Source organism: Clavibacter californiensis (assembly GCF_021952865.1).
Classification (GTDB): domain Bacteria; phylum Actinomycetota; class Actinomycetes; order Actinomycetales; family Microbacteriaceae; genus Clavibacter; species Clavibacter californiensis.
Map to the genome: position 1 here is coordinate 3,047,134 of NZ_CP040792.1, position 55,667 is coordinate 3,102,800.

The 55,667-nt window shown below is 72.3% G+C and carries 55 protein-coding genes and 2 tRNA genes (2 of these 57 only partly in view); 26 read left to right on the forward strand and 31 right to left on the reverse strand.

What is annotated here, in order from left to right; translation table 11 throughout:
• Nucleotides 1-260, forward strand: partial view of an AfsR/SARP family transcriptional regulator gene (locus FGD68_RS14605; RefSeq protein ID WP_104235107.1) — the 3' end only. It extends 505 nt beyond the left edge of the window; the window shows 260 of its 765 coding nt (coding positions 506-765); the start codon falls outside the window, past its left edge; its stop codon occupies nt 258-260.
• A 39-nt stretch (nt 261-299) separates the two neighbouring features.
• Here FGD68_RS14605 and FGD68_RS14610 read toward each other — a convergent pair whose 3' ends face one another.
• The 4 genes from FGD68_RS14610 to FGD68_RS14625 form a co-directional block, all read right to left on the reverse strand.
• Entirely contained in the window at nt 300-2,372 is a 2,073-nt protein-coding gene (locus FGD68_RS14610) for a prolyl oligopeptidase family serine peptidase (protein WP_119373086.1), read from the reverse strand.
• Between the two features lie 33 nt (nt 2,373-2,405).
• Entirely contained in the window at nt 2,406-2,903 is a 498-nt protein-coding gene (locus tag FGD68_RS14615) for an HNH endonuclease (RefSeq protein ID WP_104235109.1), read from the reverse strand.
• Between the two features lie 359 nt (nt 2,904-3,262).
• Complete coding sequence (locus FGD68_RS15570; RefSeq protein WP_315850995.1) at nt 3,263-4,105, reverse strand: C40 family peptidase; 843 nt, start codon at nt 4,103-4,105, stop codon at nt 3,263-3,265.
• 405 nt (nt 4,106-4,510) lie between these two features.
• Complete coding sequence (locus FGD68_RS14625) at nt 4,511-5,209, reverse strand: metal-dependent transcriptional regulator (RefSeq protein ID WP_104235111.1); 699 nt, start codon at nt 5,207-5,209, stop codon at nt 4,511-4,513.
• 110 nt (nt 5,210-5,319) lie between these two features.
• Here FGD68_RS14625 and serC point away from each other — a divergent pair, with 110 nt between their 5' ends.
• The gene (serC, locus tag FGD68_RS14630; RefSeq protein ID WP_119373085.1) at nt 5,320-6,438 is read left to right on the forward strand and encodes a phosphoserine transaminase; all 1,119 of its coding nucleotides are present in this window, start codon (nt 5,320-5,322) and stop codon (nt 6,436-6,438) included.
• Between the two features lie 72 nt (nt 6,439-6,510).
• On the opposite strand, the gene FGD68_RS14635 is transcribed toward serC, so the two are convergent.
• Both FGD68_RS14635 and FGD68_RS14640 read right to left on the reverse strand, forming a co-directional pair.
• Nucleotides 6,511-7,218 (reverse strand): DUF3027 domain-containing protein, encoded by a 708-nt coding sequence (locus tag FGD68_RS14635; RefSeq protein ID WP_237609611.1) that lies wholly within the window; start codon nt 7,216-7,218, stop codon nt 6,511-6,513.
• On the reverse strand, nt 7,211-7,594 hold the full coding sequence (locus FGD68_RS14640) for a cold-shock protein (RefSeq protein WP_079534890.1): 384 nt from the start codon (nt 7,592-7,594) through the stop codon (nt 7,211-7,213). Before FGD68_RS14640 ends, FGD68_RS14635 begins: the two co-directional genes overlap by 8 nt.
• Before the next feature lie 170 nt (nt 7,595-7,764).
• Between FGD68_RS14640 and FGD68_RS14645 the strand changes: the two genes are divergently transcribed.
• The 6 genes from FGD68_RS14645 (at nt 7,765) to FGD68_RS14670 (ending at nt 14,578) form a co-directional block, all read left to right on the forward strand.
• Entirely contained in the window at nt 7,765-8,034 is a 270-nt protein-coding gene (locus FGD68_RS14645) for a hypothetical protein (protein WP_104235114.1), read from the forward strand.
• A 10-nt stretch (nt 8,035-8,044) separates the two neighbouring features.
• Nucleotides 8,045-9,931 carry a helicase-associated domain-containing protein gene (locus FGD68_RS14650; RefSeq protein ID WP_237609612.1) on the forward strand — a complete coding sequence of 629 codons (1,887 nt, stop codon included), beginning with the start codon at nt 8,045-8,047 and terminating at the stop codon, nt 9,929-9,931.
• A 20-nt stretch (nt 9,932-9,951) separates the two neighbouring features.
• Complete coding sequence (locus tag FGD68_RS14655; RefSeq protein WP_119372296.1) at nt 9,952-11,592, forward strand: DNA repair helicase XPB; 1,641 nt, start codon at nt 9,952-9,954, stop codon at nt 11,590-11,592.
• Nucleotides 11,593-11,670: 78 nt separating this feature from the next.
• On the forward strand, nt 11,671-12,363 hold the full coding sequence (locus tag FGD68_RS14660; RefSeq protein WP_012039163.1) for a response regulator transcription factor: 693 nt from the start codon (nt 11,671-11,673) through the stop codon (nt 12,361-12,363).
• A gap of 120 nt (nt 12,364-12,483) precedes the next feature.
• Entirely contained in the window at nt 12,484-14,241 is a 1,758-nt protein-coding gene (locus tag FGD68_RS14665) for a sensor histidine kinase (RefSeq protein WP_119372295.1), read from the forward strand.
• 46 nt (nt 14,242-14,287) lie between these two features.
• Entirely contained in the window at nt 14,288-14,578 is a 291-nt protein-coding gene (locus FGD68_RS14670) for a WXG100 family type VII secretion target (RefSeq protein WP_015491075.1), read from the forward strand.
• Nucleotides 14,579-14,709: 131 nt separating this feature from the next.
• On the opposite strand, the gene groL is transcribed toward FGD68_RS14670, so the two are convergent.
• From groL to FGD68_RS14690, 4 genes are all read right to left on the reverse strand, one after another.
• Nucleotides 14,710-16,329, reverse strand: coding sequence for a chaperonin GroEL (gene groL, locus FGD68_RS14675; protein WP_012039166.1), 1,620 nt, complete (start codon nt 16,327-16,329; stop codon nt 14,710-14,712).
• A gap of 189 nt (nt 16,330-16,518) precedes the next feature.
• Nucleotides 16,519-16,737 carry a cold-shock protein gene (locus FGD68_RS14680; RefSeq protein ID WP_012039167.1) on the reverse strand — a complete coding sequence of 73 codons (219 nt, stop codon included), beginning with the start codon at nt 16,735-16,737 and terminating at the stop codon, nt 16,519-16,521.
• A gap of 220 nt (nt 16,738-16,957) precedes the next feature.
• Nucleotides 16,958-17,530: a LytR C-terminal domain-containing protein gene (locus FGD68_RS14685; protein ID WP_119372294.1), complete on the reverse strand. Its 573-nt coding sequence runs from the start codon at nt 17,528-17,530 to the stop codon at nt 16,958-16,960.
• A 33-nt stretch (nt 17,531-17,563) separates the two neighbouring features.
• Entirely contained in the window at nt 17,564-17,893 is a 330-nt protein-coding gene (locus FGD68_RS14690) for a DUF3263 domain-containing protein (RefSeq protein WP_104235119.1), read from the reverse strand.
• A gap of 236 nt (nt 17,894-18,129) precedes the next feature.
• Between FGD68_RS14690 and msrB the strand changes: the two genes are divergently transcribed.
• Together msrB and FGD68_RS14700 are read left to right on the forward strand one after the other, a co-directional pair.
• On the forward strand, nt 18,130-18,531 hold the full coding sequence (gene msrB, locus FGD68_RS14695) for a peptide-methionine (R)-S-oxide reductase MsrB (protein ID WP_012039170.1): 402 nt from the start codon (nt 18,130-18,132) through the stop codon (nt 18,529-18,531).
• A 5-nt stretch (nt 18,532-18,536) separates the two neighbouring features.
• The gene (locus FGD68_RS14700) at nt 18,537-19,139 is read left to right on the forward strand and encodes a nitroreductase family protein (protein ID WP_119372297.1); all 603 of its coding nucleotides are present in this window, start codon (nt 18,537-18,539) and stop codon (nt 19,137-19,139) included.
• Nucleotides 19,140-19,154: 15 nt separating this feature from the next.
• Here the strand turns inward: FGD68_RS14700 and FGD68_RS14705 are convergent.
• Both FGD68_RS14705 and FGD68_RS14710 read right to left on the reverse strand, forming a co-directional pair.
• Nucleotides 19,155-19,227 (reverse strand) — tRNA-Thr (locus FGD68_RS14705).
• A gap of 41 nt (nt 19,228-19,268) precedes the next feature.
• Nucleotides 19,269-20,186, reverse strand: a complete 918-nt coding sequence (locus FGD68_RS14710) for a DsbA family protein (protein WP_104235120.1) — start codon at nt 20,184-20,186, stop codon at nt 19,269-19,271.
• A 314-nt stretch (nt 20,187-20,500) separates the two neighbouring features.
• On the opposite strand from FGD68_RS14710, the gene FGD68_RS14715 reads away from it, so the two are divergent.
• The gene (locus tag FGD68_RS14715) at nt 20,501-21,601 is read left to right on the forward strand and encodes an ABC transporter ATP-binding protein (protein ID WP_104235121.1); all 1,101 of its coding nucleotides are present in this window, start codon (nt 20,501-20,503) and stop codon (nt 21,599-21,601) included.
• A 101-nt stretch (nt 21,602-21,702) separates the two neighbouring features.
• Nucleotides 21,703-23,007, forward strand: a complete 1,305-nt coding sequence (locus FGD68_RS14720) for a DUF4032 domain-containing protein (RefSeq protein ID WP_104235122.1) — start codon at nt 21,703-21,705, stop codon at nt 23,005-23,007.
• A 71-nt stretch (nt 23,008-23,078) separates the two neighbouring features.
• Here FGD68_RS14720 and rlmB read toward each other — a convergent pair whose 3' ends face one another.
• From rlmB to FGD68_RS14740, 4 genes are all read right to left on the reverse strand, one after another.
• Nucleotides 23,079-24,149: a 23S rRNA (guanosine(2251)-2'-O)-methyltransferase RlmB gene (gene rlmB, locus FGD68_RS14725; RefSeq protein WP_104235123.1), complete on the reverse strand. Its 1,071-nt coding sequence runs from the start codon at nt 24,147-24,149 to the stop codon at nt 23,079-23,081.
• Nucleotides 24,139-25,593 (reverse strand): cysteine--tRNA ligase, encoded by a 1,455-nt coding sequence (gene cysS, locus FGD68_RS14730; protein ID WP_119372293.1) that lies wholly within the window; start codon nt 25,591-25,593, stop codon nt 24,139-24,141. The genes rlmB and cysS overlap by 11 nt, the downstream gene beginning before the upstream one ends.
• 83 nt (nt 25,594-25,676) lie before the next feature.
• Entirely contained in the window at nt 25,677-26,909 is a 1,233-nt protein-coding gene (gene ispD / locus FGD68_RS14735; RefSeq protein WP_119372292.1) for a 2-C-methyl-D-erythritol 4-phosphate cytidylyltransferase, read from the reverse strand.
• Nucleotides 26,910-26,951: 42 nt separating this feature from the next.
• On the reverse strand, nt 26,952-27,434 hold the full coding sequence (locus FGD68_RS14740; RefSeq protein ID WP_043586044.1) for a CarD family transcriptional regulator: 483 nt from the start codon (nt 27,432-27,434) through the stop codon (nt 26,952-26,954).
• A gap of 163 nt (nt 27,435-27,597) precedes the next feature.
• On the opposite strand from FGD68_RS14740, the gene FGD68_RS14745 reads away from it, so the two are divergent.
• A complete protein-coding gene (locus FGD68_RS14745; protein ID WP_104235126.1) occupies nt 27,598-28,164 on the forward strand; it encodes a hypothetical protein in 567 nt (188 codons plus the stop codon).
• Between the two features lie 85 nt (nt 28,165-28,249).
• Here FGD68_RS14745 and FGD68_RS14750 read toward each other — a convergent pair whose 3' ends face one another.
• Both FGD68_RS14750 and FGD68_RS14755 read right to left on the reverse strand, forming a co-directional pair.
• A complete protein-coding gene (locus FGD68_RS14750; protein WP_104235127.1) occupies nt 28,250-28,930 on the reverse strand; it encodes a response regulator transcription factor in 681 nt (226 codons plus the stop codon).
• Entirely contained in the window at nt 28,927-30,090 is a 1,164-nt protein-coding gene (locus FGD68_RS14755; protein WP_104235128.1) for a sensor histidine kinase, read from the reverse strand. The genes FGD68_RS14750 and FGD68_RS14755 overlap by 4 nt, the downstream gene beginning before the upstream one ends.
• 204 nt (nt 30,091-30,294) lie before the next feature.
• Between FGD68_RS14755 and phoU the strand changes: the two genes are divergently transcribed.
• Nucleotides 30,295-30,948, forward strand: coding sequence for a phosphate signaling complex protein PhoU (phoU, locus tag FGD68_RS14760; RefSeq protein ID WP_104235129.1), 654 nt, complete (start codon nt 30,295-30,297; stop codon nt 30,946-30,948).
• Nucleotides 30,949-31,049: 101 nt separating this feature from the next.
• Here the strand turns inward: phoU and FGD68_RS14765 are convergent, their stop codons facing one another.
• Complete coding sequence (locus FGD68_RS14765) at nt 31,050-31,805, reverse strand: phosphoglyceromutase (RefSeq protein WP_104235130.1); 756 nt, start codon at nt 31,803-31,805, stop codon at nt 31,050-31,052.
• A gap of 35 nt (nt 31,806-31,840) precedes the next feature.
• Between FGD68_RS14765 and FGD68_RS14770 the strand changes: the two genes are divergently transcribed.
• Nucleotides 31,841-32,659, forward strand: a complete 819-nt coding sequence (locus FGD68_RS14770; protein ID WP_237609613.1) for a class I SAM-dependent methyltransferase — start codon at nt 31,841-31,843, stop codon at nt 32,657-32,659.
• A 25-nt stretch (nt 32,660-32,684) separates the two neighbouring features.
• Here the strand turns inward: FGD68_RS14770 and FGD68_RS14775 are convergent, their stop codons facing one another.
• The 5 genes from FGD68_RS14775 to FGD68_RS14795 form a co-directional block, all read right to left on the reverse strand.
• Entirely contained in the window at nt 32,685-34,094 is a 1,410-nt protein-coding gene (locus tag FGD68_RS14775) for a hypothetical protein (protein ID WP_237609614.1), read from the reverse strand.
• Nucleotides 34,095-34,316: 222 nt separating this feature from the next.
• Complete coding sequence (locus FGD68_RS14780) at nt 34,317-35,438, reverse strand: FUSC family protein (protein WP_237609615.1); 1,122 nt, start codon at nt 35,436-35,438, stop codon at nt 34,317-34,319.
• Complete coding sequence (ygfZ, locus tag FGD68_RS14785) at nt 35,422-36,576, reverse strand: CAF17-like 4Fe-4S cluster assembly/insertion protein YgfZ (RefSeq protein WP_237609616.1); 1,155 nt, start codon at nt 36,574-36,576, stop codon at nt 35,422-35,424. The genes FGD68_RS14780 and ygfZ overlap by 17 nt, the downstream gene beginning before the upstream one ends.
• On the reverse strand, nt 36,566-37,165 hold the full coding sequence (locus FGD68_RS14790) for an FABP family protein (RefSeq protein ID WP_079534913.1): 600 nt from the start codon (nt 37,163-37,165) through the stop codon (nt 36,566-36,568). Before FGD68_RS14790 ends, ygfZ begins: the two co-directional genes overlap by 11 nt.
• A gap of 171 nt (nt 37,166-37,336) precedes the next feature.
• A complete protein-coding gene (locus FGD68_RS14795; protein WP_119373687.1) occupies nt 37,337-37,603 on the reverse strand; it encodes a hypothetical protein in 267 nt (88 codons plus the stop codon).
• 53 nt (nt 37,604-37,656) lie between these two features.
• On the opposite strand from FGD68_RS14795, the gene FGD68_RS14800 reads away from it, so the two are divergent.
• The 8 genes from FGD68_RS14800 (at nt 37,657) to pstB (ending at nt 46,823) form a co-directional block, all read left to right on the forward strand.
• Nucleotides 37,657-38,349, forward strand: coding sequence for a response regulator transcription factor (locus FGD68_RS14800; protein WP_012299972.1), 693 nt, complete (start codon nt 37,657-37,659; stop codon nt 38,347-38,349).
• Nucleotides 38,318-39,232, forward strand: coding sequence for a mycothiol synthase (mshD, locus tag FGD68_RS14805; RefSeq protein WP_237609617.1), 915 nt, complete (start codon nt 38,318-38,320; stop codon nt 39,230-39,232). Before FGD68_RS14800 ends, mshD begins: the two co-directional genes overlap by 32 nt.
• 93 nt (nt 39,233-39,325) lie before the next feature.
• Nucleotides 39,326-41,509, forward strand: a complete 2,184-nt coding sequence (locus FGD68_RS14810) for an RNA degradosome polyphosphate kinase (RefSeq protein ID WP_104235137.1) — start codon at nt 39,326-39,328, stop codon at nt 41,507-41,509.
• Nucleotides 41,510-41,541: 32 nt separating this feature from the next.
• Entirely contained in the window at nt 41,542-42,492 is a 951-nt protein-coding gene (locus FGD68_RS14815; RefSeq protein WP_119372588.1) for an NUDIX hydrolase, read from the forward strand.
• A gap of 192 nt (nt 42,493-42,684) precedes the next feature.
• Complete coding sequence (locus FGD68_RS14820; RefSeq protein ID WP_104235139.1) at nt 42,685-43,782, forward strand: phosphate ABC transporter substrate-binding protein PstS; 1,098 nt, start codon at nt 42,685-42,687, stop codon at nt 43,780-43,782.
• Nucleotides 43,783-43,889: 107 nt separating this feature from the next.
• Complete coding sequence (gene pstC / locus FGD68_RS14825; RefSeq protein ID WP_182480889.1) at nt 43,890-44,900, forward strand: phosphate ABC transporter permease subunit PstC; 1,011 nt, start codon at nt 43,890-43,892, stop codon at nt 44,898-44,900.
• The gene (pstA, locus tag FGD68_RS14830; RefSeq protein ID WP_104235140.1) at nt 44,900-46,000 is read left to right on the forward strand and encodes a phosphate ABC transporter permease PstA; all 1,101 of its coding nucleotides are present in this window, start codon (nt 44,900-44,902) and stop codon (nt 45,998-46,000) included. Before pstC ends, pstA begins: the two co-directional genes overlap by 1 nt.
• Nucleotides 46,001-46,043: 43 nt before the next feature.
• Nucleotides 46,044-46,823 carry a phosphate ABC transporter ATP-binding protein PstB gene (pstB, locus tag FGD68_RS14835; protein WP_119372587.1) on the forward strand — a complete coding sequence of 260 codons (780 nt, stop codon included), beginning with the start codon at nt 46,044-46,046 and terminating at the stop codon, nt 46,821-46,823.
• 82 nt (nt 46,824-46,905) lie between these two features.
• Here the strand turns inward: pstB and FGD68_RS14840 are convergent, their stop codons facing one another.
• The 3 genes from FGD68_RS14840 to FGD68_RS14850 all read right to left on the reverse strand — a co-directional run bounded on the left by FGD68_RS14840 (nt 46,906) and on the right by FGD68_RS14850 (nt 49,557).
• The gene (locus tag FGD68_RS14840; RefSeq protein ID WP_119372586.1) at nt 46,906-47,769 is read right to left on the reverse strand and encodes an anti-sigma factor; all 864 of its coding nucleotides are present in this window, start codon (nt 47,767-47,769) and stop codon (nt 46,906-46,908) included.
• Entirely contained in the window at nt 47,766-48,368 is a 603-nt protein-coding gene (locus FGD68_RS14845) for a sigma-70 family RNA polymerase sigma factor (protein ID WP_104235142.1), read from the reverse strand. The genes FGD68_RS14840 and FGD68_RS14845 overlap by 4 nt, the downstream gene beginning before the upstream one ends.
• A 556-nt stretch (nt 48,369-48,924) precedes the next feature.
• Nucleotides 48,925-49,557, reverse strand: coding sequence for a DNA-directed RNA polymerase subunit beta (locus tag FGD68_RS14850; RefSeq protein WP_119372585.1), 633 nt, complete (start codon nt 49,555-49,557; stop codon nt 48,925-48,927).
• Nucleotides 49,558-49,656: 99 nt separating this feature from the next.
• On the opposite strand from FGD68_RS14850, the gene FGD68_RS14855 reads away from it, so the two are divergent.
• Nucleotides 49,657-49,729: transfer RNA gene (locus tag FGD68_RS14855), tRNA-Lys, on the forward strand.
• A gap of 46 nt (nt 49,730-49,775) precedes the next feature.
• Here FGD68_RS14855 and FGD68_RS14860 read toward each other — a convergent pair.
• Nucleotides 49,776-50,816, reverse strand: a complete 1,041-nt coding sequence (locus FGD68_RS14860) for an acyltransferase family protein (protein WP_119372590.1) — start codon at nt 50,814-50,816, stop codon at nt 49,776-49,778.
• 185 nt (nt 50,817-51,001) lie between these two features.
• Between FGD68_RS14860 and FGD68_RS14865 the strand changes: the two genes are divergently transcribed.
• A complete protein-coding gene (locus FGD68_RS14865) occupies nt 51,002-51,781 on the forward strand; it encodes an SGNH/GDSL hydrolase family protein (RefSeq protein ID WP_119372584.1) in 780 nt (259 codons plus the stop codon).
• A gap of 15 nt (nt 51,782-51,796) precedes the next feature.
• Here FGD68_RS14865 and FGD68_RS14870 read toward each other — a convergent pair whose 3' ends face one another.
• Nucleotides 51,797-53,176, reverse strand: a complete 1,380-nt coding sequence (locus tag FGD68_RS14870) for a hypothetical protein (RefSeq protein WP_237609618.1) — start codon at nt 53,174-53,176, stop codon at nt 51,797-51,799.
• Nucleotides 53,177-53,417: 241 nt separating this feature from the next.
• On the opposite strand from FGD68_RS14870, the gene FGD68_RS14875 reads away from it, so the two are divergent.
• Nucleotides 53,418-53,663, forward strand: coding sequence for a hypothetical protein (locus tag FGD68_RS14875; protein WP_234425060.1), 246 nt, complete (start codon nt 53,418-53,420; stop codon nt 53,661-53,663).
• Between the two features lie 88 nt (nt 53,664-53,751).
• Here FGD68_RS14875 and FGD68_RS14880 read toward each other — a convergent pair whose 3' ends face one another.
• Both FGD68_RS14880 and FGD68_RS14885 read right to left on the reverse strand, forming a co-directional pair.
• Complete coding sequence (locus FGD68_RS14880; protein ID WP_182480974.1) at nt 53,752-54,882, reverse strand: hypothetical protein; 1,131 nt, start codon at nt 54,880-54,882, stop codon at nt 53,752-53,754.
• Between the two features lie 95 nt (nt 54,883-54,977).
• A protein-coding gene (locus FGD68_RS14885; protein WP_119373652.1) for an aldose 1-epimerase family protein crosses the window boundary here: on the reverse strand, nt 54,978-55,667 show its 3' portion. The gene runs 231 nt beyond the window's last position; 690 of the gene's 921 nt are visible here — the last part of the coding sequence; its start codon lies beyond the right edge, outside the window — the gene reads right to left on this strand; the stop codon is at nt 54,978-54,980.

Below are 55,667 nucleotides of genomic sequence, written 5' to 3' on the forward strand. Positions count from 1 at the left end.
AGGCGCTCATGGCCCGCAGGCGCCTGCAGGAGGCGGCGGCAGCGGCCCGACGGGCCATCGACGTGGATCCGCTCCGCGAGACCGCGCAGCGCTGCCTCATCACCGTGCACGTGGCCGCCGGCAACCAGTCCGACGCCCTCCGCGCCTACGAGATCTACCGGACGCGCCTCGACCGCGAGGTGGGGCTCGAGCCCACGGCGATGCTGACCGACCTCGTGTCCGGCCTGCGCGGCCGCGCCACGGCTCGCCGCGTCGGCTGACGGCCGGCGCGGCCGCCCGTCACGCCGCCGCGCCTCCGCTCAGTCCCCCGCCGGCACGCCGCCGAGCCGCTCCCAGAGGAACGCGTGGATGAGCGACTGCAGGCGCGCCGTCGCGAGATTGTCCGCCGATCCCCCGTGGCCGCCCGCCGTGTTCTCGAAGTACCAGGCGTCCTCGACCCCGGTCTCGTGCAGCAGCGCGACCATCTTCCGCGCCTGCACCGGACCCACGCGATCGTCGCTCTTCGCCGCGTAGACGAGGGTCGGCGGGTACGCGACCCCCGCGCGCACGTTGTGGTACGGCGAGAAGGTCCGGATGAAGTCCCAGTCGGAGGGCACGTCCGGGTCCCCGTACTCGGCGATCCACGACGCCCCGGCCGACAGCCGCGTGTACCGCCGCATGTCGAGCAGCGGCACGCCGCAGACCACCGCGCCGAACAGCTCCGGGTACGTCGTGAGCATGTTGCCGACCAGCAGGCCGCCGTTGCTGCGGCCCTCGCAGCCGAGGCGCGCCGGCACGGTGACGCCGCGGGACACGAGGTCGCGCGCCACCGCCGCGAAGTCCTCGTAGGCCCGGTGCCGCTCTCCCCGGAGCGCCGCACGGTGCCACGCGGGACCGTACTCGCCACCGCCGCGGATGTTCGCGAGCACGAACACGCCGCCGCGCGCCAGCCAGCCGCGCCCCCTGACGCCGCTGTACGACGGCAGCAGGCTGTTCTCGAAGCCGCCGTAGCCGGAGAGCAGCGTGGGCGCGGATCCGTCGAGCGGCAGGTCGCGCGGACCCACCTGGAAGTACGGCACGCGCGTCCCGTCGTCGGACACGGCGAAGTGCTGCTGCACCTCGAGGCCGTCGGCGTCGAACGACGCCGGCTGCTCCTTCACGGGTCGCGGCGCGCCCTCGCCGACCACGCCGTGCAGCAGCGTCGGAGGAGTGAGGAACCCCGTCACGGCGAGCCAGTACTCGTCGGTCTCGCGGTCGGTCGCGACGACGGAGACGGACGCGAGCGGCGTCCCCACGCGCACGTCCTCCTCGCGCCACCCGGCGGGCCCCGCAGCGGTCGGCGGCGTCAGCACGCGGATCCGGCTGGCCACGTCCTCGAGCAGCGTGAGCACGAGGTGCCCCGCGGTCCACGCCCAGTCCTCGAGGCTCCGCGACGAGGTCGGCGCGAAGAGCACGGTGAGCTCCCGGGATCCGGCGAGGAAGTCGTCGAGGCGCGCCGCCAGCAGCGAGCCCGCGGCGTGCACGACGCCGCCGATCTCCGTGTCGGTGCGTGGTCGAAGCACGAGCCACTCGCGGTGCAGGTCGACGTCCACGTCCTCGGGCACGTCGATCGGCACCGTGCCCGCGTCCGTGAGCAGCAGCGTGCGCGACGTGAAGAAGTCCGGCACCTCGCGGACGACGTCGCGCTCGAATCCGGGCGTGGGGTCGTGCGTGACGTGGACGAGCATGTCCGTGGCCGCGACCGCGTGCACCTCAGGGGCGGCGGCCAGCGCCTGCCCGCGGCTCCAGCGGCGCGCGGTGCGCGCGTACGAGCTCTCGGTGAGGCTGCCGGGCCCGAAGTCGGTGCCGACGAAGACCGTGTCCCGGTCGATCCACGACACCATCGTCTTCGCGACCGGCACCTCGAATCCGCCCTCGACGAAGAGCCCGGTGCCGAGGTCGAGCTCGCGGACGGCGACCGCGTCCCCGCCATCCGGCGAGAGCGACACGAGCGCCCGGTCGCGCGCCGGCGACAGCAGCTGCGCCCGCGAGAACTGCCACGGGATCCCCTCGGCCTCGCCCAGCGCGTCCAGGTCGAGCAGCACCTCCCACTCGGGCGCGGGCGCCTGGTACTCGTCGAGCGTCGTGCGACGCCAGAGTCCCTGCACGTGGTCGGCGTCGCGCCAGAGGTTGTAGAGGTGCTCGCCGTGCCGGGTCACGTAGGGGATCCGCTCGTCCGACTCCAGCACCTCGAGCAGCTCGCCCGTCAGATCGGCCCGCGACCCCTCCGGGGACCGCCCGAGCGTCCGCTCGTTCTCCGCTCGCACCCATGCGAGCGCGCGGTCCCCGTGGATCTCCTCCAGCCAGAGGAACGGGTCGTCGGGGGTCGGGGATACGCGAGCGTCGGCGGTCATCCCCTCAGCCTACGGAGGCGAGGGACGCCCGGATCAGGCCGCGGGCGCCAGGAACTCGTCCCATCCGGGCGCGGGCCGCTCCATCCCGCTGACCACCCAGCCGCTCCCCTGCGGCGCCCGGGGCGCCGTGCGCAGCGTCCAGCCCATCTCCTCGGGCGTGCGGTCGCTCTTGCGGTTGTTGCACGACAGGCAGCAGGCCACGAGGTTCTCCCATGTGTCCTTGCCGCCGCGGGATCGCGGGAGGACGTGGTCGATGGTGGTCGCGTTCCTGGCGCAGTACGCGCACCGGCCGCCGTCGCGGCGCAGGACCCCGCGCCGCGAGACGGGCACGCGACGCGCGTGCGGGATCCGCACATACCGCGTGAGCAGGATCACGGACGGGCGCCCCCACGCACCGCCGTTCCCGAGGATCGGGTGCTCCTCGTCCTGGGCGAGCATGGTGGCCTTGCCGCTCAGCACGAGCACCAGGGCCCGCTTGAACGACACGACGGCGAGCGGCTCGAAGCCCGCGTTGAGTACCAGTGTGCGCACGAAATCCCTCTCAGACCGGCCTGGACGGCTTCCAGGAATCCGAATGAGGCGTCCCGCCCCCGGGAACACGCGAAGGCACCGCCGAGTGCTCGGCGATGCCTTCTAGGAGAGCGGGTGACCGCTCGGGTGGAACAGGTGGCTGCCCATCCGGGGATGGTGCCGATGGCCGTGGCGCACGTGCGCATCCATGGTGCGGATGTCAGGTGCGGTGGTCATCGGGGCTCCCGGGCGGGTCGAGGGACGTCTCACCGGACAGGGTAGCCCAGCGTCCCCCGTTTGTCCCGGGCAACGCAGGAGGCCGGCGGCGCATCCCACAGGATGCGTGCCGCCGGCCTCCCGGGGTCGTGCTCGTGCCGGTGTCAGCCCAGGAGGCGGACGTAGTGCACGTTGGAGCTCCAGACCGGGCGCTCCTTGACGTGGTCGCCGGGCTTCGGCGCGTCGATCATGATGCCGTTGCCCGTGTAGATGCCGTCGTGGCTGCCGTCGTTCCAGACCACGATGTCCCCGGCGCGCGCCTGGGAGGCCGGCACCGTGACGCCGGCCGCACCCTGCGCCCGCACCGAGTGCGGGAGGTTGAGGCCGAACTGGGCGAACACGTACTGGACGAGACCCGAGCAGTCGAAGCCCGCGGGGGTGTTGCCGCCGAAGACGTAGGGCACTCCGAGGTACTGGCGGGCGACGGCGGCGACGCCGGTGGCCGAGGTGCCCGGGTAGATCGGGTTCTGTGCGAGCTGCGACGCGGACGCGCCGTCGTACGTCGTGGCGGAGGATGCGAGCTGCGTGCGGCGCTGCTCGGCGAGGGCGGCACGAGCGGCCTCGGCCTTCTGCGCGTTGAGGTCGGCGACGGACGTGGCGGTGAAGCCCTCCTCGACCGGGGCGGACGACGCGTTGTCGGCGGTGACGACCTGCGCGTTGGCGGCCGTGTAGTCCTGCAGCGACGCGCCCTCGGCGGACGACGTGTGCTCGAGCTGCGATCCCGCGGCGTACGCGGGGATGGCCATGACGCCGACGAGGCCGGTGACGAGGGTCATCACGACGGCGTTCGCGGCCTTCGTGCGGCGCGAACGGCCGGCGGGCGCCGGAGCCGGGCTCAGGCGGGGAGCGGGGGCCTGGAGGGTGCGGGTGGCGGAGTCGCGACGCGGCCGGACGGCCTTCGCGGCCTCGGCGGCGCGGAGCTCGCGGCGAGTGGGCAGACGATCCATCCCAGGTGCGGGCGGTCGAGTCGGGTCGGACGGGTTCCCGACGGAACCGCTGATGTCACCATGGGCCAAGTTGTCAACCTCCTGCGTCTCGACGCCGGACATGCTGGCGCCCCGTCCCTCCAAGGTCGTCGAGGGGTACTCATGCAGGGGACGGGTGTCGAGACGCCCTGCACCGGGCCCGGAACCTCTGTGGTGGTCGGTCGGGCCTGTTCGAGAGTAAGGGACGGGCTCCCGTTTGTCATCCTGAGGGACCATATTTCTAACGAATCCATAACGGCAGACGTCATCCTCACGATGGATGCCGGACGGAATCCCCGGTGAGGGCGGCGCGTTCCCCGCGTGTGCCCAGTCCGGGGGGGTCCTGGGGATCCGCCCGCCTTCGGTGCCGGGAACCCCGACGTCGGGTCAGCGCCCGATGAAGATGTGCCCCGCGACCTCGAGCGGCAGCTCGAGCCCCGGTCCCGCCCCGTCCACCCGCACCAGGACGTACGCGCCCTCTCGGGAGAAGGATCCGGTCGCGCCCGGCAGCACGCCGGCCTGCTTCAGCTGGGAGAGCAGCTCCGGGTCGAACTGCACGGGCTCGCCCAGCCGCCGGATCACGCCACGCGCGGGAGCGTCCTCCGTCGTGCCGAGCGACGCCTCGACGATGCTCACGACGCCGGCCATGAACGCGACGGCGGGCGAGTCGCCCAGCTCGTCGAGCCCGGGGATGGGGTTGCCGTACGGCGACTCCGTGGGGTGGCCGAGGAGGTCGAGGATCTTGCGCTCCACCTGCTCGCTCATCACGTGCTCCCAGCGGCAGGCCTCGTCGTGCACGAACTCCCACTCGAGGCCGATGACGTCGCTGAGGAGGCGCTCGGCGAGGCGGTGCTTGCGCATCACGTGGACGGCCTTGCTGCGGCCCTCCGGGGTGAGCTCGAGGTGGCGGTCGCCGCTGACGATCACGAGGCCGTCGCGCTCCATGCGCGCCACCGTCTGCGAGACGGTGGGGCCCGAGTGGCCGAGGCGCTCGGAGATGCGCGCCCGCAGGGGGACGATGGCCTCCTCCTCGAGGTCGAGGATGGTGCGGAGGTACATCTCCGTCGTGTCCACGAGATCAGTCATCGGGCCTCCCTTGCGCCACGGACCAGCCTACTTCCCCGGGTGCGGGATGACAGGCGCGGGGGCGCGTCACGGGCCCGGGGCGATCGAGGGCGGTCCTCTAGCATTGCGGCATGCCGACGACGAAGATCCCCACCGAACTGCTGCCCCTCGACGGACGATTCGGCTGCGGCCCGTCCAAGGTCCGGCAGGCGCAGCTCGACCACCTCGCGCTCGCGGGCGCGCAGATCCTCGGCACCTCCCACCGCCAGGCGCCCGTGAAGGACGTGGTCGGGCGCGTCCGCGACGGGCTGTCCCGGCTCTTCCGCCTGCCCGACGGCTACGAGGTCGTGCTGGGCAACGGCGGATCCACGGCGTTCTGGGACGCCGCGGCCTTCTCCCTCATCGAGCGCCGCAGCCAGAACCTCGTGTTCGGAGAGTTCGGCGGCAAGTTCGCGAAGTCCGCCGCGGCGCCCTTCCTCGAGGCGCCCGACGTGATCCGCGCCGAGCCCGGGAGCCGCGCATCCGCGAACCCGGTCGAGGGCGTCGACGTCTACGCGTGGCCGCACAACGAGACCTCCACCGGCGTCATGGCGCCCGTCACCCGCGTCCACGGCGACGAGGGCGCGCTCACCGTCGTCGACGCGACGAGCGCGGCCGGCGGCATCGACTTCGACGCGGCCCAGGCCGACGTCTACTACTTCGCCCCGCAGAAGAACCTCGCGAGCGACGGCGGCGTCTGGCTCGCGCTGTTCTCCCCGGCCGCCCTCGAGCGCGTGGACCGCATCGCGGCGTCCGGCCGGTGGATCCCCGAGTTCCTCAGCCTGAAGAACGCCGTCGACAACTCGCGCCTGAACCAGACGCTGAACACCCCGGCGCTCGCCACGCTGCTCATGCTCGAGGACCAGCTGGACTGGATCGACCGGGCTGGCGGCCTGGCCTGGGCCGACGCCCGCACGCGCGAGTCGTCCTCCGTCCTCTACGAGTGGGCGGAGCGCGTGGAGTACGCGCGGCCGTTCGTGACGGATCCCGCGCACCGCTCGCAGGTGGTGGTGACGATGGACTTCGACGACTCCATCGACGCGGCCGCCGTGGCGAAGACGCTCCGCGCCAACGGCGTCGTCGACACCGAGCCGTACCGGAAGCTCGGACGCAACCAGCTGCGGGTCGCGACCTTCACGGCCATCGAGCCGGACGACGTGCGCGCCCTCGTGCGCTGCATCGAGTTCGTCGTGGAGCAGGGCGCGGGCTGATCGCGGCCTCCCGGACATGACGACGGCGGCGGCCCCCTCGGGGGTCGCCGCCGTCGTCATGCGGGACGCGGGTCAGCGATCGGCGCCGTCGAAGCTCGTGTCGTCGTCGTCGTCGTCATCGTCATCGTCATCGTCGTCGTCGTCGTCGTCATGGTCGTCGTCGTCGTCGTCCGAGGCAGGGGCCTCGAAGTCGACGCCGTCGAGCACGTCGTCCGCGTCCTCCGCGTCCTCCGCGTCCTCCGCGGGGTCGTCGTCCTCGTCCTGGTCCTCGTCGTCGGACTCCGCCGCGAGGCGCTCGGCCTCCTGGTCGGCCTCGATGCCGGCGAGCCGGTCGGACCACGGGAGCCACTCGGGCGAGAGCAGCGCGCCCTCCCCGGGCATCAGCTCGGCCTCCAGCACGGTGGGGGCCGCGTCGTCGACCCGGGCGAGCGTGACGGTCCAGAACCAACCGGGGTAGCCGGGCATCGTGTTCGCGAACAGGAGCGACAGCACGCGGTCGCCCTCGACGATCGATCCGGCCGGCTCGCCGACGGTCTCGGCCGGCGTGATCTCGAGCAGGCCAGCGCGCGCGAGGTCGACGGCCGCCAGCAGCTCGGCGTCGGGCACGGCCGGCTCCGCGGGCGCCTCCGCTTCCGTCGCGGGGGACTCCGCGGTGGGCGCGTCGGCGGCGGTCAGGTCGCCTGTGGTCTCGTCGACCGCGCCCGGTGCCGTCGTGTCGGCCGTCTCGTCGGTCGCCCTCGACGCGGCGGTCGTCGTCTCGTCGTCCCGCGGCTCAGGCATCGAGCTCCTCCGCGACCCGGCGCAGCAACGCCGCGATCTTCCGGCCGTGGGACTCCTCGGGGTAGCGGCCGCGCTTGAGACCGGTGCCGATCCCGTCGAGCACCTTCACGAGGTCCTCCACGATGACGGCCATGTCATCGGCGGGCTTGCGGGACATGCGGGCCAGCGAGGGCGGGGCGTCGAGGATCCGCGCCGAGAGGGCCTGCGCGCCGCGCTTGCCGTCCGCGATGCCGAACTCCAGCCGGGTGCCGGCCTTCACGCCGGCGACGCCCGAGGGCAGGGCCGACGCGTGCAGGAAGACCTCCTGGCCGTCGTCCGAGCTGATGAACCCGAACCCCTTGTCCTCGTCGTAGAACTTCACCTTGCCGGTGGGCATGCGATCCTCTTCCCTCGCCCCGGGCGGGGCTCGATGTGCTTGTGGGCGGTCCAGTCTATTCGCCGGGGCGCCGACGGACCCGGCGGCGGACCCGGCGGCGGGGACGCCCGGCCCGCCGCCCGGCTCGGATCCGACGCGCCCGGGTGCGTGTCACGGCGTAGTCTGACGGGATGGCATCCGACACCGCACCGAGCGAGGGACGGGCCGAGCGCATCCTCGCGTACATGCTCGCCGGGATCCTGCTGGTCGCGGTGCTGAGCATCCTCGCGATCCTGCTGGCGCCGCTCATCGCCGTCGACGCGTCGCAGTACAGCACCCCCATGTGGCAGGTCATCCTGCTGCTGCCGGCCGTGGGGATCCCCATCGCCGCCCTCCTCTTCATCGCGATCCTGATCATCAGCGTCCGTCGCCGTCGTCGCATGGACGGCACGTCCCGCTGACGGGACGACCATGACCGACGCCCTCGTGCTCGCGGCCCGCCTGCGCGCGCTCGACGACGCCGCGCTCGCCGCCCTGGTCCGTGACCGCCACGTCGACGCCGCGCGCATCGCCGACCTGTTCGACGTCGCCGACGCCCTGCTCGCCCCGGACGCCGTCGCGCGGTCCCTGGAGCAGCTCGACCGCACGGCGCTGGCCGTCCTCGCGGTCGCCGCCGAGGACGGGGCGACCGCCGGGCCTGTCTCCCTCGACGCCGTCCGCGACTCGCTAGCTCGCCGCTCGGGCGAGGACCGGCTGGACCCGGCGGAGCTGACGGCCGCCGCACGCCGGGCCGCGGACACGCTCCTGGCCGGCGTCGACGACGCGGGTCTCACGACGCATCCGGAGGTGGCGGCCGCCCTCGCCGCCTGGCCCGCCGACGGTCTCCCGGGGACGGACGAGCTGGCCCGCCTCGCACCGCCCGCCCCGCTCGCGGCCGTACCCCGCGTCGATCCCGACGAGGTCGACCGACGTGCGGGCGAGAGCGCGTTCCGGTCGGTGGTCGCCGTCGCCGCCCTCGTGGACGAGCTGACCCGCGAGCCCGCGCGCGAGCTGAGCCGAGGCGGCATGTCCCTTCCCGACGCGCGCCGGCTGGCCGCCGCGCTCGGTGCCGACCTCGACGACGTCCCCGCCTACCTGTCCCTCGCCGACCGCGCGACGCTCGTCGGAAGGTCGGATCGCGCCTGGTCCACGACGACGGCATCCGCCGCCTGGTCCGCCCGGCCGACCGCTGAGAGGTGGGAGGCACTCGCCGCGGCCTGGCTGGAGGCGCTGTCGCCCGCCACCCGCGGCATCCTCGCGGAGCGCGCCGAGGCGTCGTGGGGAGCTGGGCTCGTCGACAGCGTCCTCTGGCGCTTCCCCGGCGGATCCGCCTGGATCGGCGAGCGCATCACCGCCTTCACGCGCGACGCCGGGCTCCTCGGCATCTCGACGGGTGACGTCCCGAGCTCCGCGGGCCGCGCGCTCCTCACAACGGGGCCTGGGGCCGCGGCCGCCGCGCTCGCGCCGCACCTGCCCGCCGAGGTCGATCGGGTCTACCTGCAGCACGACCTCACCGTCGTCTCCCCCGGCCCGCTCGATCCCGCGGTCGAGTCGCGCCTGCTCGAGGTCGCCGACGCCGAGGGGCGGGGGCTGGCCGCGACCTACCGGATCTCCACCGCATCCGTCACGCGCGCCCTCGCGTCCGGCGCGACGGCCGACGCCATCCGCGCCCTCCTGGCGGAGATCTCGCTGACCGGCGTCCCCCAGCCCCTCGACTACCTCATCGACGAGGCCGCCGCGCGCTTCGGCCGCCTCCGCGTCCGCCCGGCGTCGCCCTCCGACGCGGTCCCGGATGCCCGGTCGGCGATCGTCTCCGACGACGGGCCGCTGCTCGCCACCCTCCTCGTCGACCGCGACCTCGCGCAGCTGCGGCTCGTGCGCGCGGGCGACGCGGTGCTCACGTCCGCCGCATCGCCCGATGCCGTGGAGCGCGCGCTCGCGGCCGCCCGGCTCGCCCCCGTCCGCGAGGACGCGGCAGGGCACCGGATCGCACCAGCCCCGCGGACCGCCCCCGCGTCCGCGACCGCCGCGGATCCCGAGCCCGACGCCGCGGACGCCCTGGTGTCCCGTGTCCGCGCGGCCGACGGCCCCGACGACGGTGTCGCATGGACGACGCGCCAGCTCGAGGTGGCGATCCGCGCGAGGGCCGCCCTCCGCGTCCGCGTGCGCATGCCGGACGGCCGCGAGGTGGACCACGTGCTCGAGCCCTCCAGCGTGGCCGGCGGGCGGCTTCGCGCCCGCGACCGCATCGCCGACGTCGAGCGCACCCTGCCCCTGTCGAGCGTCGTGGAGATCTCCCCCGCGCCGGCGAGCGCATGAGCGCGCCTAGGCTGGCGGGCATGCCCGACGGCCCCCTCATCGTCCAGAGCGACCGCACCGTCCTCCTCGAGGTGGCCCACGCCGACGCCGAGGACGCGCGCCACGACCTCGCCGTGTTCGCCGAGCTGGAGCGCGCGCCCGAGCACATCCACACGTACCGGATCACCCGGCTCGGCCTCTGGAACGCCCGCGCCGCCGGCCACACGGCCGAGGACATGCTCGCCACCCTCGAGCGCTACTCCCGGTTCCCCGTGCCGCAGTCGGTCACGGTCGACGTCACCGACACGGTCGGACGCTACGGCCGCCTCGTCATCGGGCGCGACTCGGACGGGGAGCTGCAGATCTCGAGCACGGAGTCCGCCGTCCTCTCGGAGGTCGCGAGCTCCCGCCGCATCGCGCCGCTGCTCACGGAGCGCGTGGACGCGACCACCTACCGCGTGCAGGCGTGGGCGCGCGGGCAGCTCAAGCAGGAGCTCGTGAAGATCGGCTGGCCCGCCGAGGACCTCGCCGGGTACACGCCCGGCACGCCCCACGACATGGCGCTCGTGGAGGACGGCTGGACGCTCCGCGGCTACCAGACCGACGCGGTCGACCACTTCCTCGACGGCGGATCCGGCGTGGTCGTCCTCCCCTGCGGCGCCGGCAAGACGCTCGTGGGAGCCGCCGCCATGGCCCGCGCCAAGACCACCACGCTGATCCTCGTCACGAACACCGTGTCGGCCCGCCAGTGGCGCTCGGAGCTGCTCAAGCGCACCACGCTCACCGAGGACGAGATCGGCGAGTACTCGGGCCAGGCCCGCGAGGTCAAGCCCGTGACCATCGCGACGTACCAGATCCTCACCGCCAAGAGGAAGGGCGAGTACGCCCACCTCGCGCTCCTCGACGCGCTCGACTGGGGCCTCGTGGTCTACGACGAGGTGCACCTCCTGCCCGCTCCCGTCTTCAAGCTGACCGCGGACCTCCAGGCCCGCCGCCGCCTCGGCCTCACGGCCACGCTCGTGCGCGAGGACGGTCGCGAGGGCGACGTGTTCAGCCTCATCGGCCCGAAGCGGTTCGACGCGCCCTGGAAGGAGATCGAGGCCCAGGGCTTCATCTCCCCCGCCGAGTGCTTCGAGGTGCGCATCGACCTCCCCGACGACGAGCGCCTCGTCTACGCCGCGGCCGCGGACGACGAGCGCTACCGGCTCGCCGCCACCGCGCCGGCCAAGCTCGAGGTGACGCGCGCCCTGGTCGAGCGGCACCGCGGCGAGAGCATCCTCGTCATCGGGCAGTACCTTGAGCAGATCGACGAGCTCGCGGAGGCGCTCGGCGCCCCGAAGCTCACGGGCGCGACGCCCGTCGCCGAGCGCGAGCGGCTCTACCAGGCGTTCCGCGACGGCACGGAGCGGGTCCTCGTCGTGAGCAAGGTCGCCAACTTCTCGGTGGACCTGCCCGACGCCACGGTCGCGATCCAGGTGTCCGGCTCGTTCGGCTCCCGCCAGGAGGAGGCGCAGCGCCTCGGTCGCCTGCTCCGCCCCGAGGCGTCCGGCCTGTCCGCGAGCTTCTACACGCTCGTCTCCCGCGACACCGTCGACCAGGACTTCGCCCAGAACCGCCAGCGCTTCCTGGCCGAGCAGGGCTACAGCTACACGATCCTCGACGCCGCCGGCATCGCGGCCTGATCTCCGGCGCGCATCCGCCGCGACCGCTCGCCCTGCGCGTCCAGGCGACTCCCAGCGAGCGCGCAGATACTTCAACCCATGAGCGATGGCCCGAAGATCCTTATCGTCGATGACGAACCCAACATCCGCGACCTGCTGACCACGAGCCTCCGGTTCGCCGGGTTCGCGGTCCGCGCCGTCGGCAACGGCGCCCAGGCCATCTCGGCCGTCCTCGAGGAGGAGCCCGACCTCATCATCCTCGACGTGATGCTGCCGGACATGAACGGCTTCGGCGTCACCAAGCGCCTTCGGGCGGCCGGGTACACGGCGCCCATTCTCTTCCTCACGGCGAAGGACGACACCGAGGACAAGATCACGGGCCTCACCGTCGGCGGCGACGACTACGTCACCAAGCCGTTCAGCCTCGACGAGATCGTCGCGCGCATCAAGGCGATCCTGCGCCGCACGATGCACGCCGACGAGGACGCCATCATCCGCGCGGGCGAGCTCACCATGGACCAGGACACGCACGAGGTCCTCGTGGGAGAGGAGCCCATCGAGCTGAGCCCCACCGAGTTCAAGCTGCTGCGCTACCTCATGCTCAACCCCAACCGCGTGCTGTCGAAGGCGCAGATCCTCGACCACGTGTGGGAGTACGACTTCAACGGCGACGCGGGCATCGTCGAGTCGTACATCTCCTACCTGCGCCGCAAGCTCGACCAGCACTCCTCGGAGCCGGTCATCCAGACCAAGCGCGGGTTCGGCTACATGCTCAAGGCCGCCAAGTCCTGATCCTCCGGTCCCGCACGAGGACCCGCTCCACCTGAACGGCCGGACGCCCCTGGGCGCCCGGCCGTTCGCACATGCTGGGTCGCATATCCTCGACCCAGGTCAGCGAGACGGGAACACGAGGTGCGGCCAGTGCACGACTACGTGTCGGAGAAGTGGAACAACGTCTCCCTGCGCACCAAGATCACGAGCGTCACGGTGCTCCTGCTCCTGCTCGGCCTCCTCGTATCCGGCGCCGGCACCATGTACCTGCTGCGGCAGCAGATGGTGAGCCAGCTCGACGCGCAGCTCCGGGTCACCATCACGCAGCTCCCGAAGGTCCTCAACACGGACGCCACGATGCCGGACACGTTCACGCAGGACGACGTCGCCACCGCCGATCCGGCCTGGTTCGTGGTGCTCCTCGACGCCCAGGGCGACGTGCTCGCCGACAACTGGACGGGCGACTCCGCCGAGCACCCCCGCGTCTTCGGCCTCGACCTGGCGCGCGCCTCGCAGATCAACAACGAGATCGTCGTCTTCTCGGACAACTCCGGCAAGAAGGCGTGGCACGGCATCGTCCGGGTGTCGCAGAACGCCTCTCCGGACGCCATGGAGTACTCGACGCTCGTCGTCGCCCGCCCGTTGGAGCAGGTCGACGACCTCGTCGCCACGTACATCGTCATCTTCGCGAGCTTCGGCCTCGCCGTGGTCGTCCTCGGCGCCGCGGTCACGCGCATGCTGGTGACCAGCACGTTCGGCCCGCTGCGCGAGGTCGAGCGCACCGCGGCCGCCATCGCCGGCGGCGACTTCAGCCAGCGCCTCGGCGGCGCGACACCGAACACCGAGGTCGGTCGCCTGAACCGCTCCCTCAACATGATGCTCAGCCGGATCGACCGCGCCTTCGCCGACCGTGCCAAGACCATCGACCAGATGCGGCGCTTCGTCGGCGACGCCAGCCACGAGCTCCGCACTCCGCTGGTATCGGTGCGCGGCTACGCCGAGCTCTACCGGATGGGGGCCCTGCAGACGCCCGAGGACGTGTCGCAGGCCATGGAGCGCATCGAGAAGGAGGCCATCCGCATGGGCGGGCTGGTCGAGGACCTCCTGGAGCTCGCGCGGCTGGACGAGACGAAGCCGCTGCAGCTCGCACCCGTCGACCTCTACCCCATCGCGCGCGACGCCGCCCTCGACGCGATGGCCTCCTCCCAGACGCGCACCGTCACGGCGCTCCCGCCAGTCCTCGTCAACCCCGTCGGCCCGATCCTTGACGCCGACGGCCTCGAGCCGACCCAGGAGCTGTCCCCGGACGCGCAGCGCGGCACCGCGACGACGACGGGCACCGACGCCACCGGGCCCATCGCATTCGCCGGCGCCACGCTGTCGCGCTTCCGCTCCCGGCGCTCGCGCCGCCCCGGCGAGACGGCGACGGACGCCCTCGCCCCGGCCCGCCTCGGCGAGGACGCTCGCGTCCCCGCCGAGGGCTTCGCCATGGTCCAGGCGGAGGAGAACAAGATCCGGCAGGTGGTGACCAACCTCATCGGCAACGCGGTGCGCTTCACGCCCGCCGGCAGCCCGATCGAGCTCGCCACCGTCGTCGACGAGGCCGCACGCGAGGCGCGCATCGAGGTCCGCGACCACGGAGACGGCGTGCCCCCGCAGATCCGCGAGAAGATCTTCCAGCGCTTCTGGCGTGCCGACACGTCGCGCACCCGGGAGACCGGCGGCAGCGGGCTCGGCCTCGCCATCGTGTCCGCCATCGTCGCCGCGCACCGCGGCCGCGTCGACGTGGTCGAGACCGAGGGCGGCGGCGCGACCTTCCGCGTGATCCTGCCCCTCCTCCCCAGCGCCGAGGGCTCGACGGCCTCCACGCCCAGCACCCCGCCCGCCCCCGCGTCCTGATCTCCGCGTAGCCTCCGCCCGTCCCATGACGAGAAGGAGGAGACGCATGACGAGGTATCAGGTGGACAGCGAGGCCGTCCTGTCGGCCACCGCGGCGGTCCAGGGCAGCATCGGCCGCATCCAGGCGGAGGTGGCGGGCCTGCACGGCCAGCTCGCCGACCTGCAGGGCTCGTGGTCCGGCAGCGCGGCCACGGCCTTCCAGGGCGTGGTCGCCGAGTGGAAGGGCACGCAGCAGCGCGTCGAGGAGGCGCTGGCGAGCATCAACCAGGCGCTGAGCTCCGCAGCCCGGCAGTACGCGGAGGTGGAGGAGGGCAACGCCCGCATGTTCGCGCACTAGCGCGACGCGGCGGCCGTCAACCGCCGCAGGAGCATCCGCGCACGACGAAGCGGGCGGCCCCGTGAGGGACCGCCCGCTTCGTCGTGCTGATCGTGCTGGTGGGCGGGGCGTCTCCGCCCCACCCGGTCGGACTAGAAGTCCATGCCACCCGTGGGGTCGCCGGCCGGGGCCGGGTTCTTCTCGGGCTTGTCGGCGACGACCGCCTCGGTCGTGAGGAACAGACCGGCGATGGACGCGGCGTTCAGCAGAGCCGAGCGCGTGACCTTCACCGGGTCGTTGATCCCCGCGGCGAGCATGTCGACGTACTCGCCCGTGGCGGCGTTGAGGCCGTGACCCGAAGGGAGGTTGCGGACGCGCTCGGCCACGACGCCGGGCTCGAGGCCCGCGTTGAGGGCGATCTGCTTGAGCGGAGCGTCGACCGCGACGCGGACGATGTTCGCGCCCGTCGCCTCGTCGCCCTCGAGCTGGAGCTTCTCGAACGCGAGCTTGCCGGCCTGGATGAGGGCGACGCCACCACCGGCGACGATGCCCTCCTCGACGGCGGCCTTCGCGTTGCGGACGGCGTCCTCGATGCGGTGCTTGCGCTCCTTGAGCTCCACCTCGGTCGCGGCGCCGGCCTTGATGACGGCCACGCCGCCGGCCAGCTTCGCGAGGCGCTCCTGGAGCTTCTCGCGGTCGTAGTCGCTGTCCGTGTTGCCGATCTCGTTGCGGATCTGCTGCACGCGGGCCGCGATCTCGGTGGCGTCTCCGCCGCCCTCGACGATCGTGGTCTCGTCCTTGGTGATGACGACCTTGCGGGCCGTGCCGAGCAGGTCGAGGGTGACGTTCTCGAGCTTGAGGCCGACCTCCTCGGCGATGACCTGGCCACCGGTGAGGATGGCGATGTCCTGCAGCTGCGCCTTGCGACGGTCGCCGAAGCCGGGGGCCTTGACGGCGACCGACTTGAAGATGCCGCGGATCTTGTTCACGACGAGCGTGGCCAGGGCCTCGCCGTCGACGTCCTCGGCGATGATGAGGAGCTGCTTGCCCGACTGGATGACCTTGTCGACGATGGGCAGGAGGTCCTTGATGTTCGAGATCTTCGAGTTGACGATCAGGATGTACGCGTCCTCGAACACGGCCTCCTGGCGCTCGGGGTCCGTGACGAAGTACTGCGACAGGTAGCCCTTGTCGAAGCGCATGCCCTCGGTGAGCTCGAGCTCGGTGCCGAAGGTGTTGGACTCCTCGACGGTGACGACGCCCTCCTTGCCGACCTTGTCGATCGCCTCGGCGATGATGGCGCCGATGGTGGAGTCGCCGGCGGAGATGGACGCGGTGGCGGCGATCTCCTCCTTGGTCTCGATCTCCTTCGCGGCGGCCTTGAGCTCCTCCGTGACGGCCGCGACGGCCTTCTCGATGCCGCGCTTGAGGCTGATGGGGTCGGCGCCCGCGGCGACGTTGCGGAGGCCCTCGCGGACCAGCGCCTGCGCGAGGACGGTCGCGGTGGTCGTGCCGTCACCGGCGACGTCGTCGGTCTTCTTGGCGACCTCCTTGACGAGCTCCGCGCCGATCTTCTCGAACGGGTCGTCGAGCTCGATCTCCTTGGCGATGGACACGCCGTCGTTCGTGATCGTGGGGGCGCCCCACTTCTTCTCGAGGACGACGTTGCGGCCACGCGGGCCGAGCGTCACGCGGACCGCGTCGGCCAGGATGTTCAGGCCGCGCTCGAGGCCGCGGCGGGCTTCTTCGTCAAAAGCGATGATCTTAGCCATGTGTATCTCTCGTCCCTCCCGGACGTCAGGAAAAAGGCAGTCGTCTAGCACTCCCCGTGAGGGAGTGCCAGGGACGATTCTGGCACTCGCCCTACGGGAGTGCAAGCGAGCCGCCCACAGGCTGGACGCCGGTCGGGATGCGACGACGCCGCCGCCCGGACGGGCGACGGCGTCGTGGCGGGATGCTCCCTAGGCCAGCGTGACGTTCTCCGCCTGCAGGCCCTTGGAGCCCTGGCCGATCTCGAAGGCGACGCGCTGCCCCTCCTCGAGGACCTTGTAGCCGGACATCTCGATCGCCGAGTAGTGGACGAAGACGTCCTGCTGGGCAGGACCGCCCTCGACGGCGTCCACGGTGATGAACCCGAACCCCTTCTCCCCATTGAACCACTTCACGGTGCCGTTGGCCATGTGCTTCTCCATGTGCGAATGCGCGGTGTCGGGGGCACGGTGCCGCCACCCCCGGGTCGGCCGCGGAGCCCTGCATCGACCCCGCGCCACGCCCTCGGGACGTACGGCGCGCAGCACCTGGACGCGGCGGGCGTGCGACCAGGCAGCACGATAGACAGAGCCGACGACGCCCCGTCGGGTTACTCCACGGGGACGACTCGGCGGGCCGAGACGGAGGCGTTCAGCCCTTGGCGGCGTAGTCGGCGCCGAGCACTGCCGTGAGCTTCGACGCCTGGGCCGCGGCCGTGCCCTCGGCCGGTCGGAACTGGTCGGACTGCGCCACGTCGCCCACCCCCAGCGCCGCGACGAGGCCGCGCGCGGCGCCTTCGTCCGCGTCGTCGTAGTAGTAGACGGTCGTGGTGGCGATGTCGGTGGAGCTGGCGTTCAAGCGGGACGCGATGGCCCAGCCCTCCTTCTCGAGCGCCGTCGCGGCCCGGGCCGAGAGACCCGACGTCCTCGTGCCGTTGAGGACGGTCACGACCATGCCGGGCACGGCGGTGGGAGCGGCGGTCGGCTGCTCGGTGGGCGCGGCCTCCTCGGAGGAGCCGCCGCTCGGGATGATGTCGGTGAACGAGACCCGGTCGTTGATGACGAAGAGCCCGACGACGCCGAGGCCCACGAGCAGGCCGGTCGCGAGGGCCGCCCACGCGAAGGCGCGGAAGCGGTGGTGAGGCGGACGGGGCGCGCGATGGGCGCCCACTCGGCTCAGGTCGCCGGGGACCTCGTCGAAGCGGTCGGGAGCGTGGGAGGGCATGGGGGTCTCGTGTCTCCTCGGTGGGGCGCGGGGTCAGCGCGCGGTCGGTCGGTGCGGGAGACCGGTGGGCAGGGCGCGTGCCGCGCGCGCGGCGGCGCGCGTCTCACGGAGTCGCAGGAGGCGCCCGACGAGGAGCGGGTCGTAGGCGAGGGCCTCGCGCGTCTCGAGCAGGGATCCGAGCAGCTGGTAGTAGCGCGTGGCCGAGAGGCCGAAGGCCTGGCGGATGGCCTCCTCCTTCGCCCCGGCGTGACGCGTCCAGTCCCGCTCGAAGTCGAGGACCGCGCGGGCGCGGGCGTCGAGCTCGACGACCGGATGCGATCCGGCCGCCGGAGCGGTCGTGGAGCTTGTCTCGCGCTGGTCCACGGCATGCTCCTTCCCCGACATCCCCCACATACTAGGTGCGCCTCGCTGAGCGCCTTGCGCAGCATGCCGGGGTGTCCACGCACCGCGACGGGCACCGCGGCAGCGCATCGCGTCCGCTCGCATCCCGGAGCGGATCGTCCCCCGCATGCAGGAATCGACGGGGGCCCGCGGCGGTTGTCCATGGAGGCGCGCTGGGACGCCGCCCCTAGGATCGACCAGCGAGAAAGGACCCGCACATGGCCTACGAGATCGAGAAGACCGACGACGAGTGGCGCCAGGAGCTCTCCCCGGAGGAGTACGCGGTGCTGCGCCAGCAGGCCACCGAGCGCCCCTGGACCGGCGAGCTGCTGGACGAGGAGCGCACCGGCGTCTACGGGTGCAAGGCCTGCGGCGCCGAGCTCTTCACGAGCGACACCAAGTTCGACTCCCACTGCGGGTGGCCGAGCTTCTACGCGCCGAAGGAGAGCGACGCCGTCAAGCTGTACACGGACACGAGCCTCGGCATGAAGCGCGTCGAGGTCGTCTGCGCCCGGTGCGGATCGCACCTCGGGCACGTCTTCGACGACGCGCCGCAGACCCCCACCGGCGACCGGTTCTGCATGAACTCGGTCTCCATGTCGTTCCGCACCGCGGAGTGATGGGCGTGCCGCGGCATCGGGCGGGCGGCACCCCCGACCCGTCCGGGCCCGGCACCCCTTCGCAGGGCGGACCCGTCCTGGAGGCGCTCCGCGGTCGGCGGTCCCGCTCGTCCGTGGGCGCCGCGTCCCCGACGCACGAGGATCTCGTCCCGCTCGTCGAGGCCGCCTCACGGCTCGCCGACCACGGCGGTCTGCGGCCGTGGCGTGTCATCGAGATCCGCGGAGGCGCGCGTGACAGCCTCGGCGCCGCGATGGACGAGGCGGCGGGCGACCCCGGATCCGGCAAGCACCGCAAGAAGACGCATCGCGCGAGCCTCCTGATCGCCGTCGTCGCCAGCCGCACCCCGAGCCGCAAGGCGCCGGACTGGGAGCAGGAGGCGGTCGCCGCGGGTGTCGCGCACGCTCTCACCCTGCTGCTCGAGGAGCAGGGGTGGGGCGTGTTCTGGCGCACCGGCAGCCTCACGCGCAGCGAGCCGGTGCGACGCATGCACGGCCTGCGCGACGGCGAGGACCTGCTCGGCTGGCTCTACGTCGGCGATGTGGCCGACGACGACAAGGGCCCGCGTGCGACCGTCGACGGCGAGCGGATGATCACCGTCCTCGACTGAGCGAACGGCATCGAGAGCCGGCCACGGGACTCGAACCCGTAACCGCCGCATTACAAGTGCGGTGCGCTACCAATTGCGCCAGGCCGGCCGACGGACCTCGCGGGCCGTCGATCCATCATACGAGCCGCGCTACGGGGCGGTCGTCGGCGTCTCGGACGGCGCAGGGGTCGGGGTGGGCGTCGTCGTCGCGTCCTGGCCGGCGGCCTGGAGCACGAAGGCGGCGAACGCCTTCGCGTCGTCCGGCTGGCCCGTGTACTGGCGGTCTCCCACCACGATGATCGGGGCGCCCACGACCTTGTCGACGTTCGAGTCGGGGATGTCGCCGTCCAGGACGCGGTCGGTCGCGGCGTTGACCCACGACTGGAACCGCTGGTCGGAGACGCACTTCGCGATGTCGGACGAGCCGGCGCCCGCCTGCCCGGCGAGCTCGACGATGCGATCGTCGCTGAGGCCCGTGCTCTGCTCGGCGGGCTGCTCCGCGAAGAGCGCGGAGTTGAAGGCCCAGAAGTCATCGGGTGCCGCGTCGGCGACGCACGCGGCCGCGTTGGCCGCCCGAAGGGAGTAGGCCTGCGACTTGCTGGTGAGGATCGCGACGGGGTGGATCTCCACCGTGGCCGCGCCCGACTGGAGCCAGCCCTCCATCTGCGCGCCGTTGGTGTCCTGGAACTCCTTGCACGCCGTGCAGAGGTAGTCGACGTAGACGCGGATGTGGGCGACGCCGGCGGCCTCGGACTCGGTGGGCACCGGATCCTGCTCGGGGTCGAGGGCCTGCGTGGGGACCGCGGCGAGGTCCTTGCCGATGAGGATGCCGTCGCTCGCCATGTTCTGGGGGCCGGGTCCCGCCGGCCGTGCTCCCTGGACGACGACGAGGCCCACCACCACGACGACCGCGATCAGGGCCGCGGCGATGCCGCCGCGGATGGCGTAGCGGCCGAACACATCCCGGCGGCGCTGCTTCATCCGGTTGAGCCGCGCCTTCTCGCGCGCGGCCTCGCGGCGTCGTCGGTGACCGCCGTGCGGTTCGTGCGCGGGCGGCGTGCTGCTCATGGATCCTCGCTCAGTGGATGGGGATTCGGCGCGGGCGGGCTCCCGGACGACCTCAGGACTCTAGGCGGCCAGTCTGGGAAAGCGATGACGCGGCGGGCGCGGGTGCATCGCCGCAGGAGACGATACAGGCCCGCGACACCCTGTCCCCGGGTGGGGAATAGTCGCCGATCCGCATCGTGCCGGGCTTCCCGACCGCACACCCGCGTGCAATACTCAACGGGTGGTCGTCGTCGCCCACAGCGATGAGCCATGAGCATCACATCCATCACCACGGATCGTCGGGCACGTACCTGCCCGTGAAGGAGAACACCGAAATGGCATCTGTAACTTTCGACAAGGCCACGCGCCTCTACCCGGGCTCGACGCGCCCCGCGGTCGACCAGATCGACCTGGAGGTCGCCGACGGCGAGTTCCTCGTCCTCGTCGGCCCGTCCGGCTGCGGCAAGTCGACCACCCTCCGCATGCTCGCGGGCCTCGAGGAGGTCAACGACGGCAACATCTTCATCGGCGACCGCAACGTCACGGACGTCCCGCCGAAGGATCGCGACATCGCGATGGTCTTCCAGAACTACGCGCTGTACCCGCACATGACGGTCGCCGAGAACATGGGCTTCGCGCTCAAGATCGCGGGCGTCGGCAAGGACGAGCGCGCCACCCGCGTCCTCGAGGCAGCCAAGCTCCTCGACCTCGAGCCCTACCTCAGCCGCAAGCCCAAGGCGCTCTCCGGCGGCCAGCGCCAGCGCGTCGCCATGGGCCGGGCGATCGTGCGCCAGCCGCAGGTGTTCCTCATGGACGAGCCGCTGTCGAACCTGGACGCGAAGCTCCGCGTCCAGACCCGCACGCAGATCGCGTCGCTCCAGCGCCGCCTCGGCGTCACCACGGTGTACGTCACCCACGACCAGACCGAGGCGCTCACCATGGGCGACCGCATCGCGGTCCTCAAGGACGGCGTCCTGCAGCAGGTCGGCACCCCGCGCGACCTGTACGAGAAGCCGCAGAACGTCTTCGTCGCCGGATTCATCGGCTCGCCCGCGATGAACCTCTTCACCGCGAACGTCGTCGACGGCGGCGTGCAGTTCGGCTCCGCCGTGGTGCCCGTCGAGCGCGACGTCCTCACGAACGCGACCGGCAACGCCGTGACCATCGGCGTGCGTCCCGAGGACGTCGTCGTCAGCACCTCGCAGGGCCAGGGCCTCTCGGTCACAGTGGACCTCGTCGAGGAGCTCGGCGCGGACGGCTACCTCTACGGCCACACCGACATCGAGGGCAAGCGCACCGACCTCGTCGCGCGCGTCGACGGCCGCATGCACCCGAACGCCGGCGACACCGTCTTCATCACGCCGCAGCCGGGTCACCTCCACGCCTTCGACGCCGAGAGCGGCCTCCGCCTCAACGCGCCGGTCGCCGCGAGCTGATCGAGCCCTCCCACCGCCGCTGCCGCGGTCCCCGCGCTCCCCTCACCGGGAGCACCGGGGGCCGCGGCAGCGGCGTTTCCGCGGTCGGGTAGGGTCGCACCATGGCCGGATCCCTGAACATCACCTCGGCGACGGTCGATCCCGCGCTCCTCGACCTGCCCTGGCAGCTGCCGCTCGACGAGTGGCCCTCCTCGGCCATCGCGACCCTCCCGAAGGGCATCTCCCGGCACCTCGTGCGCTTCGCGAACCTGTCCGGCTACGTCATCGCCATCAAGGAGACGACGGACGAGATGGCGCGCGGCGAGTACGACATGCTGCGGACGCTGCAGCGGCTCGAGATCCCGTGCGTGGAACCCGTCGCGGTGATCACGAACCGCACCGACGAGGACGGCGACCCGCTCAAGTCGGTGCTCGTCACCCGGCACCTCAAGTTCTCGCTCCCCTACCGGGCGCTGTTCTCGCAGCAGCTGCGACCGGACACCGCGACGCGTCTGGTGGACGCCCTGGCCGTCCTGCTCGTGCGCCTCCACATGATCGGCTTCTTCTGGGGGGACGTCTCCCTGTCGAACACCCTCTTCCGCCGCGACGCGGGAGCGTTCGCCGCGTACCTGGTGGACGCGGAGACCGGCAAGCTCTTCAACGGCGGCCTCTCCAACGGGCAGCGCGAGAACGACCTCGAGATCGCACGGGTCAACATCGCCGGCGAGCTCATGGACCTGGAGGCCGGCGGGCGCATCGAGGAGGGCCTCGACCCGCTCGAGACGAGCACGCGCATCGTCGCGCAGTACCGCACGCTCTGGAAGGAGCTCACGGGTCGCGAGGAGTTCCCCACGTCCGAGCGCTGGCGCATCAACGAGCGCGTCGACCGCCTCAACCACCTCGGCTTCGACATCGAGGAGCTCGCGATCCGCACGACCGCCGAGGGCTCGCAGGTGCGCATCCAGCCCAAGGTCGTCGACGCGGGGCACCACCAGCGACGGCTGCTGCGCCTCACGGGAGTGGACGCGCAGGAGAACCAGGCGCGTCGACTCCTCAACGACCTCGACTCGTACACGGCGACGTTCGACAAGCAGGACCTCGACGAGGAGATGGTGGCGCACGAGTGGGTCGCGCGCGTCTTCGAGCCCGTCGTGCGGGCGATCCCCCGCGACCTCCGCGGCAAGCTGGAGCCCGCCGAGGTCTTCCACCAGCTGCTCGAGCACCGCTGGTACATGTCGCAGAAGCTCAGCAGGGACATCCCGCTCGCCGAGGCCGTGACCGCGTACGTGCAGGACATCCTCCGCCACCGGCGCGACGAGGCGACGGTCATCGACCCGCCGACCGAGTCGATCGGCGTGATCGAGGACGAGTCGGACGTGCCCATCACCGAGGCCGAGGCCGCGGAGGACTGGCGCACGAAGGTCTGAGCGCCCCCGCGCGGGGTGCACGCAGGAGGAGCCGGGACCCTGGGGTCCCGGCTCCTCCTGCGTGCGGTGCGCTACTCCCGCTTCGCGGCGCGCAGCTTGCCGATCTCGTAGAGCGTGACGCTCGCGGCGATGCCGGCGTTGAGGGACTCGGTGGAGGCCCCGATCGGGATGGAGACGACGGTGTCGCAGGTCTCGGTGACGAGGCGCGAGAGGCCCTTGCCCTCGGATCCCACGACGACCACGATCGGCCGGTCGGCGAGCGTGAACTCGTGCAGCGACATGTCGCCGCCGCCGTCGAGGCCGACGACGAAGACGCCGCGCTGCTTGAGCGCCTTGAGCGTCTGGGTGAGGTTCGACGCCATGGCGACGGGCGTGCGCGCCGCGGCACCGGCCGAGGTCTTCCACGCGCTGGCGGTGAGGCCGACCGAGCGACGCTGCGGCACGATCACGCCGTGACCGCCGAACGCCGCGACCGAGCGGATGATCGCCCCGAGGTTGCGCGGGTCGGTGATCCCGTCGAGCGCCACCAGGAGCGGCAGCTGGCCGCGCGAGATGGTCTTGTCGAGCAGCTCGATCGCGTCCGCGTACTCGTACGGCGGCACCTTGAGCGCGAGGCCCTGGTGGACGGCGTCGTGGCCCGCGATGCGGTCGAGCTCGGGGCGCATGACCTCGAGCACCGGGATCCCGCGCCCGGTGGCGAGCGACAGCACCTCCTTGACGCGGTCGTCGTACTCGATGCGCGAGGCGATGTAGAGCGCGGTCGCGGGGATCTTGGCCCGGAGCGCCTCGACGACCGAGTTGCGGCCGGTGACGACCTCGGACTCGTCCTGCTGCTTCGCGCGACGGGCGCGCGGGGCGTCCGCGCCTGCGGGCCGGTCGGTCGCGCGGGCGCGCGGCGCCGCGGACCGGGGTGCGGGAGAACGTTCGGCGCGCTCCTCGCGGCCGCGGTTGGCGCCCGCGGACGCCGCCTCGTACCGGTCCTTCGCGAGCTTGCGCTTGCCGGCGGGGTGGTACGGCCGGTCCTCGGCCTTCGGCGTGGGCTTCTTGCCCTCGAGGGCCTGCCTGCCCTGCCCTCCGGATCCCTTGAGCGGGCCCTTCTTGGTCTTCCGTACCGCGCCTGAGCGGCTGGGCTTATTCGCCATCGATGCTCCAATGCGACCCGCCAGGCGAGTCCTCTATCGTGATGCCGGCCTCGGCCAGCTCCTGTCTGATGCGGTCGGCGAGGGCGAAGTCCCTGGCCTCCCGCGCGGTCTGTCGCTCGGCGATCCGGTGCTCGACCAGCGCCTGCAGCGCTCGGCGCGCGGGCTGATCGGAGGGGGTGCGCCACTCGTCGGCCAGCGGGTCGATCCCGAGCACGGCCACCATCGCGGAGACGTCCGCGCGCAGCGACGCCGCCTCCTGGAGGTCGCCGGCGTCGAGGGCGGCGTTGCCCGCGCGGACGGCGTCGTGGAGCACGGCGAGCGCCTGCGGGACGCTGAGGTCGTCGTCCATGGCCTCGGCGAACTCGGCGGGCACGGCGGCGGGCGAGCCGTCCGTCGACGCGGGCGCGGCCTGGAAGCGCGTGCCGGCGAGGCGGCGGGCGCTGCGGTCGAGGAAGGTCTCGATGCGGTCGAGGGCGGCCTCGGCCTCGGCGAGCGCGCCGTCGTGGAACTCGAGGGTCGAGCGGTAGTGCGCGGATCCGAGGAAGTAGCGGACCACCACCGGCCGCGCGGAGGCGAGCAGGTCGGCGGCGAAGAGCGAGTTCCCGAGCGACTTGCTCATCTTCTGGCCGGCGACGGCGACGAGGCCGTTGTGCAGCCAGTAGCGGGCGAACGGATCCCCCGCGGCCCGCGACTGCGCGAGCTCGTTCTCGTGGTGCGGGAAGCGGAGGTCGAGTCCGCCGCCGTGGATGTCGAACTCGGCGCCGAGGTAGCGCGTGGACATGGCGGAGCACTCGATGTGCCAGCCCGGCCGGCCGGCGCCCCACGGAGACGGCCACGACGCGCTCGCGGGCTCACCGGACTTCGCGCCCTTCCAGAGGGCGAAGTCGCGCACGTCGCGCTTGGCGCGCGGATCCGCGTCGGCGGCGGCCTCCATGTCGGCGGCGCGCTGGCGCGTGAGCTCGCCGTACTCGGGCCAGGAGGCGGTGTCGAAGTAGACGTCGCCGGATGCATCGTCGGCCGCGTACGCGTGACCGCGTTCGACGAGGCGCCGGATGATCTCCTGCATCTCGCCGATGCTCGCGGTGGCGCGCGGCTCGTAGCTGGGCGGGAGGATCCCGAGGGCCGAGTAGGCGCGGGAGAACTCGAGCTCGACGCGGTAGGCGAGCGCCCACCACTCCTCCGTGCCCCCGGCCTCCTGGCCGCGGCGGGCGTTGTCGATGACCTTGTCGTCGATGTCCGTGACGTTGCGCACGAGCGTCACGTCGAGCCCGCGGTGCGTGAGCCAGCGGCGCAGCTGGTCGTAGGCGAGAGCGCTCCGGAGGTGGCCGATGTGCGGCGCCGACTGCACCGTGGGACCGCAGACGTAGATGCCGACCCTGCCGTCGAAGAGCGGCACGAAGTCCCGCAGGGACTGCGTCCGGGAGTCATGGAGGCGCAGGGTCACAGAGAGATCCTAGTCAGCGCGCATCCGCGCCCCCGCCGGATGACGGGCCGGGACGGCGGTCGACGGCCGTCCCGACAGCGCCGTCAGAGGCGCTCGACGAGGGCCGTCGCGACCGCGGCGACGCCGTCGCCGCGACCCGTGAAGCCGAGCCCGTCGGTGGTCGTGCCGGCGAGCGAGACGGGCGCGCCCACGGCGGCCGAGAGGATCCCCTCGGCCTCGGCCCGCCGCGGCGACAGCTTGGGGCGGACGGCCATGACCTGCACGGCGACGTTCACGATCCGGTAGCCGGCCCCGCGCACGAGCTCCGCGGTCCGTCGCAGGAAGACCTCGCCGTGCGCTCCGTCGAGCTCCGGGTCGTCGGTGCCGAAGATCCCGCCGATGTCTCCGAGGCCCGCGGCGGAGAGGAGCGCGTCGCACATCGCGTGGCTGACCGCGTCGCCGTCGCTGTGGCCGGCGAGACCCGCTTCGCCCGGCCAGTGCAGGCCGGCGAGCCAGAGCGGCTGCGTGGCGTCGACCGCGTGGACGTCGGTGCCGATGCCCGAGCGGAGGCGCGAGGCGACGGATCCCGCGCCCGCATCCCGCGCGACGAGCTCCTCCGCGCGCCGGAGGTCCCACGCGGTGGTGACCTTGAAGGCGAGGGCGTCGCCGGGGATCACCCGGACACGGCCGCCCGACGCCTGGAACAGGGCCGCGTCGTCCGTGTGCTCGGCCGCGGCCCGTGCGTACGCGGTGTCGAGCGCTGCCCGCGGGAATCCCTGCGGGGTCTGGACGCCGACCAGATCGCTGCGGTCGACGGTGCCGAGGCACTCCCCCGCCGGATCCACGCGCTTGACGGTGTCGGTGACGGGCAGGCCGGGGACGACGCCGGCGCCATCCGCCCGGACGGCCTGGACCACGGCGGCGAACAGCGCGGTGGGCGTGAGCGCGCGCGCCGCGTCGTGCACCAGGACCGTGTCGACGGATCCGGCGAGCGCGGCGAGGCCCGCCCGCACGGATCCCTGCCGGGTCGCTCCTCCGACCACGACCGCGACGGACCCGCGTGCCGCCCCCGCGACGGCGTCGACGACGGCGGACGTCTCGGCCAGGTGCGTGTCCGGCGCCACGACGACGACGTGCGCCTCCTCGACGAGGCCGAGGACCGAGGACAGCGAGCGGGCGAGCAGCGTCACGCCGCCGACCTCCACGAGCGCCTTCGGGATCCCCGCACCGAGCCGCTGCCCGCTGCCCGCGGCCACGACGACGACGCCGATCCGCGGCCCGCCCGTCGCACCGCCATCGGTCGCGGGGGCGGACGGGACGACGGGGTCGTGGCTCATGCGGTCAGGCTACCGGCGGCGACGCGCGCCGATGCCCGGCGGTCAGGAGGCGAGGACCTCGTCGAGCAGCGTGGACGCGTGCTCCTCGTCGGTCTTCTCCGCGAGGGCCAGCTCGCCCACGAGGATGCCGCGGGCCTTCTGCAGCATGCTCTTCTCGCCGGCGGACAGGCCGCGATCCTGGTTGCGACGCCACAGGTCGCGCACGACCTCCGCGACCTTCAGCACGTCGCCCGACGCGAGCTTCTCGAGGTTCGCCTTGTAGCGCCTCGACCAGTTGGTGGGCTCCTCGGTGAACTCGGCCCGCAGCACCGCGAAGACGCTCTCCACGCCCTCGCGCCCGATGACGTCGCGGACGCCGACCATGTCGACGTTCTCCGCGGGCACCTCGATCTGGAGGCCGCCCTGGTTGACGTCGAGCTTGAGGTACAGCTTCTCCTCGCCGCGGATGATGCGCTTCTTCACCTCGATGATGGTCGCCGCCCCGTGATGCGGGTACACGACGGTCTCGCCGACCTCGAAGAGCATGGGTTCCCCGTTCTGTGGACTTCCCCTCAGGATACCAGCCGGGTCTCGCGCGCCCGCGGGCCGCCGCCCGCCACCCGATCCCGTAGGCTGGGCGGGTCAGCTGATCCAGCGCGGACGCCTCCGGACGCCCCGGCGCCGGCCCGCGCGACAACCGGAGGGTCCCGTGAGAGCGCGTACCGCATCGTCCATCGTCCTCGCGGCCCTGATCGCGGTCGGCACGTCGTCGTGCACGTTCATCACGCCCCAGGCCACGCAGATCTCCTACTTCCCGAGCGACGGCTTCGACGCCACGGTCGGCGACATCGAGGTGCGCAACGCCATCCTCCTCACCGAGGGCGGATCCGCGGCCGGCGCGAGCCTCGTCGTCACGCTCGTCAACGACTCGGGCGACAGCCAGCGCGTCTCCTTCCAGCACGAGCTCACCGAGGGCAGCGCGGACCGCGAGACGCGCACCGTCACCGCGGCCCCCGGCCTCACGAAGTTCGGCGCCGAGGACTCCCAGCGCATCACCTTCGACTCGGTCGACCCGACGCCGGGCTCGCTCACGAAGATCTACATCCAGTACGGCGACGCCGAGGGCGTCGAGATGGATGTCCCCGTGCTCAACGGCGACCAGGAGACGTACACGAACCTCGTCCCCGGCGACACCGGATCCACCCCGGACACGAAGGTCACCACGACCCCCGGCACCACGGACGGCGACGAGGGCCTCGGGGACAGCACGAACTAGCCGGCCGGTCGCACTCGCGGCCTCGTACGACGTAGGCCCCGCCCCTCACGGGACGGGGCCTTCGTCGTGCCGGCAGGGCGGCGGCCTAGGCCTCGAAGCGGTAGCCCAGCCCGCGGACGGTGACGAGGAGCACGGGGTCCGACGGCTCGCGCTCGATCTTGGAGCGGATCCGCTTGATGTGCACGTCGAGCGTCTTCGTGTCGCCGAAGTAGTCGGATCCCCACACCCGGTCGATGAGCTGGCCGCGCGTGAGCACGCGCCCGGCGTTCCGCAGCAGCAGCTCGAGCAGCTCGAACTCCTTGAGCGGCATCGCGATCTCACGCCCGTCGACCTCGACCGTGTGGCGCTCCACGTCCATGCGCACGGAGCCGACCTCGAGCACGTTCAGCGGCTCGTCGTCGACCTCGACGCGGCGGCGGAGCACCGCGCGGATCCGCGCCAGCAGCTCGCGCGTCGAGTACGGCTTCGTCACGTAGTCGTCGGCGCCGAGCTCGAGGCCCACCACGATGTCCACCTCGGAGTCCTTGGCGGTGAGCATGATGATCGGCACGGCCGACCGCGTGCGGATCTCCCGGCACACCTCGGTGCCGGGGAGGCCGGGGAGCATGAGGTCGAGCAGGATCAGGTCGGCGCCGTCCTTGTCGAACGAGGCCACCGCGGAGGGACCGTCCTCGACGACGTCGACCTCGTATCCCTCGCGCTGGAGCAGGAAGGCGAGCGGCTCGCTGAGCGACGCCTCGTCCTCGACGAGCATGATGCGTGTCACGTGGGTTCTCCGATGTCCGTACCGGCGAGCGCCGGGGTCTGCGATGCCTCGGGGAGGCGGATGGTGAAGGTCGAGCCGCGGCCGGGGCGGGACCAGACCCGCACGTCGCCGCCATGATTCTGCACGACGTGCTTGACGATGCTGAGCCCGAGGCCCGTGCCGCCGGTGTCGCGGGCACGGGCCTGGTCCACGCGGAAGAAGCGCTCGAAGATCCGGCCCTGCTCGTCCTCGGGGATCCCGATGCCCTGGTCGGTGACCACGACCTCGACGGCGCCGTCGTCGACCATGACGCCGATCCCGACCCTCGATCCGTCCGGCGAGTAGTTGACCGCGTTGCTCAGCAGGTTGTGCACGGCCACGACGAGGAGGGCCTCGTCGCCGTAGACGGTCGAGCGCGACCGCTTGCCCCGGGCGAGCTCGATGCCGCGGAGCTCCGCGCCGAGCCGCACCTGGTCGAGGGCGACGCTGATGACGTGGTCGACGTCGACGGGCTCCGCCTTCTCCAGCGCGTTGGCCGCCTCGAGCCGCGACAGCTCGATGATCTCCCGCGTGATGCGCGCGAGCCGGGCCGACTCCGTGGTCAGCCGGGCGGCGAACCGCCGCACCTGCACGGCGTCGTCTGCGCACGAGTCGAGCGCCTCCGCGAGGAGCCCGACCGCGCCGATGGGCGTCTTCAGCTCGTGGCTGATGTTCGCCACGAAGTCGCGGCGCACCTGGTCGAGGCGGTGCGACTCGGTGCGGTCCTGCGCGAGCAGGAGCACGTAGCGGGTGCCGAGGCGGGCGACGCGGACGTGCATCTGGAACTCGGCCGCGCCGAACGGGCCGCGCGCGAGCGACACCTCCTCTGCCAGCGGCTCGCCGGACCGGCGCACGCGGTCGACCATGGAGACGAGCTCGGGGTGGACGAGCGCCTGGTGGAAGACGAGGCCGGAGGAGATGGCGCCGGGCGACGCCTTCATCACGTTGTTGGAGGGGTCGAGGACGATGCCCGCCGACTCGAGCGCGTCGAGCACCTGGTCGACGCCGTCGGGGACGACCGGGTTCGTGATCTCGACGGCGCGGTCGCCGCGGTCCGCCGCGTGGTTCAGCAGCCACACGAATCCCGCGCCGACCGCCAATCCGATGAGGAGGCAGACGAGCACCAACGCACCGGTGTCCATGCGCCCACACTAGGAGACGGCGTCGGGGCGTCCCGGCCGTCCTGACCCGCCTTGGGGGCCACGAGGCCGCGAATTCAGCTCGCCGGCACCGTGCGTTAACCTCGCATGACCAGAGTCGGAGGATGTGGGCCCGTCACCCGGGGTCCGCCGTGCCCGAGAACCACCCCGTCCCTCGCAGCGGGGCGGCCTGAAAGGACGTCCCCCATGCGCGAAGTGTTCCAGCAGGAGCTCCACGAGGTCCAGGAGCGTCTCATCGAGATCTCCGCGCTCGTCGCCATCTCCATCGAGAACGCGACCCGCGCGTTCAACGAGTCGAACGTCAGCCTCGCCGAGACGGTCATCGAGCAGGACCGCCGGATCGACGAGCTCGCCACGAGCCTCGACGAGCTCGCGATCAACATCCTCGCCCGCCAGCAGCCGGTCGCGCGTGACCTGCGCATCGTCGTGAGCGCGCTCCGCATCAGCGCGTCGCTCGAGCGCATGGGCGACCTCGCGGAGCACATCGCGCAGCTGTCGCGCTACCGCTTCCCGGACAAGGTGGTGCCGAAGTCGCTCCGCCCCACCTTCCTCGAGCTCGGCCAGCTCGACGTGGCCATCGCCCGCAAGCTGACGGACCTCCTCACCACCGAGGACCCGAAGCTCGCCGAGGAGATCCGCAACGACGACGACCGCATCGACGAGCTGCACCTCAGCGTCTTCGACAAGGTGCTCGGCGAGACCTGGAAGGGCGCGGCCGTCGACACGGTCGACGCCACTCTCGCCAGCCGCTACCACGAGCGCTTCGCCGACCACGCGGTGTCCATCGCGAAGACCGTGCAGTACCTCGCGACCGGCGACTGGGTGCAGGCCGACGCCTGATCCCGCGTCCGCCGACCGTGCGCCGGCCCGCCGCGCCGCGGTGAGATGACGAGAGCCCGACCGGATGATCCGGTCGGGCTCTCGTCGTGATGCGGGGTGCGCTACTTCTTGGAGCCCTGCGCGGCCACGGCCGCGGCGCCCGCGGCGGCCGCTTCCGGGTCGAGGTACTCGCCGCCGGGGACGATCGGGCGGAAGTCCTCGTCGAGGCGGTACACGAGCGGGATGCCCGTGGGGATGTTGAGCTCGGCGATGTCCGAGTCGGAGATGCCGTCGAGGTGCTTCACGAGCGCACGCAGCGAGTTGCCGTGCGCCGTGACGAGCGTCGTGCGGCCCGCGGCGAGGTCGGGCTGGATGTCGGACTCCCAGTAGGGCAGCATCCGCTCGATGACGTCCTTGAGGCACTCCGTGCGCGGCAGCGCGTCGCCGAGGTCGGCGTAGCGCGGGTCGCGCGACTGCGAGTACTCGTCGTCGTCGGCGATGGGGGGCGGCGGCACGTCGAACGAGCGGCGCCAGGTGGCGAACTGCTCGGGGCCGTACTCGGCGAGGGTCTGCGCCTTGTCCTTGCCCTGCAGCGCGCCGTAGTGGCGCTCGTTGAGGCGCCAGGTGCGCTGGACGGGGATCCACGAGCGGCCGGCGCGCTTGAGCGCGATGTTGGCGGTGTCGATGGCGCGGATGAGGACGGAGGTGTGCAGCACGTCGGGGAGGATGCCGGACGCGGCGAGGAGCTCGCCGGCGCGCTGGCCCTCCGCGACGCCCTGCTCGCTCAGCTCGACGTCCACCCATCCGGTGAACAGGTTCTTCTGGTTCCAGTCGCTGTTGCCGTGACGCAGCAGCACGAGGGTGCGGGGTTCAGCCATGGGTCAAGCCTATCGAGCGATGGGAGACTGGACCCATGCCGGGCGCCGCCTCCCCCGTCGGCTCCGTGACCCGCGGGACGACCAACACGAACCGCCTCCGACGCGTCGACAGGTGGATCGCGACGCTCGAGTCCCTGCGCACCGCGGACGTTCCGCTCGTGGTCGACCTCGGCTACGGCGCGAGCGGGATCACGGCGCTCGAGATGCACAGGAGGCTGCGCGCGACGCGGCCGGACGTGCGCGTCGTGGGCATCGAGATCGAGCCGGGGCGCGTGGCGCGCGCCCGCGAGCAGCTCGCGACGTGGCCCGACGCGGAGGCCCGGGAGCGGATCTCCTTCGTCCGCGGCGGATTCGAGGTGCCGCTGCCCGGCGGCGGGCGGGCGACCGTGATCCGCGCGTTCAACGTGCTGCGGCAGTACGACGAGGCCGACGTGCCCGCCGCGTGGACCCGCATGGCGGCGCGGCTGGCGCCGGGCGGATCCGTGGTGGAGGGCACGTGCGACGAGATCGGCCGGGTCGCGAGCTGGGTCGACGTGCGCGAGGACGGGCCGCGCAGCCTCACGATCTCGCTGCGCCTGGCGGGGTTGGAGCTGCCGTCGATCGTGGCGGAGCGGCTGCCGAAGGCGCTCATCCACCGCAACGTCCCCGGCGAGCGCGTGCACGACGTGCTCTCCCTCCTCGACCGCAGCTGGATCCTCAGCGCCCCGCTCGGCGTGTACGGCCCCCGGCAGCAGTGGCTGGGGGCCGTCGCGCGGATGCGCGACGCCGGCGTCCCCGTCGAGGGCGGCCCGGCGCGGTGGCGGCTGGGCGAGCTGACGGTGCCCTGGTCCGCCGTGGCGCCGGCCGCCCGCTAGCGCCGGCCGGCGGGCACCCGGATGCTCAGGACGGGAGCCGGAGGATGCGCGCGACGTTCCAGCGCGCCCCGGGGAACGTGGCGTCCGCATGCCCGCCGACCGCGATGGACGCCGCCGGCATCGCCGACATCCCGGACGTGCCCCCGTCCGACATCCCGGGCATGTCGGCCATCGGCATGGCCGGCATCGGCTCCTGCGACGACGCGGCGTCCGTCCCCCACATGGCGGGCATGCCCGATGCCTGCTGCATGATCGCGCCCGTCGCCATCGAGGGTGTCGTGCTCGCCTGGGGCTGCACGGTGCTGCCGTCCGCTCCGCACGGGACGGTCACGTCAACGGTGGCGACGTGCGCGTCCTCGTCCATGCTCACGACGCTGACCGACATGCCGTGGCGGAGATCGGCCTCGTCGCCGGGCACGAGGCGCTGGGCCGTGTCGGACGTGTCTCCCGGCCGGACGGCGATGGACGTGGCCTCCGGGTACAGCGGATCCGTCCGTGACAGCTCGACGCCGGAGGGGCGGACGTCCCTGCCCGCGTACGGGGAGTCGTAGACGCTCGGGTACTCCTGGCCGTCCACGACGTCGCGGTACTGCACGAACCAGCTCACCGACGGGTCGTCGGGGTCTGCCCAGGAGATGATCCGCTGCGCGTCGAAGCCGCTCGACATGGTGCTGATGGTGATGCGGCGCGCGCTCCCGCACGTGGGCACGACGCGGTGCGAGATGAGCCCGAGACGGTCGAGCGTGCCCGCGGTGAAGGGCAGGAACGTGTGCGCCCCGCCCATCAGGTCGGCGTCGTTCCCGTACTCGTCCCGCGCGCAGGTGGCCGGCATGGCGTTCTCGTCGTAGTCCCACGCGTCGGAGCACTGCACCGATGACGCGTGGAACAGGGACATGTTGTGCCCGAGCTCGTGGGAGAGCGTGGTGGGGATGTCCTGCTCGATGAACACGAATCCGCCGTCGTTCACGCCCTGGCCCTCCGACGCGTTCGAGAACTGCTCGCACGCGTCGTTGTGCGGCACCATCGCCATGAGGTGCTTGTCCGGTCCCGGGGTGAAGCCGGAGTACTCGAGGGCGAAGGCGTTGATGGACGCGAAGTCGTCGCAGCGCACGCTCGGGTCGTCGGGGACCTGCCAGTCGCTGATGGACACGGCGTGGATGCGCACGCGGCCGTCGGTCTCGTTCGCGTAGTACGCGTCGGCCTGGCTGAGGCCCGTCGCGACGTCCTCGGGCGTGTAGTCCGGCGCGAGCCCCTGCGGGTCGACGAGGACGGCCGTCACCTCCTCGACCGCGGCCTCGCCCTTCGGGGCCGCGGCCTCGACGGTGTAGGGCGCGGTCGTCGCCGCCTGGGCGGGGGCGGGGTTGCCTGAGCCGACGGTCGCGGCGAGCGCGACCACCGCCAGCGTGCAGATGATGGTCGGTCGGGTGCGGTGCATGGTGTCCTGTCGGGTTCGCGGCGGCGAGTGGCGAGGAGGTCTCCGAGGCGCCGCCGGAGGACCACCACGGCAGGCGGTCGGCTGTCGGGCCCGCGGGATGGGGCACGCACGGGCGTCGTGCCCGCGTCCCGGAGACCATAGCTTCCGCCAGACGATCGTCGCGCGAACGCTCCCCACGGCCGTCGCGGATGGTCCCGGACAGCGCGGCGCCCAGCCGCGAGCTCAGACGTCGGGCAGCGCTGCCCGCGCATTCGCCGCGTCGACACCCGCCGCCACCTGGAGGTCGACGATGAGCGGCCGCAGCAGCATGACGAGCATCACCTCGCCGACGGGGGCGCCGGGGATGAGCTCGCGCGGATCCAGCCGCACGGCCACCAGCACGAGGTTCTGCTGGGCGAGGGGCGCGGCCGACGGATCCGAGAGGCTCTGGCCGAGGAGGTTCACGCCGTTGGAGACGGTCGCGAGCAGCTCCGCGAGCACCGGGCGGCGCACCCCGTCGACCACGAGGAAGTCGATGCGGCGGGAGATGACGCGGAGGTTCCGCACGGCCAGGTCCATGCCGTCGAGCACGCGCCGGTGGGCCCGCAGCTCCGGCAGGTGCCGGCGGAGGAAGGGCGAGATCCGTGCGATGGACAGCGCCGAGTCGGCCGCCGCGCTCCACGCGTCGATGAGCGGCTGGGTGCGGCGGAGGCGGTCGAGCGCGCGGTCGGCCGCGGTCGCGTCGCCGAGCCGCAGCGCGGAGACGAGCGACGTGAGCGCGTAGGAGCACTCGGAGAAGACGCGGCGGGCCTCGCGCAGGGCCTGGCGCCTGGGATCCCGCGGGATGAGCGCGGTCGCGAGCAGCGCCACCGCGCCGCCGACGAGCCCGTCGACGCTGCGGACGAACACCCCGCCCGGCGGCGCGGGCAGGAGCGCGACGAGCACGGCCTGCACGCCTGCGGCGACCGCGAACGCGGCGTTCGACGACAGCAGTCGCGCCACCAGCAGCGTCGCCAGGATGATGACGAACAGCTGCCACGCTCCGCGGCCGATGCCGAGCAGCAGCACCTCGCTCAGCGTGATCCCGACGGTCATGCCGACCGCGGTCTCCAGCACGCGCACGGGCCGCGCGTCGCGGACGAAGCCGAGGCTCGTGATGGTCACGGTCGTCGCGAGCAGCGGGGTGTCGTGCCCGAGCACGTGGTGCGCGAAGGCCCAGCCGCCGGTGGCCGCGACGGCGATCTGCAGGGCGGCGGGCGCGGATCCCCATAGGCGGAGGAGCGCGGCGCGCGGATCCGCCCGGTGCCTCAGGGTGCGGGCGGCACGGGCCGACCGCTCCCGCGCGCGCTCAGCGGCGGACCGCACCGAGCCGCGGAAGGCGCGGGACGTCGGCGGAGCGGCCGGCGTCGGTGGGCACGATCACGTCCTGCATGGCCTGGACCCGGACGTCGTCGGCGACGACCTCGAGCTGGAGGGCGGGATCCACGTTGCGGCGCACGACCGCGAGCGCGACCGGGCCGAGCTCGTGGTGCAGCGCGCTCGAGGTGACGGCCCCGACGACCTCGCCCGCGGTGCCGTCGGCAGCGGCGGGGAGCCGCACCTCGGATCCCGCGCCCGGCAGGACCGCGTCGGATCCATCGAGCTGCAGCAGGACCAGGCGGCGCGGCGGCCGGCCCAGGTTGTGCACCTTGGCGACCGTCTCCTGGCCGCGGTAGCAGCCCTTGCTGAGGTGCACGGCGCTGCGCAGCCAGTCGAGCTCGTGCGGGATGGTGCGGTCGTCGACCTCGGTGGCGAAGCGCGGTCGCCACGCGGCGATCCGCAGGGCCTCGGCCGCGAGGACGCCCGCGACGGGCAGGTCGCCGGACGCGGCGCGCGCGACGACGGCCGGCAGCTCGGACCGCGGCACGAGGCGCTCGCTCCAGGTCCACCCCTCGGCCGGGTGCGGCGCCGCGGCCGCGTACTGGTGGCCGCCGGGGACGACGTGGACCCACGGGTCCCGCCACACGAGCGGCACGCCGGCGGGCGCGGCGATGGGGAGGTCGGGCTCGCCGAGCGTGCCGATGACGGCGAGCTCGGCCGTGCGATCGGCGGGCTCGACCCGGAGCATGAAGCGCATCCGCTGCAGGTAGGCGAGCAGCGCATCCGCATCTCCGGCGCCGAGCAGGAGCCACGTGGTGACGCCGTCGTCGAGCACGCCGACCGCGTGCTCGAGGCGCCCGTTCTGGTCGAGGAAGAGGGTCTCCGCGGAGTCGCCCGGCGCGAGGCCGCGCAGCGACTGGCTGGTGATGGAGTCGAGCCAGGTCAGCCGGTCCTCCCCCGTGACGGAGAGGACGGCCCGGTGCGAGAGGTCGACGATCGCGGTGCCCGCTGCGAGCGCGCGCTGCTCGGCGACGAGCGACCCGAGGTGCGCGGGCACGCCGGCGTCCGGCCCGTCGGACGCGACGGCGCCGGGCAGGTCGAGGAAGGGCGAGCGGGCGACGGCGGGATCGGGGTCAGTCGACATGCGACACCCGCCCGGAGGCGTGCGTGCGCAGGGGCTGGCCGAGCGCCGCGATGTCCCACGCCCAGAGCAGGTCGCGCTCGACGAGCCCGTACAGCCGCGTCGCGCCCGTGTACGCCTTGGCGCCCTCGGTGCGGAGCACGGCGTCGGTCGCGAGGTCGATGCGCGCGCTCTTCACCTGGCCGACGTAGAGCTCGCTGACCCCGCCCGGATGCACGAGCGCGACCTCGACGTCGAACCCGCCGTCCGCGTTGCGGAGCGTCTCGACCTCCTCGGCCGTCGTGAACGGGCGCTCGCCCGTGGGCGGCAGCATCGCCGGGCCCGGGTCGCCGTCGGTGACCCGGCGTCGCAGCCGCCAGTAGCCGGTCTCCGTGACGAACGGCACGGGGCCGTCGTCGCCCTCGACCCACGCGTACGAGGAGTAGTTGAGGTGCGGCAGCCCGTCGTGGCTGAAGCTGATGCGCTGGCCGAACTCGCGGCGGACGACGTCGTCACCGACCGCGTACTCGACGACGCCGGTGCCCTCCCAGACGCCGAGGAGCCAGGACAGCGGGACGAGCTCGGCGGGGAGGCCGGTCGGGATCTCGATCATGCGGCGCGCGGTCAGCGCTGGCCGCGGAAGAGGTTGTAGACCACGACGAGCGAGACCCAGCCGATGGAGAGGCTCGCCAGGACCAGCAGTCCGGTGAAGAAGAGTTCCAGAGCAAGCAGCGACGACATGGCCCCAATCTACCCCACGGGCGGTCGGATCCGACCGGCCGGTCTAGGCGGCGACGGGCACGAGGAGCACGACGACGGTGGCTGCGGCGAGCACGAGCACGGCCCCGACGACGCTGCCGACGGCGCGGTCGACGAAGCCCGTCTTGCGGGGCAGGGCCAGCTGGATCACGAAGGTCGCGACGACGCACGTGGCGAGCACGAGGGGGAACCAGCGCGGGGCGGCGTCGGGACCGACGATCACCGCCACCATGACCGCGCCGACGACGGCGGCCAGCCAGACGGGGACGAGGCTGCGCAGGGGGGAGGTCACCCCGCAATCCTGCCCCACGTATCATGGGGGCAATTCATCCATGGAGGATCCCTGTGGCCCAGCTGTTGATCCTGACCTCGTCCGCGGACACCGACGTGCTCCCGGCGCTCGGGCTCCTCAGCCACCGGACGCGGCACATCCAGGCGGACGCCGCGAGCCTCGTGAACGCCCCCGCTGCCGACCTCGTGCTCGTGGACGCCCGGCGCGACCTCGCCAGCGCGAAGTCGCTCTGCAAGATCCTCACCACCACGGGCGGCGGCACGCCGCTCATCCTCGTGCTCACCGAGGGCGGCCTCACGGCGGTCAGCGCCGACTGGGGCGCGACCGACGTGATCCTCGACTCGGCCGGCCCCGCCGAGGTCGACGCGCGCGTGCGCCTCGTGATCGGCCGCGCGGCGCTCGAGCACACGGGCAGCAAGATCCAGGCCTCGGGCGTGGTCATCGACGAGGCCAGCTACTCCGCCAAGGTGCACGGCAAGCCGCTCGACCTCACCTTCAAGGAGTTCGAGCTTCTGCGCTTCTTCGCGAGCCACCCGTCACGGGTCTTCACGCGCGAGCAGCTGCTCAGCGAGGTGTGGGGCTACGACTACTTCGGCGGCACGCGCACGGTCGACGTGCACGTGCGGCGCCTGCGGGCCAAGCTCGGCGACCTCGAGTCGCTGATCGGCACGGTGCGCAACGTCGGCTACCGCTTCAACGTGTACGAGGAGGACAGTGAGCGCGTTCCCGCCCCCGCCGGCGCCTGACGCTCCGCGCGTCGCCCGCGTCGAGCCCACCCCCGACGTCGTCCGCGGGATCGTCGAGCTCGGCGACCGCGCACGCGCGGACGACGGCGTCGCCCCGTTCAACGAGCAGACGCGCCTCACCCTCGGCACGGAGGACGGCCCCGCCCTCCTCGTCGTCCAGGGGACGGACGAGCGCCCGATCGGCGCTGCCGTCGTCGCGCGCGGCGACGGCGGGACCGAGGCCGAGCTCGTCGTGGATCCCGCCCAGCGCCGCCGGGGCGTCGGCCGCGCGCTCATCGACGTCGTGCTCGCGGAGGCCGCGGGATCCCCCGTCTCCGTCTGGGCGCACGGCGACCACCCCGCGGCCCGCGCCCTCGCCGCGGCGACCGGCCTCGACCGGGCCCGCGAGCTCCTGCAGCTGCGCGCGGCGGTCGCCGAGGCGCGCACGGGCCTCGGCGAGCGCCCGATGCCGGCGGGCCTCGCGCTCTCGTCCTTCACCGCCGACGACGCCGACGACTGGGTCGCGCTCAACGCGCGCGCCTTCGCGAGCCACCCCGAGCAGGGCCGCATGACACGCGACGACCTCGACGACCGCGTCGCCGAGCCGTGGTTCGACCCGACCCTCCTGCTCCTCGCGCGCGAACTGGACGGCCGGCTGGCCGGGTTCCACTGGCTCAAGGTGGATGGCGGCCAGGCCGAGGTGTACGTGCTCGGCGTCGACCCCGACCGCGCGGCCCGCGGGCTGGGATCGGCGCTCCTCGCCGCCGGCCTCGACCTGCTCGCCGAGCGCGGCCACGACGAGGTCGACCTCTACGTCGAGGCCGACAACGCGCCCGCCCTGGCGCTCTACCGACGGGCCGCGTTCCGCGACGCCGCGGTCGACGTCCAGTACCGCCGCGCCTGATCCCCGCGCCTCCGCCTGCGCTCCCCCGATGCGGTTCACCGTGCGTTCACCTGCCGGAGGGCGGAGCGCACACCGCGATGCCATGATGGGCGGATGGACAGCGAGACGTACATCGGCGATGCGAAGGCGGTCGCCGAATCCCTGGACGACTTCGATGACGAGGACGAGCTCCTCGAGGACGACGGGACCCTCCCCGAGGGGCGCTTCCTCGACCGGGAGCTGAGCTGGCTGGCGTTCAACCGCCGCGTCCTCGAGCTGGCGGAGGATCCCGAGCTGCCCGTCCTCGAGCGCGCCAACTTCCTCGCCATCTTCGCGAGCAACCTCGACGAGTTCTTCATGGTCCGCGTCGCCGGCCTCAAGCGCCGCATCGCCACGGGCCTCGCCGTCCCCACGAACATCGGCCGCACCCCCGCCGAGGTGCTCTCCGCCATCAACGAGACCGCCTACCGCCTGCAGGTCCGCCATGCGGCGGCCTTCAACGACAGCGTCCGTCCGGCGCTCGAGGAGCACGGCATCCGCATCGTGCGCTGGGACTCGCTCGACGAAGCGCAGCAGGACCGCCTGCACGAGCTCTTCTCCGAGCAGGTGTTCCCCGTGCTCATGCCGCTCGCGGTGGATCCCGCGCACCCGTTCCCCTACATCTCGGGCCTGTCGCTCAACCTCTCGGTGCGCATCCGCAATCCGAAGACGAACCGCCAGGAGTTCGCGCGCATCAAGGTGCCGCAGATGCTGCCGCGCTTCATGCCGCTCACGCCCGACACGCGCTCCGGCCCCATCGACTTCATCGCGCTCGAGGACCTCATCGCGAACCAGCTCCAGACGCTGTTCCCGGGCATGGAGATCGTCGAGCACCACGTGTTCCGCGTCACGCGCAACGAGGACGTGCAGATCGAGGAGGACGAGACCGAGAACCTCATCCAGGCCCTCGAGAAGGAGCTGCTGCGCCGCCGGTTCGGCCCGCCCATCCGCCTCGAGATCTCGGACGACATGGACGCGGTCACGCTCGACCTGCTCATGCGCGAGCTCGACATCACCGAGCAGGAGGTGTTCACGCTGCCGTCCCCGCTCGACCTCGGCGGCCTGTTCGACCTCGCCAAGCTCGACCGCCCGGCGCTGCACTACCCGAACAACGTGCCCACCACGGCCGTCGCACTGAAGCCCGCCGAGGACAACTCGCGGGCCGACATCTTCCGCTCCATCGCGCAGCAGGACATCCTGCTGCACCACCCCTACGAGTCGTTCACCACGAGCGTGCAGGCGTTCCTCGAGCAGGCCGCCGCGGATCCGCACGTGCTCGCCATCAAGCAGACGCTCTACCGCACGAGCGGTGACAGCCCCATCGTCGAGGCGCTCATCGACGCGGCCGAGGCCGGCAAGCAGGTGCTCGCGCTGGTGGAGATCAAGGCCCGCTTCGACGAGCAGGCCAACATCACGTGGGCGCGCAAGCTCGAGAAGGCCGGGGTGCACGTCGTCTACGGCGTCGCGGGCCTCAAGACGCACTGCAAGCTCGCGCTCGTCATCCGCCAGGAGAAGGGCGGGGTGCTCCGGCACTACAGCCACATCGGCACGGGCAACTACAACCCCAAGACCAGCCGCATCTACGAGGACCTCGGGCTCCTCACGGCGGACGACGTGGTGGGCAAGGACCTGACGCGCCTGTTCAACGAGCTCTCCGGCTACGGCATCGAGAAGAAGTTCAAGCGCCTGCTCGTCGCGCCGCTGCACCTGCGGAAGGGCCTGCTCAAGCGCATCGCCGTGGAGACGCAGAACGCGCTCGACGGCAAGCCGAGCGGCATCCGCATCAAGGTCAACTCCATCGTCGACGAGAAGATCATCGACGCGCTCTACCGGGCCAGCAACGCGGGCGTGCCCGTGCAGGTCTGGGTGCGCGGCATCTGCTCGCTCACGCCAGGGCAGCCGGGGCTCAGCGAGAACATCGAGGTGAGGTCGATCCTCGGGCGCTACCTCGAGCACAGCCGCGTGTTCTCGTTCGTCAACGACGGCGACCAGGCCACCTTCATCGGCAGCGCCGACATGATGCACCGCAACCTCGACCGCCGGGTCGAGGCGCTCGTGCGGCTCGTGGATCCCGCGCACCTGCAGGAGATCGAGGACCTGTTCGACCGCGCCATGGCCGACACGACCTCCGCGTGGATCCTCGACTCCGCCGGCGAGTGGACGCGCCGCAACAAGGGCGCGGACGGAACCACGCTGGAGGACCTGCAGACCGCGGTGATGGGCATCGTGTCCAAGCGCAAGAGGCGCGTGCTCCGCTGAGCGGGGCTCCGCGGGGCCCCGGCCCCGCTAGCGTGGGGGACGTGCCCCCTGCCCCGTCCGTCTTCGCCGCGGGCGCAGTGGTCTGGCGCGTGGTCGACGGCCGGATCCGGGTGCTCATCATCCACCGCGCGCGCCGCCGCGACACCTCCCTGCCGAAGGGCAAGGTGGATCCCGGCGAGACGCTCCCGCAGACCGCCGTCCGCGAGGTGCACGAGGAGACCGGCCTCCGGGTCGCGCTCGGCGTGCCGCTCGGCGCCATCGAGTACGGCATCTCCGGCGGCCGCCGCAAGTCGGTGAGCTACTGGGCGGCGGAGGCCACCGACGCCATGGTCGAGGCCGGCCGCTTCGAGCCGGACGACGAGGTCGAGAGCGTCGAGTGGGTCTCCATCCCCAACGCCCGCAAGCGCCTCGACTACCCGGGCGAGGTGCAGATCCTCGACCTCTTCGCCGGGCTCGTGGAGACGGGCTCGCACCGGTCGTTCGCCCTCATCGCGCTGCGTCATGGCCACGCCGTGCAGCCGTACGAGTGGGACGGGGCCGATGCCTCCCGGCCGCTCAGCGCGCGCGGGCGAGAGGACGCCCGGGCGATCGTGCCGACGCTCCTCGCCTTCGGGCCGCGGGTCGTCACGAGCAGCACCGCCGAGCGCTGCATGCAGACGGTGGCGCCCCTCGCGGAGGCCCTCGGCCGTCGGGTGAAGGAGGACGCGGGCATCAGCCAGGACGCGTACGAGACCTACGGCGGATCCGTACGGGACACCGTCGCGAAGCGCGTGCGCAAGGCCCGCAGCGCCGTGCTCTGCAGCCACAGCCCGGTCCTGCCGGAGATCCTGCACGAGATCGCCCTCGCCACCGAGACGCCGCGCGCGAGCCGCATGCCGCGGGCGGGGATGCTGTCACCCGCCGAGTTCTCGGTGGTTCACCTGTCGGCGTCGGACCCGGAGGCGGGGATCCTCGCGGTGGAGACGTACGGGCCGTCGGCCTGACGGCGGCCGGCCGCCTCGAACGCGGCCGACCGTCAACTGTGCGCCCGTACGCCTGAGCCCGTGCCGATCCACGCGGTCTGTTCACCTCCCGTTCACCGATATCGGCCGAACCGGTCAAGAGCCCGACATAGCTTCTTCGAGGGGCATGCACCTGCCTCCTCACAGCAAGAAATACCCGGAAGGCTCCATCACGTGAAGATCTCGCGTCTCAGCAGCGCAGCAGCGCTCGCCGCCGTCACCGCACTCGCGCTCTCCTCCTGCGCCTCCAACGAGGCGCCCGCCGAGGGCGGCGACGCATCGGCGTCCACCCTGTCCGGCACGCTCAACGGCATCGGCGCCACCTCCCAGGGCGCCGCCCAGGAGGCCTGGAACGCCGCGTTCCAGACGGCCAACCCCGGCGTCACCGTCACCTACGCCGGCGAGGGTTCCGGCGCCGGCCGCGAGGCGTTCATGGCCGGCGGCCAGAACGCGAACTTCGCCGGCTCCGACCGCGCGCTCAAGACCGACGAGCTCACGGGCACGTTCGGCCAGTGCGCCGACGGCGTCAAGCCGATCGACCTCCCCGCGTACATCTCCCCCATCGCGCTGATCTTCCAGGTCGAGGGCGTGAAGGACCTGAACCTCGACGCCGCTACCACGGCGGGCATCTTCAAGGGCACCATCACGAAGTGGAACGACCCGGCCATCGTCGCGCTCAACCCCGACGCCACGCTGCCCGACGCCGGCATCACCGCCGTGCACCGCTCGGACGACTCGGGCACCACCGAGAACTTCGCGAAGTACCTCAACACCACGGCCAAGACGGTCTGGGACGCGGAGCCCAAGGGCGTCTGGCCCTACCAGGGCGGCGAGGCGGCCCAGGGCACGACCGGCGTGGTCGACGCCGTCAAGGGCGGCAGCAACATCATCGGCTACGCCGACGCGTCCAAGGCCGGCACCCTCGGCGTCGCGAAGATCAAGGTCGGCGACGAGTTCGTCGGCTACTCGCCCGAGGCCGCAGCCGCCGTCGTCGAGGCGTCGCCCGAGGCCGAGGGCCGCGAGGCGAACGACGTCGTCTTCGACATCGACTACTCCACCACCGAGTCGGGTGTCTACCCGATCGTCCTCGTCAGCTACCTCATCGCCTGCCAGGAGTACAAGGACCCAGCCGTCGGCGAGCTCGTCAAGGCCTACATCGGCTACGTGACCAGCAGCGAGGGCCAGCAGCTCGCCGGCGAGAAGGCCGGCGCCGCGCCGCTCTCCGACACGGTCGCCGCTCAGGTCAAGACCGCGGTCGAGACGATCAAGTAGCACCAGCTGTCCGCCCCCTGATCCGCGCCAGCGCGGGTCAGGGGGCGCTCCCACGGGCGGCCCCGCCGCCCCCAGCCCCACCGTCTCGACCCAAGGGATCCCGACCCATGACGACCGCCGCCCCGCAGCCTCCCCAGGCTCCCGAGTCCGATCGGCCGCGCGACGTCGCCGCCGCCACCGCAGCTCCCCGCAGCTCCCAGGACGCGAAGCCCAAGGCCCGCGTGGGCGACCGCGTCTTCTCCGGCCTCTCCCGGGGGTCAGGGACGCTGATCCTCGCGATCCTCGCGGCCGTCGCGCTGTTCCTCATCGTGCAGAGCATCCCCGCCCTCACGGCACCTCCTGCCGAGGTCTCCGGCGGCGGCGGCTTCTGGGCCTACGTCGGGCCGCTCATGTTCGGCACCGTCTACGCCGCCGCGCTCGCCATGCTCATGGCCGTCCCCGTCGCCATCGGCATCGCGCTCTTCATCTCGCACTACGCGCCCCGTCGCCTGGCGCAGGGCCTCGGCTACGTCATCGACCTGCTCGCCGCCGTGCCCTCCGTGGTGTTCGGCCTCTGGGGCATCGCGGTGCTGGCGAAGTTCCTGCAGCCGTTCTACACGTTCCTCACCGACACGTTCGGGTGGTTCCCGCTCTTCGCCGGTCCCGTCTCGGGCACCGGCCGCACCATCTTCACGGTCGCGGTGGTCCTCGCCGTCATGATCCTGCCGATCGTCACCGCGCTCTGCCGCGAGGTCTTCCTGCAGACCCCCAAGCTGCACGAGGAGGCGGCGCTCGCCCTCGGCGCGACCCGCTGGGAGATGATCCAGACCGCCGTCCTGCCGTTCGGCCGCCCCGGCATCGTCTCGGCCTCCATGCTCGGCCTCGGCCGCGCCCTCGGCGAGACGATGGCGGTCGCGATCGTCCTCTCCCCCGCCGCGGTCGTGAACTTCGCGTGGTTCCAGTCCACGAACTCGAACACCATCGCCGCGAACATCGCGCTGAGCTTCCCCGAGGCGTACGGCCTCAAGATCAACGAGCTCATCGCATCCGGCCTCATGCTCTTCGTCATCACGCTGGCCGTGAACATGCTTGCCCGCTACATCATCAGCCGCCGCAAGGCCTTCTCCGGAGCGAACTAATGGCGACGACCGCACCCTCCCGCACGCGTCCCGTCGCGAGCACCCTCCCCAACTCCCTCACCGCCGGCAAGCTGCACCGGTTCACGGCCCCGGCGATCTTCCTCGTGTCCTGGCTCGTCATGGCAGCGGTGTTCCTGGTGCTCGAGCTCTCGGGCGCCGCGGACAGCTTCAACCTCGTCGGCACGGCCGTGTTCGGCACGATCCTGTTCGGCGTCGCGCTGTTCTGCTTCTCCCTCGCCGTTGAGGGCGAGCGGAAGGCGAAGGACCGGGTCATCACGATCCTCGTCACGGTCGCGTTCGTGCTCGCGCTCATCCCGCTCATCTCGCTCGTGTTCACGGCGGTCACCAACGGGTCCGCCCGCTTCGACCCGCTGTTCTTCAACTCGAGCCTCCGCAACGTGGTGGGCGAGGGCGGTGGCGGTCTCCATGCCATCGTCGGCACGCTGATCGTCACGGCCATCGCCGCGGTGATCTCCATCCCCGTGGGCCTGATGGCGGCCATCTACCTCGTCGAGTACGGCCGCGGCCGCCTGGCCCGTGCCATCACGTTCTTCGTCGACGTCATGACGGGCATCCCGTCGATCGTCGCGGGCCTGTTCGCGTACGCGCTGCTGGTGATATTCCTCGGACCGGGCGTGCGGCTGGGCTTCGGCGGCGCCCTGGCGCTCTCGGTCCTGATGATCCCCGTGGTCGTGCGCAGCGCCGAGGAGATGCTCAAGCTGGTGCCGAACGAGCTGCGCGAGGCGTCCTATGCGCTCGGCGTGCCGAAGTGGCTGACGATCGTGAAGATCGTGCTGCCCACGTCGCTCGCCGGCATCGTCACGGGCGTGATGCTCGCGATCGCCCGCGTCATCGGCGAGACCGCACCGCTCCTCATCGTCGCCGGGTTCACGCAGAGCATGAACTACAACCCCTTCAAGGACCAGATGATGACCCTGCCGGTGTTCGTGTTCCGGCAGTACGCCGACCAGGGCAGCGACGCGTTCGCCTACGTGGACCGCGCGTGGACGGGCGCGCTCGTGCTGATCCTCATCGTCATGGTGCTGAACATCATCGCCCGGCTCATCGCCCGCATCTTCGCCCCCAAGCTCGGCCGCTAGCACCCGCTCCCCCGGCCCACTCACCCGATCGGTAGGAACACCTTTGTCCAAGAGCATCGAAGTCAACGACCTGAACGTCTACTACGGCAAGTTCAAGGCGGTCGAGGACGTCAACCTGCGGATCGAGCCGCGCACCGTCACCGCGTTCATCGGCCCGTCCGGCTGCGGCAAGTCGACCTTCCTCCGCACGCTCAACCGCATGCACGAGGTGATCCCCGGCGCCTACGTGGAGGGCGAGGTGCTGGTCGACGGCAACGACCTCTACGGCGCCGGCGTCGACCCGGTGCTCGTGCGGCGCCAGGTCGGCATGGTCTTCCAGCGGCCGAACCCGTTCCCCACCATGTCGATCCGCGACAACGTGCTCGCGGGCGTCAAGCTCAACAACCGCAAGATCTCCAAGTCGGACGCGGACGCGCTCGTCGAGCAGTCCCTGCAGGGCGCCAACCTCTGGAACGAGGTGAAGGACCGCCTGGCCCTCCCCGGATCCGGCCTCTCGGGCGGCCAGCAGCAGCGCCTCTGCATCGCGCGCGCCATCGCGGTGCAGCCCGACGTGGTGCTGATGGACGAGCCGTGCTCCGCCCTCGACCCGATCTCCACGCTCGCCATCGAGGACCTCATCGAGGAGCTCAAGGCGCAGTACACGATCGTCATCGTGACCCACAACATGCAGCAGGCCAGCCGCGTCTCCGACCGCACGGCCTTCTTCAACATCGCCGGCACCGGCAAGCCCGGCAAGCTCATCGAGTACGACGACACCACCACGATGTTCTCCAAGCCCAGCGTGCAGGCCACCGAGGACTACGTGAGCGGCCGCTTCGGCTGATCCCGTCTCCTCGGACGACGAAAAGGCCCCCGCATCCAGAAAATGCGGGGGCCTTTCGCATGCACGGGCCGTGCGGCGCCGATCAGGTGCTGGTGACCGCCACGATGGGCTCGGTGGTGGGCTGCTCGGATCCGCCCTCGGGCTCGACCGTGATGGCCACGGTGTCGCCGGGGGTGTAGCGGCCGTCGAGCACGGCGTGACCCGCCCCGTCCGCGGCCGGCATGACGCCGGCGGAGACGGCACCGGACGCGCCGACATACCACATCTGGAGCACGCGACCCTCGGGCAGCGGCGACGCGTCGTTCAGGACGACGGCCGTCTTGGCCTCCGAGGCGGAGAAGTAGACCGTGGCCGTGCCGCCGCCGACGACGTCGCGCTTGTCGATGACGACGTCGGAGGCGGTGGTGACCCGCTCGTAGGCGGAGGCGACCGGCGCCTGCGAGGTGCCGGGGCCGCCCACGTTCGTGCCGACGACCACGCCGCCCACGACGAGCACGACGGCCGCCGCGGCTACGCCGATGAGGGCTCCGGGCTTGCGGAACCATCGCTCGGAGGCGCGGGCGGATGCGGATCCGAGGCGCTCGCGCGGAGCAGAGGAGGACGGCGCGGAGGCACCGGCGACTGCGCGTGCGGAGGCCGCGGGACGCAGCTCGGTGACGGGCGCAGGGCTGCGGTCGTCGTCCGTCGCCGCGGTCGGCGCGTCGAGCGGCGGCAGCTGCGGGGTGGCGTCGAGCATGGCCATGATGTCGACCTTGAGGCGCGGCGAGGGATCCACCGGCTCGGCGGTCCAGGCGAGGTCGGCCGCGGTCGCCCGCAGCTGCTCGACCTCGGCGCGCAGGACGGGGTCGCGCTCGAGGAGGGCCTCGAATTCTGCAGCCTCCTCGGCGTCGACCGCGCCGAGCGCGTACGCCGCGGTCAGCGTGCGGATGTCGTCGTCGGTGGTCATGATGCGACCCCCATCTCGTCGCGCAAGCGGATCATGCCGTCGCGCAGGCGTGTCTTCACGGTGCCGATGGGCACGTCGAGCATCGACGCGACCTCGCTGTGGCTGTAGCCGCCGTAGTAGGCGAGGGAGACGGCCTGGCGCTGGATCTCGGTGAGCTTCGTCATGGCCTTCGTGACCCTCTCGTGCTCGATGCTGATCTCGACGGTCTCGGAGACCTGGTCGTAGCCGTTCTCGTGGTCGCGGATGCCGATGCGGACATCGCGGTCGCGGCTGGACTGCGAGGCGCGCACACGGTCGACCGCGCGGCGGTGGGCCATGGTGAGCACCCACGTGGTCGCTGCGCCCTTGGCCGGATCGAAGCGGGAAGCGGACTGCCAGATCTCCAGGAAGATCTCCTGCGTGACCTCCTCCGACTGCGCGTGGTCGACGAGGAGTCGGCGGACGAGTCCGAGGACGCGGGGGGCGAGCTGGTCGTAGAGCTCCGAGAACGCACGCCTGTCGCCTCGGGCGACGCGGCCGAGCAGCGACTCCTTCGACTCGGGGTCCGCCGGCCCTGGGAGGTCGGGACGCTCGATCGATGAAGGCACGAGCCCCAGCATCTCAGACCCACGAGCGAACCGCATGCAGGCAGGGCGGGGCCCGCCTGTCCTGGGTGGTGCTGCGGGGAGGTCATGTGGTGCTTTCCGGTCGTGGTGCGGATGGTGGGGAAGCCGATCCGCGGGCATGCGGTGCCCCGCACCAGCCGGGATCCCGCGGCGCGGGACATCTGGGATGGCCGGGCGGCCTGCCACGCGGGCAGGACCCGACCGATGCGGGTCGCACCCTCGCGGGTGACGGATGCGAGGCGGGTGAGCGCCTCACGATGACTCTTCGGCGCGAGTCGCGTCACGGATTGGTCACAGGCCGTGGGGATTCGGCGGTGCGGACGCGGGGATCTCGGCCGCTCGCACGGGGGCCGTCCCTCCGCGGAGGAGGGGGAGGGAGATGAGGAGCCGGGCCGCAGGACGCCTCTCGGCGCGAGGCCGCTCGGAGCGGCGAATATTGGTACCCGGGAGTACTGCGGCCCGACCAGGATCCACTGTAACCGAGTCGGCGCGGGCTGTCGTCCCGGGGGTCGCGCTCACAGCGAACGGGTGGATCCACGCGTGGGACGGGTCAGTCGAGGCGGTCGCTCCGCCAGAGCCGGGCGCACTGCACGAGGTCGGCGGCCATCTGCGAGAGGCGCAGGGCGCGCGTGGTGAGCTCGCCGGCGCGCTCCGGCGACGCCGTGGCGTCGAGGTCGTCCGCGACGCTCGTGGCGCCGAGCGCGGCGAGGCGGCTGAACGCGCCCGCGCGGTCGAGGGCCACGGCGAAGTCGCCCGTGAAGAGGCCGCGGAGGATGCTGTCGGCGAGCTCCACGATCTCCGCGGGCCCGGTCGGCGCGGTGGCGCCCGCGACCACGGGGTCGATCGTGGTGGCGACCTCGGTGCCGCGCTGGTAGAGCAGGCTGATGCCGTCGGGATCCTGCCGGATGAGGGCGCGCATCAGGTAGAGGCGCCAGAGGGCGCCCGGCAGGCTGCGGGGGCTCGCGCGCGACCACAGCTCCGCGACCGCGTCGATGCCGTGCTCGTCGGTGTAGGCGATGAGGCGCTCGACCACCGCGGGGTCCGGATCCGCCCGGACGCGCGCCAACAGCGCCGACGCGGTCTCGTGGGCCACGCGGCTGATCGTGGCGGGGTCCTCGCCGCCGAGCATGCTCTCGAACTTGGACCCGGAGAACTTGGTGGGCTTGTGGTATTCGCCGGACATCCCGGCAAGCGTACGCCGGACGGATCTTCCCGAGCGGCCTCGCGCGACGTCGCCCCGCTCACGAGGCGGCCACCGCCCATCCCGTAGCATCGGGGGCACGGGCCTCTAGCTCAGTTGGTAGAGCAAGGGACTTTTAATCCCTGGGTCGTCGGTTCGAGCCCGACGGGGCCCACCGGAACGGATCCACCGGACGCCCGGTACGCCGGCGCGCTGCGGGATCAGCCCCGCCCGCCCCGGTCCAGCACGAGGAACGGCGGCGTGCGGTAGAGGAATCGGAGCGGCGTGCGCATCGCCACCGCGTGCAGGGCCAGGGATGCCGCGATCGCGACGACGCTCACCACCAGGGGCAGCAGGTACGGCACGGCGCCGGACGCCTGGAAGCCCACGGCGTCGAGCACGGCGCAGGCCGCGGCGATCACGAGGACGTGCGCCACGTAGATGGGCAGCGTGTTCCGGCCGAGGAAGCGCAGCGGTCGCACGAGCCGCGTGCGCGCGAGCAGGGCCGCCCACAGCACGCCGACCGCCATCGCGAGGCACGAGGCGACGAGCAGCACGCCGGGGACGCCGCTGATGCCGGTCAGCTCGACGGCGACCCCCGCCGCGCCGAACGCCACCAGGGCGGCCGCGGCCGCGATGGGCCGCGGCCGGGACGCGACGCGGAACACCAGGTCCTTCGCATGCAGCCCGATGAGGAAGAAGACGAGGTACTTCGCCATGCCGTCCCAGCTGAGGCTGCCGATGCGCAGCACGCTGAGGAAGAGGGCGGAGAGGACGGCGGCGACGCCCAGCTGGATCCACGGCGGCACCCGCCCGTGCGCGATCTTGGCCACGACGAGGAACACGGCGAGCGCGTGCAGGAACCAGAGGCCCGTCGCGGGGAACACGAACGCGAGCAGCAGCGCCCGCGGGTCGCCCTCGTGAGGGCGCGAGTCGAGCGGCACCAGCGAGAAGTAGAGGAAGCGCAGCACCGACCAGATCGCGAGCGCCCACACGAGGATCGCGATGCGGGAGTTCCAGAGCTCCGGCCAGGAGCGGCGCACGGCAGACCCCGCCAGGAGCCCCGAGGCGAGGAAGAAGATCGGCATCCGGAAGGTGACGAACGCGCTGTTGATGGTCGCCCAGACCGGCGAGGCGAGGTCCTCCTGCATCAGCAGGAGGCCCGCATGGAACAGCGCCACCAGCAGGATGGCCATCGCCCTGGCCGCATCCACCCAGTCCGCGCGCGCAGCAGTGACCGTCGTTCCGTCTCCCCCAGACATGATCGGCACGGTATCGGCTCGATGTGTCGGGCTCGTGTCGGAGGGCGGCGGCTGCAGGCGGATCCAGTGGTGATCCCAGTGGTGCGAGGAGCGTCGCGCGCCCGGGGTCGCTCGAGGCCGGCGGGCCCCCGAATGGGGTGGGACGCGGAGGACACCGCAAACCGAGATGGCCGTACGGTTCACAAGTGGGGAAATACGGATACCGGGCGGGCGCGAAGGCGCGGGCAGCATGGCGGATCGCCGGCTGGACGGCCGCGGCAGCCGTCGCGGCGTGCTCGGTCGGCCTTGTCGTCGCTGCGCTCGGCAGCGGCGCGGAACCGGTCGGGAACGCGGGCGCCGTCGCGGAGTCCGGCTTCGTCTCCGGGCCCGGCACCACGATCGCGCCCGTGGCGCCGCTGGAGCTCCCCGAGGATCCCGCGGTCCTCATGTTCGGCGACTCGTTCATCCTCGGTCACGGCATCGAGACGTCGGGGCGCCCCGCCTACCCCGCGCTCCTCGCCGAGCGCGAGGGCTGGACCGACGTGCGCCTGAACGCTGCGGCGGGCACCGGGTTCGCCGCCACGTCCGACCAGCCGGCGTACCCGGATCGCCTGGCCGCGATGGACGACGACTTCACGCCCGACCTCGTGGTCCTCCAGGGCAGCGTCAACGACATCAAGCCGGGCGAGGTCGCGGTGCGCAGCGGCGTGACCCGGATCCTCGCCGACATCGCCGAGCGCTGGCCCGACGCCCAGACCGTGATCATCACGCCGATGACGGGCGTGCAGAGCTACGAGAAGCTCGCGTCCGCGTACACGGGGCCCGCGCTCGGGAAGGCCCACGTGATCGACGCCACGGGTCCCGAGAGCTGGCTGCCCGTCGACCGTCCGGAACTCCGCACCGAGGACGAGTGGCACCCCAGCGCCACCGGGCACGAGGCCATCGCGGCCGGGATCCAGACGTCCCTCACGGCGCTCGCCGGCTGAGGCGGCGTCCGGACCTCAGGCCACCGGCGCCGAGCCCGTCCCCGGGTCGGTGAGCGCCCGGCCGAAGCCGTCGACGCTGCGGACGCCGCGGTCCGTGACGACCGAGGCGAATGGCGTGTCGGGGTTGTTGGGGAGGGACGGGCGCTCGACGCGGGTGTCGCGGGCGAACGCGCCCACCACGACGACGCGCTGCGACGGGTACTTGCTCGGGGTCATGAACATGGTGCCGCGGCCGACGAACGTGTCCTGGGCCAGCCGCCCGCCCTGGTCGACGAGGCCGACGCCGATGCCGTGGGCGCCGCCGTCGCCGCCCGTCACGATGTTGTAGCCGACGACGGTGGCGCCGACGCCCGCCCCGATCTCCATCTGGTATCCGCCCGAACCCGAGTTGCCCTCGAGGCGCATGCCGTTGATGCCGAGCTCGGAGACCATGGACGACGCGTTGCTCGTGGGGATGGCGAGGAAGCCGCGGGCCGCCTTGTTGCCGGCGCCGCAGCCGATGACGCGCGTGTTCTCGAAGCGCGCGTTGGTGGGGGCGATGCGGATCCCGCCCGCGACGCAGTTCACGATCTCGGTGTCGCGCATCACGATGTCGATGGTGTTGACCCCGTCGCAGTCGACGCCCCAGGTGCCCGCGGTGATGACGCGCAGGCCCTCGATGACGTTCGCGTAGGAGTACTCGTCGCTGGCCGCGGTGAAGGCCGCGCGCGAGAAGAAGACCCCGGCGCCGCCGGTGGCGTTCAGCTCGATGTCGGTGATGCGGCAGTGCAGCAGCGAGCGCAGGTACAACCCGTGACGGCCCGTGCGCGTGCCCGTGATGCTGAATCCGGTGAGCGAGACCGTGGCCTTGTTGTTCGCGGCGGGACCGGCGTCGGCGCCGATCTTGCCCTGCACCGTGAAGACGTCGCCCGTGGATCCCGCGATCTGCCGGATGGTCGTGACACGCCGGCCGTGGCCCTCGATGGAGATGGCCGGGTACCCGTACGGCGCGCCCGAGAGGGGCTGCTTCGGCCAGGCCGCGCTCGAGTAGTCGATGCCGGTCGACGTGACGCGGATCTCGCACGGCGGCAGGATCCCCCGGCCGCCGGTCTTCTGCAGCGCCGCGAAGAACGCGGCCATGGCCTTGGTGTGATCGGCCGCCGACGGCACGAACCCGAACTGCTCCGGGTAGTAGACGCGCGACTGGTCGCCCACGACGGCGGCGGCCGAGGCGGGCGGCGCCGCGGCGGGTGCGGCGACGGATGCGGCACCAGCGGTCGCGCCCACGGCGGCGAGGAAGACGGCGCGGCGACCGAGGAGCGGCGGCCTCTCGGCGGGCGCCGGGGCGTCCTGGGCGAGCGCCTCGGCGGGCAGATCGGTGAGGGGCGCAGGCGCGTGCGCGCGTGACTGGGACAAGGGGGAGCCTTCCGGGTGGGCCGTGCTGACGGGCGCGGTCGGGCGGCGACGATCCGCTCCCCCGAGCACCGGACGCCCCACGCTGGATAGGGCAAGGGTGCTGCCTGCTGCCGGCCGGATCGTACCCCCAGTTCGGGGAGGCGCGATGGCGGGTGTGCACCGCGTCCGATCCGCATGGCCATGCGGATGCCGCCGCCCGCCGGACCTCGGCCACCGAGCAGGCGATGCGATGCTGGATCCCATGAGCATGCAGGCCGACGAACTCGTGATCGCGATGCTGACCGCCGAGGAGACGAGCGAGCGCTACGACCTGCTGAAGAGCGCGCTCGAGGAGCACGACGACCGGGGTGTGCAGTACCTCTCGGGCGTCGTCGGGCGGCTGCTGGCCTACATCGACGGGCTGCGCGAGCCCGAGGAGAACCGGATCGCGCTCGAGCGGTACACGCAGCGCGTCGCGTTGCAGTGGGCGCAGGAGGACGAGGGCTGATGGACGTGGAGCCCCCGTCACCGGGCGGTGACGGGGGCTCCATGAGCTAGCCGGATGCGTTCATCGGGTCGCTCGGATGGGATCTGCGTCAGCCGATCCTCACCCAGTCGCCGCAGCGCTTGGTATTGAAGGCCACATCAGATGGGCTGATGGTGACCACGCTCGCGTTCGTGGTGATGTCGTTGGCGATGATGTCGTCCAGGGACCCGCTGAACCCGGAGAGCCGCTCCCAGTAGCACCAGTCCTGGTTCCCGTCCGAGCGGTAGGTCCCGGGGCTGATGTCACGGTTGACGACGAGGACTCCCGAGTCACCCCCGAAACGCGACGTCCTGATGCTCGGCTGCGGGAATCCCGCAGCACGCCATTCGTCGTAGGAGACCGCCCGGTTCATCCCCGGACCCGCGTAGATGATGGAGGCGCTGCCCGTGTTCCGATAGAACTGGTCGCCGTTGATGCGCTGCACGACCTGCGGGGTCGGGAATGCCTCCGCCTGCCACTCTCCGTATCCGAGCTTGTATCCCTGCCCTCTGCTGACCGAGGTCATGCGCACGATGTCGCCCGTCCAGGAGAGCCGCATGAATCCCTCATCGGCGCGGTCCACGAAGGGCCGGTAGTTCATGTCGCGCCACTCGGCCCCCGTGAGGCGGTGATTCACGCCGTCCTCACCCTCGACGAGGATGTCCGCGGACGTACCCCACTTGTAGACGTAGCTGTTGACGATGTACCCGGCGTTCCTGACGCTGGGGAATCCCGCGCGAGCGAACTGGTCGTACCCGAGGCGCGTCCACTGCCAGGCCCTCTCCCCACCGGGCCAGAAGGTGACCGCGTAGACGGTCGGGGACCAGGCGTACTTCACGAAGTTCGTGTCGGCAGCGCGGGGAGTGCGGAAGTCGTACACGTCGCGCCACGTCTCGTAGCTCAGCGCTCTCGGGCTCTGACCGTCGACGAGCTCGTAGATGCGACCGTCGAACGAGGTCTTGTAGAGCTGCCACCTGCCCTGATCCTTCGGCGGCACTGGGGTCGGCGCAGGAGTGGTCGGAACAGGTGTCGGCGCGACTGTCGGCGTCGGCGCGGGCGTCGGCTCGGCCGTCGGCGCGGGCGTCGGCTCGGCCGTGGGGGCCGGCGTCGGGACGGGCTCGACGGAGGCGGTCGCCGCCTGGGCCGGGAGGAGCAGCGAGACGGCGAGCACGGCCGCCGTCACGAGGGGAATCGGGCGCATCATTTCCTTCGGTTGGGTAATTACCTTCACCGTAGGGTCACGACGCCCGCGCTCCCCCACCCACTTCGGGGGTGCGCCCGCCTGCCGACGAGGCGCTAGAAGCCCGTCGCCCGGATCCCCCAGCTGAGGGTCCACTCCTCGCCGGGCGCGAGGCGGCGCACGCCGACGCCGGAGTTGAAGGCGTCCGCCGGCGCGGTCATCGGCTCGATCGCGACCGCCTGGCGCCCGTGGGTCGGGAACTCGCGCGGCGTGTAGACCTGCAGGAACCCGAAGGACGCGTCGGCCCAGAGCTCGACGCCGCGGCCGTCGGGCGCGGTGAGGCCATGGCGGCTCGTGCCGCCCTCCACGTGGACATCGCCGTAGCCGGTGTTGAGGTCGAGGTCGCCGACGGTGCGGCCCGTGCGGAGGTCCTCTGCGGCGCCGTCGACCGGATGGTCGGCGACGGGGATCAGCGCGTCGTCGACCTCGGACCACGTGTCGGCGCGGACCGTGAGCGTGAGCTCCGCGGAGGGGACCCCGCCGATCGCGAGGTACGGGTGCGCGCCGACCGCGACGGGGGCGGCCGCCTCGGAGTCGTTGCGGATCCGGTGCGTGACGACGAGGCCGTCGTCGGTGAGCCGGTAGGTGACGGAGGTGTCGAGGAGGAACGGGTAGCCGTGCTGCGGGAAGACGGTGGCGGAGAGGGTCACGCGGTCGTCGGCGCGGTCGGACGCCGCGTAGCCGGTGTTGCGGAGGAGGCCGTGGGACGCGTTGCCGAGCGACGGCTCGGAAACGTCGAGCGCCTG

What these genes read in the sequence shown, in the direction of transcription:
- FGD68_RS14610 (WP_119373086.1), bottom strand. Translation starts at nt 2,372, where the DNA reads ATGACCGCCGACGCTCGCGTATCCCCGACCCCCGACGACCCGTTCCTC.
- FGD68_RS15570 (WP_315850995.1), bottom strand. Translation starts at nt 4,105, where the DNA reads ATGGATCGTCTGCCCACTCGCCGCGAGCTCCGCGCCGCCGAGGCCGCG.
- FGD68_RS14625 (WP_104235111.1), bottom strand. Translation starts at nt 5,209, where the DNA reads ATGACTGATCTCGTGGACACGACGGAGATGTACCTCCGCACCATCCTC.
- serC (WP_119373085.1), top strand. Translation starts at nt 5,320, where the DNA reads ATGCCGACGACGAAGATCCCCACCGAACTGCTGCCCCTCGACGGACGA.
- FGD68_RS14635 (WP_237609611.1), bottom strand. Translation starts at nt 7,218, where the DNA reads ATGCCTGAGCCGCGGGACGACGAGACGACGACCGCCGCGTCGAGGGCG.
- FGD68_RS14640 (WP_079534890.1), bottom strand. Translation starts at nt 7,594, where the DNA reads ATGCCCACCGGCAAGGTGAAGTTCTACGACGAGGACAAGGGGTTCGGG.
- FGD68_RS14645 (WP_104235114.1), top strand. Translation starts at nt 7,765, where the DNA reads ATGGCATCCGACACCGCACCGAGCGAGGGACGGGCCGAGCGCATCCTC.
- FGD68_RS14650 (WP_237609612.1), top strand. Translation starts at nt 8,045, where the DNA reads ATGACCGACGCCCTCGTGCTCGCGGCCCGCCTGCGCGCGCTCGACGAC.
- FGD68_RS14655 (WP_119372296.1), top strand. Translation starts at nt 9,952, where the DNA reads ATGCCCGACGGCCCCCTCATCGTCCAGAGCGACCGCACCGTCCTCCTC.
- FGD68_RS14660 (WP_012039163.1), top strand. Translation starts at nt 11,671, where the DNA reads ATGAGCGATGGCCCGAAGATCCTTATCGTCGATGACGAACCCAACATC.
- FGD68_RS14670 (WP_015491075.1), top strand. Translation starts at nt 14,288, where the DNA reads ATGACGAGGTATCAGGTGGACAGCGAGGCCGTCCTGTCGGCCACCGCG.
- groL (WP_012039166.1), bottom strand. Translation starts at nt 16,329, where the DNA reads ATGGCTAAGATCATCGCTTTTGACGAAGAAGCCCGCCGCGGCCTCGAG.
- FGD68_RS14680 (WP_012039167.1), bottom strand. Translation starts at nt 16,737, where the DNA reads ATGGCCAACGGCACCGTGAAGTGGTTCAATGGGGAGAAGGGGTTCGGG.
- FGD68_RS14685 (WP_119372294.1), bottom strand. Translation starts at nt 17,530, where the DNA reads ATGCCCTCCCACGCTCCCGACCGCTTCGACGAGGTCCCCGGCGACCTG.
- msrB (WP_012039170.1), top strand. Translation starts at nt 18,130, where the DNA reads ATGGCCTACGAGATCGAGAAGACCGACGACGAGTGGCGCCAGGAGCTC.
- FGD68_RS14710 (WP_104235120.1), bottom strand. Translation starts at nt 20,186, where the DNA reads ATGAGCAGCACGCCGCCCGCGCACGAACCGCACGGCGGTCACCGACGA.
- FGD68_RS14715 (WP_104235121.1), top strand. Translation starts at nt 20,501, where the DNA reads ATGGCATCTGTAACTTTCGACAAGGCCACGCGCCTCTACCCGGGCTCG.
- FGD68_RS14720 (WP_104235122.1), top strand. Translation starts at nt 21,703, where the DNA reads ATGGCCGGATCCCTGAACATCACCTCGGCGACGGTCGATCCCGCGCTC.
- rlmB (WP_104235123.1), bottom strand. Translation starts at nt 24,149, where the DNA reads ATGGCGAATAAGCCCAGCCGCTCAGGCGCGGTACGGAAGACCAAGAAG.
- ispD (WP_119372292.1), bottom strand. Translation starts at nt 26,909, where the DNA reads ATGAGCCACGACCCCGTCGTCCCGTCCGCCCCCGCGACCGATGGCGGT.
- FGD68_RS14740 (WP_043586044.1), bottom strand. Translation starts at nt 27,434, where the DNA reads ATGCTCTTCGAGGTCGGCGAGACCGTCGTGTACCCGCATCACGGGGCG.
- FGD68_RS14755 (WP_104235128.1), bottom strand. Translation starts at nt 30,090, where the DNA reads ATGGACACCGGTGCGTTGGTGCTCGTCTGCCTCCTCATCGGATTGGCG.
- phoU (WP_104235129.1), top strand. Translation starts at nt 30,295, where the DNA reads ATGCGCGAAGTGTTCCAGCAGGAGCTCCACGAGGTCCAGGAGCGTCTC.
- FGD68_RS14765 (WP_104235130.1), bottom strand. Translation starts at nt 31,805, where the DNA reads ATGGCTGAACCCCGCACCCTCGTGCTGCTGCGTCACGGCAACAGCGAC.
- FGD68_RS14770 (WP_237609613.1), top strand. Translation starts at nt 31,841, where the DNA reads ATGCCGGGCGCCGCCTCCCCCGTCGGCTCCGTGACCCGCGGGACGACC.
- FGD68_RS14775 (WP_237609614.1), bottom strand. Translation starts at nt 34,094, where the DNA reads ATGCACCGCACCCGACCGACCATCATCTGCACGCTGGCGGTGGTCGCG.
- ygfZ (WP_237609616.1), bottom strand. Translation starts at nt 36,576, where the DNA reads ATGTCGACTGACCCCGATCCCGCCGTCGCCCGCTCGCCCTTCCTCGAC.
- FGD68_RS14790 (WP_079534913.1), bottom strand. Translation starts at nt 37,165, where the DNA reads ATGATCGAGATCCCGACCGGCCTCCCCGCCGAGCTCGTCCCGCTGTCC.
- FGD68_RS14810 (WP_104235137.1), top strand. Translation starts at nt 39,326, where the DNA reads ATGGACAGCGAGACGTACATCGGCGATGCGAAGGCGGTCGCCGAATCC.
- pstC (WP_182480889.1), top strand. Translation starts at nt 43,890, where the DNA reads ATGACGACCGCCGCCCCGCAGCCTCCCCAGGCTCCCGAGTCCGATCGG.
- pstA (WP_104235140.1), top strand. Translation starts at nt 44,900, where the DNA reads ATGGCGACGACCGCACCCTCCCGCACGCGTCCCGTCGCGAGCACCCTC.
- FGD68_RS14840 (WP_119372586.1), bottom strand. Translation starts at nt 47,769, where the DNA reads ATGACCACCGACGACGACATCCGCACGCTGACCGCGGCGTACGCGCTC.
- FGD68_RS14845 (WP_104235142.1), bottom strand. Translation starts at nt 48,368, where the DNA reads ATGCTGGGGCTCGTGCCTTCATCGATCGAGCGTCCCGACCTCCCAGGG.
- FGD68_RS14850 (WP_119372585.1), bottom strand. Translation starts at nt 49,557, where the DNA reads ATGTCCGGCGAATACCACAAGCCCACCAAGTTCTCCGGGTCCAAGTTC.
- FGD68_RS14860 (WP_119372590.1), bottom strand. Translation starts at nt 50,816, where the DNA reads ATGTCTGGGGGAGACGGAACGACGGTCACTGCTGCGCGCGCGGACTGG.
- FGD68_RS14875 (WP_234425060.1), top strand. Translation starts at nt 53,418, where the DNA reads ATGAGCATGCAGGCCGACGAACTCGTGATCGCGATGCTGACCGCCGAG.
- FGD68_RS14880 (WP_182480974.1), bottom strand. Translation starts at nt 54,882, where the DNA reads ATGCGCCCGATTCCCCTCGTGACGGCGGCCGTGCTCGCCGTCTCGCTG.